53 protein-coding genes, 1 tRNA gene and 1 pseudogene (1 of these 55 running past the window's edge) are annotated in these 56,362 nt (G+C 70.6%); 36 read left to right on the top strand and 19 right to left on the bottom strand.

Features of this window, described 5'->3' with window-relative positions; translation table 11 throughout:
* The 9 genes from pflB to ACZ5PB_RS16855 form a co-directional block, all read left to right on the top strand.
* Positions 1-1,182 carry the 3' portion of a formate C-acetyltransferase gene (gene pflB / locus ACZ5PB_RS16895; RefSeq protein WP_468691815.1) on the top strand. 1,095 nt of this gene lie to the left of the window's left edge, so 1,182 of the gene's 2,277 nt are visible here — the last part of the coding sequence; its start codon lies beyond the left edge, outside the window; the stop codon is at positions 1,180-1,182.
* A gap of 133 nt (positions 1,183-1,315) precedes the next feature.
* Positions 1,316-2,143 (top strand): pyruvate formate-lyase-activating protein, encoded by an 828-nt coding sequence (gene pflA, locus ACZ5PB_RS16890; protein WP_468691813.1) that lies wholly within the window; start codon positions 1,316-1,318, stop codon positions 2,141-2,143.
* A 65-nt stretch (positions 2,144-2,208) separates the two neighbouring features.
* The gene (locus tag ACZ5PB_RS16885) at positions 2,209-3,360 is read left to right on the top strand and encodes an MFS transporter (protein ID WP_468691811.1); all 1,152 of its coding nucleotides are present in this window, start codon (positions 2,209-2,211) and stop codon (positions 3,358-3,360) included.
* Between the two features lie 110 nt (positions 3,361-3,470).
* The gene (locus ACZ5PB_RS16880) at positions 3,471-5,759 is read left to right on the top strand and encodes a molybdopterin oxidoreductase family protein (RefSeq protein WP_468692112.1); all 2,289 of its coding nucleotides are present in this window, start codon (positions 3,471-3,473) and stop codon (positions 5,757-5,759) included.
* A 6-nt stretch (positions 5,760-5,765) separates the two neighbouring features.
* Positions 5,766-6,365 carry a 4Fe-4S dicluster domain-containing protein gene (locus ACZ5PB_RS16875; protein WP_468691809.1) on the top strand — a complete coding sequence of 200 codons (600 nt, stop codon included), beginning with the start codon at positions 5,766-5,768 and terminating at the stop codon, positions 6,363-6,365.
* Positions 6,362-7,054: a Rieske (2Fe-2S) protein gene (locus ACZ5PB_RS16870; RefSeq protein ID WP_468691807.1), complete on the top strand. Its 693-nt coding sequence runs from the start codon at positions 6,362-6,364 to the stop codon at positions 7,052-7,054. The genes ACZ5PB_RS16875 and ACZ5PB_RS16870 overlap by 4 nt, the downstream gene beginning before the upstream one ends.
* A complete protein-coding gene (locus ACZ5PB_RS16865) occupies positions 7,051-7,497 on the top strand; it encodes a hypothetical protein (RefSeq protein ID WP_468691803.1) in 447 nt (148 codons plus the stop codon). Before ACZ5PB_RS16870 ends, ACZ5PB_RS16865 begins: the two co-directional genes overlap by 4 nt.
* Positions 7,498-7,502: 5 nt before the next feature.
* Positions 7,503-8,933 carry a NarK family nitrate/nitrite MFS transporter gene (locus ACZ5PB_RS16860; protein WP_468691802.1) on the top strand — a complete coding sequence of 477 codons (1,431 nt, stop codon included), beginning with the start codon at positions 7,503-7,505 and terminating at the stop codon, positions 8,931-8,933.
* Between the two features lie 52 nt (positions 8,934-8,985).
* Positions 8,986-9,189 carry a hypothetical protein gene (locus ACZ5PB_RS16855; protein WP_468691800.1) on the top strand — a complete coding sequence of 68 codons (204 nt, stop codon included), beginning with the start codon at positions 8,986-8,988 and terminating at the stop codon, positions 9,187-9,189.
* Positions 9,190-9,229: 40 nt separating this feature from the next.
* Here ACZ5PB_RS16855 and mscL read toward each other — a convergent pair whose 3' ends face one another.
* The 6 genes from mscL to ACZ5PB_RS16825 all read right to left on the bottom strand — a co-directional run bounded on the left by mscL (position 9,230) and on the right by ACZ5PB_RS16825 (position 15,091).
* Complete coding sequence (gene mscL / locus ACZ5PB_RS16850) at positions 9,230-9,700, bottom strand: large conductance mechanosensitive channel protein MscL (RefSeq protein ID WP_468691798.1); 471 nt, start codon at positions 9,698-9,700, stop codon at positions 9,230-9,232.
* A gap of 153 nt (positions 9,701-9,853) precedes the next feature.
* A complete protein-coding gene (locus ACZ5PB_RS16845; protein ID WP_468691797.1) occupies positions 9,854-10,444 on the bottom strand; it encodes an RcpC/CpaB family pilus assembly protein in 591 nt (196 codons plus the stop codon).
* A 182-nt stretch (positions 10,445-10,626) separates the two neighbouring features.
* Complete coding sequence (locus ACZ5PB_RS16840) at positions 10,627-11,460, bottom strand: S-methyl-5'-thioadenosine phosphorylase (RefSeq protein WP_468691795.1); 834 nt, start codon at positions 11,458-11,460, stop codon at positions 10,627-10,629.
* Between the two features lie 80 nt (positions 11,461-11,540).
* Positions 11,541-11,891, bottom strand: coding sequence for an FmdB family zinc ribbon protein (locus ACZ5PB_RS16835; RefSeq protein ID WP_468691794.1), 351 nt, complete (start codon positions 11,889-11,891; stop codon positions 11,541-11,543).
* 66 nt (positions 11,892-11,957) lie between these two features.
* Positions 11,958-13,184 (bottom strand): MFS transporter, encoded by a 1,227-nt coding sequence (locus ACZ5PB_RS16830; RefSeq protein ID WP_468692109.1) that lies wholly within the window; start codon positions 13,182-13,184, stop codon positions 11,958-11,960.
* Between the two features lie 347 nt (positions 13,185-13,531).
* The gene (locus ACZ5PB_RS16825) at positions 13,532-15,091 is read right to left on the bottom strand and encodes a potassium/proton antiporter (protein WP_468692107.1); all 1,560 of its coding nucleotides are present in this window, start codon (positions 15,089-15,091) and stop codon (positions 13,532-13,534) included.
* Between the two features lie 186 nt (positions 15,092-15,277).
* On the opposite strand from ACZ5PB_RS16825, the gene ACZ5PB_RS16820 reads away from it, so the two are divergent.
* Positions 15,278-18,148 carry a penicillin acylase family protein gene (locus ACZ5PB_RS16820; RefSeq protein WP_468691793.1) on the top strand — a complete coding sequence of 957 codons (2,871 nt, stop codon included), beginning with the start codon at positions 15,278-15,280 and terminating at the stop codon, positions 18,146-18,148.
* A 12-nt stretch (positions 18,149-18,160) separates the two neighbouring features.
* Here the strand turns inward: ACZ5PB_RS16820 and ACZ5PB_RS16815 are convergent, their stop codons facing one another.
* Positions 18,161-18,772, bottom strand: coding sequence for a 5-formyltetrahydrofolate cyclo-ligase (locus ACZ5PB_RS16815; protein WP_468692105.1), 612 nt, complete (start codon positions 18,770-18,772; stop codon positions 18,161-18,163).
* Between the two features lie 102 nt (positions 18,773-18,874).
* Between ACZ5PB_RS16815 and galU the strand changes: the two genes are divergently transcribed.
* From galU to ACZ5PB_RS16780, 7 genes are all read left to right on the top strand, one after another.
* A complete protein-coding gene (gene galU / locus ACZ5PB_RS16810; protein ID WP_468691791.1) occupies positions 18,875-19,777 on the top strand; it encodes a UTP--glucose-1-phosphate uridylyltransferase GalU in 903 nt (300 codons plus the stop codon).
* Between the two features lie 3 nt (positions 19,778-19,780).
* Positions 19,781-21,235, top strand: coding sequence for a molybdopterin molybdotransferase MoeA (locus ACZ5PB_RS16805; RefSeq protein WP_468691789.1), 1,455 nt, complete (start codon positions 19,781-19,783; stop codon positions 21,233-21,235).
* A gap of 87 nt (positions 21,236-21,322) precedes the next feature.
* Complete coding sequence (moaC, locus tag ACZ5PB_RS16800) at positions 21,323-21,802, top strand: cyclic pyranopterin monophosphate synthase MoaC (protein WP_468691787.1); 480 nt, start codon at positions 21,323-21,325, stop codon at positions 21,800-21,802.
* Positions 21,803-22,008: 206 nt separating this feature from the next.
* Positions 22,009-22,560: a MogA/MoaB family molybdenum cofactor biosynthesis protein gene (locus ACZ5PB_RS16795; RefSeq protein WP_468692103.1), complete on the top strand. Its 552-nt coding sequence runs from the start codon at positions 22,009-22,011 to the stop codon at positions 22,558-22,560.
* A gap of 26 nt (positions 22,561-22,586) precedes the next feature.
* Entirely contained in the window at positions 22,587-23,177 is a 591-nt protein-coding gene (locus ACZ5PB_RS16790; protein ID WP_468691786.1) for a GNAT family N-acetyltransferase, read from the top strand.
* Between the two features lie 130 nt (positions 23,178-23,307).
* A complete protein-coding gene (locus ACZ5PB_RS16785) occupies positions 23,308-24,636 on the top strand; it encodes a DNA polymerase III subunit gamma/tau domain-containing protein (protein WP_468691784.1) in 1,329 nt (442 codons plus the stop codon).
* A gap of 75 nt (positions 24,637-24,711) precedes the next feature.
* A tRNA-Ala gene (locus tag ACZ5PB_RS16780) sits at positions 24,712-24,785 on the top strand.
* A gap of 151 nt (positions 24,786-24,936) precedes the next feature.
* On the opposite strand, the gene ACZ5PB_RS16775 is transcribed toward ACZ5PB_RS16780, so the two are convergent.
* On the bottom strand, positions 24,937-25,422 hold the full coding sequence (locus ACZ5PB_RS16775) for a GNAT family N-acetyltransferase (RefSeq protein WP_468691783.1): 486 nt from the start codon (positions 25,420-25,422) through the stop codon (positions 24,937-24,939).
* A 50-nt stretch (positions 25,423-25,472) separates the two neighbouring features.
* Here ACZ5PB_RS16775 and ACZ5PB_RS16770 point away from each other — a divergent pair, with 50 nt between their 5' ends.
* The gene (locus ACZ5PB_RS16770) at positions 25,473-26,273 is read left to right on the top strand and encodes an exodeoxyribonuclease III (protein WP_468691781.1); all 801 of its coding nucleotides are present in this window, start codon (positions 25,473-25,475) and stop codon (positions 26,271-26,273) included.
* Positions 26,274-26,304: 31 nt separating this feature from the next.
* Here the strand turns inward: ACZ5PB_RS16770 and ACZ5PB_RS16765 are convergent, their stop codons facing one another.
* Entirely contained in the window at positions 26,305-26,916 is a 612-nt protein-coding gene (locus ACZ5PB_RS16765; RefSeq protein ID WP_468692101.1) for a MerR family transcriptional regulator, read from the bottom strand.
* Positions 26,917-27,289: 373 nt separating this feature from the next.
* On the opposite strand from ACZ5PB_RS16765, the gene ACZ5PB_RS16760 reads away from it, so the two are divergent.
* Genes ACZ5PB_RS16760 through ACZ5PB_RS16750 form a run of 3 tightly spaced genes read left to right on the top strand, consistent with a single transcriptional unit; the run spans position 27,290 to position 30,695 of the window.
* A complete protein-coding gene (locus ACZ5PB_RS16760) occupies positions 27,290-28,855 on the top strand; it encodes a flavin-containing monooxygenase (protein WP_468691778.1) in 1,566 nt (521 codons plus the stop codon).
* A gap of 14 nt (positions 28,856-28,869) precedes the next feature.
* On the top strand, positions 28,870-29,811 hold the full coding sequence (locus ACZ5PB_RS16755; RefSeq protein WP_468691776.1) for an alpha/beta fold hydrolase: 942 nt from the start codon (positions 28,870-28,872) through the stop codon (positions 29,809-29,811).
* A complete protein-coding gene (locus tag ACZ5PB_RS16750; protein ID WP_468691774.1) occupies positions 29,808-30,695 on the top strand; it encodes an SDR family oxidoreductase in 888 nt (295 codons plus the stop codon). The genes ACZ5PB_RS16755 and ACZ5PB_RS16750 overlap by 4 nt, the downstream gene beginning before the upstream one ends.
* A 77-nt stretch (positions 30,696-30,772) precedes the next feature.
* Here ACZ5PB_RS16750 and ACZ5PB_RS16745 read toward each other — a convergent pair whose 3' ends face one another.
* Positions 30,773-34,210, bottom strand: coding sequence for a S41 family peptidase (locus ACZ5PB_RS16745; RefSeq protein ID WP_468691772.1), 3,438 nt, complete (start codon positions 34,208-34,210; stop codon positions 30,773-30,775).
* 52 nt (positions 34,211-34,262) lie between these two features.
* Complete coding sequence (locus tag ACZ5PB_RS16740; protein ID WP_468691770.1) at positions 34,263-34,661, bottom strand: SsgA family sporulation/cell division regulator; 399 nt, start codon at positions 34,659-34,661, stop codon at positions 34,263-34,265.
* 218 nt (positions 34,662-34,879) lie between these two features.
* On the opposite strand from ACZ5PB_RS16740, the gene ACZ5PB_RS16735 reads away from it, so the two are divergent.
* The 4 genes from ACZ5PB_RS16735 to ACZ5PB_RS16720 all read left to right on the top strand — a co-directional run bounded on the left by ACZ5PB_RS16735 (position 34,880) and on the right by ACZ5PB_RS16720 (position 38,882).
* Positions 34,880-35,971, top strand: a complete 1,092-nt coding sequence (locus ACZ5PB_RS16735; protein WP_468691768.1) for an energy-coupling factor ABC transporter permease — start codon at positions 34,880-34,882, stop codon at positions 35,969-35,971.
* 1 nt (position 35,972) lies between these two features.
* Positions 35,973-36,734, top strand: coding sequence for a cobalt ECF transporter T component CbiQ (cbiQ, locus tag ACZ5PB_RS16730; protein WP_468691766.1), 762 nt, complete (start codon positions 35,973-35,975; stop codon positions 36,732-36,734).
* Entirely contained in the window at positions 36,735-37,553 is an 819-nt protein-coding gene (locus tag ACZ5PB_RS16725) for an energy-coupling factor ABC transporter ATP-binding protein (protein ID WP_468691764.1), read from the top strand. It begins immediately after the preceding gene.
* Between the two features lie 171 nt (positions 37,554-37,724).
* Positions 37,725-38,882 (top strand): serine hydrolase domain-containing protein, encoded by a 1,158-nt coding sequence (locus ACZ5PB_RS16720; RefSeq protein WP_468691762.1) that lies wholly within the window; start codon positions 37,725-37,727, stop codon positions 38,880-38,882.
* A 104-nt stretch (positions 38,883-38,986) separates the two neighbouring features.
* Here ACZ5PB_RS16720 and ACZ5PB_RS16715 read toward each other — a convergent pair whose 3' ends face one another.
* On the bottom strand, positions 38,987-39,880 hold the full coding sequence (locus ACZ5PB_RS16715; protein ID WP_468691761.1) for a D-alanyl-D-alanine carboxypeptidase family protein: 894 nt from the start codon (positions 39,878-39,880) through the stop codon (positions 38,987-38,989).
* Between the two features lie 183 nt (positions 39,881-40,063).
* On the bottom strand, positions 40,064-40,486 hold the full coding sequence (locus ACZ5PB_RS16710) for a hypothetical protein (protein ID WP_468691760.1): 423 nt from the start codon (positions 40,484-40,486) through the stop codon (positions 40,064-40,066).
* A 110-nt stretch (positions 40,487-40,596) separates the two neighbouring features.
* On the opposite strand from ACZ5PB_RS16710, the gene ACZ5PB_RS16705 reads away from it, so the two are divergent.
* Entirely contained in the window at positions 40,597-41,295 is a 699-nt protein-coding gene (locus ACZ5PB_RS16705; protein WP_468691758.1) for a VOC family protein, read from the top strand.
* Between the two features lie 83 nt (positions 41,296-41,378).
* Positions 41,379-41,792 carry a PPOX class F420-dependent oxidoreductase gene (locus ACZ5PB_RS16700; RefSeq protein ID WP_468691756.1) on the top strand — a complete coding sequence of 138 codons (414 nt, stop codon included), beginning with the start codon at positions 41,379-41,381 and terminating at the stop codon, positions 41,790-41,792.
* 54 nt (positions 41,793-41,846) lie between these two features.
* Here the strand turns inward: ACZ5PB_RS16700 and ACZ5PB_RS16695 are convergent.
* Positions 41,847-41,945 (bottom strand): annotated as a pseudogene (locus ACZ5PB_RS16695) (DUF397 domain-containing protein); the annotation flags it as partial.
* Positions 41,946-42,070: 125 nt separating this feature from the next.
* Between ACZ5PB_RS16695 and ACZ5PB_RS16690 the strand changes: the two are divergent.
* On the top strand, positions 42,071-42,742 hold the full coding sequence (locus tag ACZ5PB_RS16690) for a molybdopterin-dependent oxidoreductase (RefSeq protein ID WP_468691754.1): 672 nt from the start codon (positions 42,071-42,073) through the stop codon (positions 42,740-42,742).
* Positions 42,743-42,782: 40 nt separating this feature from the next.
* Here the strand turns inward: ACZ5PB_RS16690 and ACZ5PB_RS16685 are convergent, their stop codons facing one another.
* The 4 genes from ACZ5PB_RS16685 to ACZ5PB_RS16670 form a co-directional block, all read right to left on the bottom strand.
* Positions 42,783-43,634, bottom strand: coding sequence for an EamA family transporter (locus tag ACZ5PB_RS16685; RefSeq protein WP_468691752.1), 852 nt, complete (start codon positions 43,632-43,634; stop codon positions 42,783-42,785).
* Positions 43,631-44,071 carry a YbaK/EbsC family protein gene (locus tag ACZ5PB_RS16680; protein ID WP_468691750.1) on the bottom strand — a complete coding sequence of 147 codons (441 nt, stop codon included), beginning with the start codon at positions 44,069-44,071 and terminating at the stop codon, positions 43,631-43,633. The genes ACZ5PB_RS16685 and ACZ5PB_RS16680 overlap by 4 nt, the downstream gene beginning before the upstream one ends.
* Positions 44,072-44,171: 100 nt before the next feature.
* On the bottom strand, positions 44,172-45,815 hold the full coding sequence (locus ACZ5PB_RS16675; RefSeq protein ID WP_468691748.1) for a penicillin-binding transpeptidase domain-containing protein: 1,644 nt from the start codon (positions 45,813-45,815) through the stop codon (positions 44,172-44,174).
* Positions 45,816-46,013: 198 nt separating this feature from the next.
* The gene (locus ACZ5PB_RS16670) at positions 46,014-47,774 is read right to left on the bottom strand and encodes a dolichyl-phosphate-mannose--protein mannosyltransferase (protein WP_468691746.1); all 1,761 of its coding nucleotides are present in this window, start codon (positions 47,772-47,774) and stop codon (positions 46,014-46,016) included.
* A 232-nt stretch (positions 47,775-48,006) separates the two neighbouring features.
* Between ACZ5PB_RS16670 and rsmI the strand changes: the two genes are divergently transcribed.
* The 6 genes from rsmI (at position 48,007) to ACZ5PB_RS16640 (ending at position 53,981) form a co-directional block, all read left to right on the top strand.
* Positions 48,007-48,870 carry a 16S rRNA (cytidine(1402)-2'-O)-methyltransferase gene (gene rsmI / locus ACZ5PB_RS16665; protein WP_468692099.1) on the top strand — a complete coding sequence of 288 codons (864 nt, stop codon included), beginning with the start codon at positions 48,007-48,009 and terminating at the stop codon, positions 48,868-48,870.
* A gap of 129 nt (positions 48,871-48,999) precedes the next feature.
* Complete coding sequence (locus ACZ5PB_RS16660) at positions 49,000-49,404, top strand: hypothetical protein (RefSeq protein WP_468691745.1); 405 nt, start codon at positions 49,000-49,002, stop codon at positions 49,402-49,404.
* Positions 49,405-49,507: 103 nt separating this feature from the next.
* The gene (locus ACZ5PB_RS16655) at positions 49,508-50,389 is read left to right on the top strand and encodes a TatD family hydrolase (protein WP_468691743.1); all 882 of its coding nucleotides are present in this window, start codon (positions 49,508-49,510) and stop codon (positions 50,387-50,389) included.
* A 174-nt stretch (positions 50,390-50,563) separates the two neighbouring features.
* Positions 50,564-52,084 carry a ubiquitin-like domain-containing protein gene (locus ACZ5PB_RS16650; protein ID WP_468691741.1) on the top strand — a complete coding sequence of 507 codons (1,521 nt, stop codon included), beginning with the start codon at positions 50,564-50,566 and terminating at the stop codon, positions 52,082-52,084.
* 89 nt (positions 52,085-52,173) lie between these two features.
* On the top strand, positions 52,174-53,040 hold the full coding sequence (rsmA, locus tag ACZ5PB_RS16645; protein ID WP_468691740.1) for a 16S rRNA (adenine(1518)-N(6)/adenine(1519)-N(6))-dimethyltransferase RsmA: 867 nt from the start codon (positions 52,174-52,176) through the stop codon (positions 53,038-53,040).
* Complete coding sequence (locus ACZ5PB_RS16640) at positions 53,037-53,981, top strand: 4-(cytidine 5'-diphospho)-2-C-methyl-D-erythritol kinase (RefSeq protein ID WP_468691738.1); 945 nt, start codon at positions 53,037-53,039, stop codon at positions 53,979-53,981. Before rsmA ends, ACZ5PB_RS16640 begins: the two co-directional genes overlap by 4 nt.
* A 13-nt stretch (positions 53,982-53,994) precedes the next feature.
* Here ACZ5PB_RS16640 and ACZ5PB_RS16635 read toward each other — a convergent pair whose 3' ends face one another.
* Complete coding sequence (locus ACZ5PB_RS16635) at positions 53,995-54,495, bottom strand: FBP domain-containing protein (protein ID WP_468691737.1); 501 nt, start codon at positions 54,493-54,495, stop codon at positions 53,995-53,997.
* Positions 54,496-54,568: 73 nt separating this feature from the next.
* On the opposite strand from ACZ5PB_RS16635, the gene ACZ5PB_RS16630 reads away from it, so the two are divergent.
* Together ACZ5PB_RS16630 and ACZ5PB_RS16625 are read left to right on the top strand one after the other, a co-directional pair.
* Positions 54,569-55,150: a TetR/AcrR family transcriptional regulator gene (locus ACZ5PB_RS16630; RefSeq protein WP_468691735.1), complete on the top strand. Its 582-nt coding sequence runs from the start codon at positions 54,569-54,571 to the stop codon at positions 55,148-55,150.
* Between the two features lie 122 nt (positions 55,151-55,272).
* Positions 55,273-56,151: a COG4315 family predicted lipoprotein gene (locus tag ACZ5PB_RS16625; RefSeq protein ID WP_468691734.1), complete on the top strand. Its 879-nt coding sequence runs from the start codon at positions 55,273-55,275 to the stop codon at positions 56,149-56,151.
* Positions 56,152-56,362: the final 211 nt, after the last annotated feature.

Here is a 56,362-nt window from a genome sequence, read left to right as displayed (position 1 = left end):
TACAACCTCGGCCCCGCCCCCGAGCCGAACCTCACCGTCTTCTGGTCGCAGCAGCTGCCCAAGGGCTTCAAGTCGTACGCCTCGCAGGTCGCCATCGACACCTCCGCGATCCAGTTCGAGTCCGACGAACTGATGCGCCCCAAGTACGGCGACGACACCGCCATCGCCTGCTGCGTCTCCGCCATGGCGGTCGGCAAGCAGATGCAGTTCTTCGGCGCGCGCGTCAACGTCGCCAAGGCGCTGCTGTACGCGATCAACGGCGGCCGGGACGAGAAGTCCGGCAAGGTCGTCGTCAAGGGCTTCGAGCCGGTCGACGGCGAGTACCTCGACTACGAGGACATCGCCCCGCGCTACGACGCGATGCTCGACTGGCTGGCGAAGACGTACGTGCACGCCCTCAACGTCATCCACTACATGCACGACAAGTACGCCTACGAGCGCATCGAGATGGCCCTCCACGACCAGGAGATCCTGCGCACCATGGCCTGCGGCATCGCCGGCCTCTCGGTCGCGGCAGACTCCCTGTCCGCCATCAAGCACGCACGCGTGAAGGTGATCCGCGACGAGACCGGCCTCGCCGTCGACTACGAGATCGAGGGCGACTACCCGGCCTACGGCAACAACGACGACCGCGCGGACACCATCGCCCGCCGCATCGTCGAGGACTTCATGCAGAAGATCCGCAAGCACCCCACCTACCGCGGCGCCCTGCACACCCAGTCCGTGCTGACCATCACCTCGAACGTCGTCTACGGCAAGAAGACCGGCAACACCCCCGACGGCCGCCGCGCCGGCACCCCCTTCGCGCCCGGCGCCAACCCGATGAACGGCCGCGACGAGCACGGCTACATCGCCTCCGCGCTCTCGGTCGCCAAGCTGCCGTACGACGACGCAGAGGACGGCATCTCGCTGACCAACACCATCACCCCCGACGCACTGGGCCGCACCGCCCAGGAACGTGTCGACAATCTCGCGGGCGTCCTGGACGGCTTCATGGCCAGCAACGGCTTCCACATGAACGTCAACGTCCTCGACAAGAAGATGCTCGAAGATGCCATGGACCACCCCGAGAACTACCCGCAGCTCACCATCCGGGTCTCCGGCTACGCGGTGAACTTCGTACGGCTGACCCGCGAGCAGCAGCTCGACGTCATCAACCGCACCTTCCACGGCTCCCTCTAAGAGCCCTCCGATCTGTACGGCGCCGGGACCGATCCCCCTGACCACACCCGGTCCCGACGCCGTACAAAACCCTCTCCGCCCCCTTACTCATCCACTCCTCGCTTCTCCTCCACTCCTCCCAGGAGGCCCTGCCATGACCGCCGTACTTCTCGGAACCGACATTCCGGTACGGGCCACCGCCCCGGCCGTCTCCGACGGGGCCACCCCGGCAGGGGCCGCCACCCAGCGCCCGATCAGCGGCACCGTGCACTCCTGGGACCTGTCCACCGGGGTCGACGGCCCCGGCACCCGCTTCGTGACCTTCCTCTCCGGCTGCCCGCTCGCCTGCCTGTACTGCCACAACCCGGACACCATGCGGATGCGCAACGGCAAGCGGTACGCGGCGGACGACATCGTCGCGGAAGCCGCCAAGTACACGACGTTCATCCGGGCCTCCGGCGGCGGCGCCACCATCAGCGGCGGCGAACCCCTCCTGCAGCCGGTCTTCGCGGGCGAACTCTTCCACCGCTTCAAGCACGAACTCGGCCTGCACACCGCCCTCGACACCTCCGGCTTCCTCGGCGCCCGCGCCACCGACGCGCTGCTGCGTGACGTGGACCTGGTGCTCCTCGACATCAAGTCGTGGGACCCGGCGACGTACCAGAAGGTCACCACCCGCGAGCTCGCCCCCACCCTCGCCTTCGCCGAACGCCTGGCCCGCCTGGACAAGGAGGTGCACGTCCGCTTCGTACTCGTCCCGGGCCTGACCGACGACCCCGCGAACATCGAGGGCGTCGCCGCCTTCGCCGCCTCCCTCGGGGTGGTCTCGCGCGTGGACGTACTGCCCTTCCACAAGCTCGGCGAGGCGAAGTGGGAAGCGCTCGGCAAGAACTTCACCCTGCACGACACCCCGCCCCCCGGCCCGGAGCAGGTGGCTGCGGCCCGCGCGATCTTCGCCGCGCACGGCCTCTACGCCGTTTGAGTCATCCCTGCTCCACCCGGGCTCCACAACGGGTGAATAGCGACTAATCGCCATACTTTGACTGGGTGACCGAGCCCTCCCGAGCCCCCGAGACCGATCCGGCCCCGCCGCCCACCGGCCCGCTGCCCACGGACGGCCCGCTGCCCGCCGGGGGACCGCAGGCCGCAGACAGCCTGCCGGCCGCCCCGACACAGCGCGGGGTGACGCGGCGGGCGACGCTCGCCGGGGCCACCGTCTCCGTACTGCTCATCCTGGCGATCTACTTCGGCAGCAGGATGCTGCGGGACTTCGACTCGGCCCTGCTGCCGTACGCCGTCGCGACGGTCTTCCTCGCCTTCGGAGTGACGTACCGCTACACGGTCTGGGTGTCCGCGCCGGGTGCTCGCCGGCTGTTCCACCGGGGCTGGGGCAGCCTCTTCTCGGCCGAGAACTTCCGCAAGGCACCCACCGCCCTGCCGAAGATGATCGCCACCTACCTCGGCTTCCAGAAGTTCCTCGGCGCCCGCTCGCACGCCCGCTGGGCCGCCCACCAGCTCATCTTCTGGGGCTGCATCCTGGCCGCCGCGATCACCTTCCCCCTCACCTGGGGCTGGTTCACCTTCACCTCGGGATCCGGCTCGGGCCCCGGCTACGAGATGCGGATCTGGGGCATCAAGGTCCTCGGCTTCAACTCGGCGAACATCATCGGCTGGCTGATGTTCCACGGTCTCGACATCGCCGCCGTCCTGGTCATCCCCGGCGCCTCGTACTTCCTCTGGCGCCGGATGAAGGACCGGGGCGCGATGACCGGCCAGCGCTTCGCCTACGACCTGGTCCCGCTGATCGCACTGATCGTCATCTCGGTCACCGGACTGCTCCTCACCTTCTCGTCGATCTTCTTGCACGGCGGCGGCTACGAGTTCCTGGCGATCCTGCACATGGTGTCGGTGGTCTTCACCCTCATCTACATCCCGTTCGGGAAGTTCTTCCACATCGTGCAGCGGCCGGCCGCCGTCGGCATGCAGCTGTTCAAGTACACCGCCCGGCAGAAGGACGAGGTCTTCCACTGCCGCCGCTGCAACACCCCGATCGACACCGCGCCGTACGTCGAGAACCTCGAAGCCACCATGCGCGACCTGAAGCTCGACTTCGCCCAATGGGCCGAGTACTGCCCGCGCTGCAAGCGCGAACTGCGCGGCAGCGCCTACCTCTCGCACGTCAAGAAGGGCTTCAAGTGACGTCCCCGCAGGCTGCCCCGCAGCCCGAGCCCGCCCGACAGGCTGCCCCGCCGCAGGCTGCACCCCGGCCGGCCCCGCAGGCCGTCGCCGCCCCGCACAACCGGCCGCGCATCCCGCTCGACCCCTCCCTGGCACCGCCCGGCACCCGCGGCTTCCGCGACGCGGGCGGCATCCCCGCCGACCGCTGGCATGCCGACCAGAACGGCGAGACCCTCGTCCCCACCCACTGCTGCTTCTGCGGCGTGCAGTGCGGCATGTACCTGCGTGTCGACAAAGGCGGCAAGGTCTTCGGCGTCGAACCCCGCAACCACGACATCAACCGGATGCGGCTGTGCCCCAAGGGCATCAACGCCTACCAGCAGGTCAATCACCCCGACCGGCTGACCGCACCCCTGATGCGCCGCTCGCGCGACGAGGAGTTCCGCGAGGTCTCCTGGGAGGAGGCCCTCGACTTCACCGCCTCCGAGGTGCGACGCATCCAGCAGACGTACGGGAACGACGCCTTCGGCATGCTCGGCGGCGCGAGCCTCTTCTCCGAGAAGACGTACCTGGTCGGCAAGTTCGCCCGGGTCGCCCTCAAGACTCGACATGTCGACTACAACGGCCGCCTGTGCATGGTCTCGGCGGCCGGCGCCAACAAACTGGCCTTCGGCATCGACCGCGCGGGCAACCCCTTCTCCGACATCCTCCTCACCGACTGCCTGCTCATCGCCGGCTCGAACGTCGGTGAGTGCTTCCCGGTGATGACTCAGTACCTGTGGGGCGCACGCGACCGCGGGGCGACCCTCATCGTCGTCGACCCGCGCGAGACGGCCGTCGCACGCACCGCGGACATCCACGTCGCCCTCAAGCCCGGCACCGACTCGGCGTTCTTCAACGCGGTCCTGCACGTGGTCGTACGGGAGAACCTCGTCGACGAGGCGTACCTGGCGGCTGCCGCCACCGGCTGGGACGAGGTGAAGGCCAAGGTCGCCGAGTACCCGCCGGAGCGCGCCGCCGAGATCTGCGGCGTCCCGGCCGCCCAGATCGAGCAGGTCGCCCGCGCCTTCGCGACCGCGGGCAAGGCGATGGCCTGGCACGCCCGAGGCATCGAACACCACTCGCAGGGCGTCGAGAACTGCCTGTCCGTCATCAACCTGTGCGCCGCCACCGGCAACATCGGCAAGCCGGGCGCCGGTTACGGCACCATCACCGGCCAGGGCAACGGCCAGGGCGGCCGCGAACACGGCCAGAAGTCCGACATGCTGCCCGGCGGCCGCTCGATCATGAACGACGAGCACCGCCGCCAGATCTGCGAGATCTGGGGCATCGAGGAGTCCGAACTGCCGCCCGCCGGGACCTCGATGATGGAAATGGTCTGGCAGATGCAGCGCGGCGAGATCCGCGGCCTGATCGGCGTCTGCAATAACCCCTTCGTCTCCCTCCCCAACTACCGGGTGGTCAAGGAGGGCTACGACGCGACCGAGTTCCACGCACAGTTCGACTTCTTCCTCTCCGAGACCGCCGCCAACGCACACGTCGTCTTCCCCGTCACCACCTGGGCCGAGGACGAGGGCGTGATGGCCAACGCGGAGGCCCGCGTCGTCAAGCACAACAAGGCGCAGGAACCCCCGGCCGGGGTACGCACCGACACCTGGGTGATGTGCCAGCTCGCCCAGCGCCTGGGCGTAGGCGACAAGTTCGCCTACGCCGGCTCCCGCGAGGTCTTCGAAGAATTGCGCATCGCCTCCTCAGGCACCGTCAACGACTACTACGGCATCACCTACGAACGCCTGGAACAGACCGGCGGCATCGCCTGGCCCTGCCCGACCACCGAACACCCCGGCACCCCCCGCCTCTTCGAGGACGGCCGCACCTACCACCCGGACGGAAAGATCCACCTCCAGGTCGTGGAGTGGCACCAGCCGATGGACCCGTACGACGACGACTTCCCTATGTCACTCACCACCGGCCGCACCGTCGCCCACTTCCTCTCCGGCAACCAGACCCGCCGCCTGGGCGCACTCGTCGAGCAGACCCCCCGCCCATGGGTGGAGGTGCACCCCTCGCACGGCTTCAAGAACGGCGACCCGGTACGCGTCGTCACCCGCCGCGGCAGCTCCGTCTACCCGGCACTTGTCACGGAGGCGATCCGCCCCGACACCTTCTTCATCCCCTACCACTGGCCCTCACCGACGGCCGCCAACGTCCTCACCATCGACGCCCTGGACCCCCGCTCGAAGATCCCCGAGTACAAGGTCTGCGCCTGCCGCATCGAACGCGCCGAGCACATCGACGAGGTGCCCGCGCCCCCGGTCGCCCCCGGCCACCAGGCGTACCCCGAGACCCAGGTGTCCCGCACCGACCCCCTGCCGCCCACCGCCCCCCAGGGCAGGGCAACCGCAGAAGAGAGGCGCTGACCAGCCATGATGGGTAAAACGATCTTCATCGACCCGGGTCGCTGCATCGGCTGCCAGGCCTGCGTCTCCGCCTGCCGCGAATGCGACTCCCACCGCGGCAAGTCGATGATCCACCTCGACTACACCGACCCGGGCCAAACGGTCGCCTCCCTCCCCACCGTCTGCATGCACTGCGAGGACCCGGTCGCCCCGTGCGCCGAGGTCTGCCCCGCCGACGCGATCCTGGTGACCGCCGACGGAGTGGTGCAGCAGGCCGACACCACCCGCTGCATCGGCTGCGCCAACTGCGTCAACGCCTGCCCCTTCGGCGTCCCCAAGATCGACCTCGAAGCCAAGCTGCAGATGAAGTGCAACCTCTGCTACGACCGCACCGCCTACGGCCTCGCCCCGATGTGCGCCACGGTATGCCCCACCGGAGCCCTCTTCTACGGAACCCTCGAAGAGCTCCAGGCCGAGCGTCCGGGCGTCCAGGTCGTCGACTCCTTCGCCTTCGGCGACGTGATGGTCTCCACCGGGGTCGCGATGGTCGTCCCCGCCGACAAAGTCCAGTGGCCGGTCCCCGGCGGGCTCCCGATCGTCTCAGTGAACGGAGTCGACGTCCCATGAGTACCGTCCAGCCCCCATCGCCGGGCACCACCAAGACCGACGCCCCCGAGGACGCCGACGACGCCCGTTCCGCCCTTCACGACCGGATCAGCGCCGACTCCCTCACCACCCGCCGCGACTACCTCCGTATCGTCGCCACCGTCTCCGGCGGCCTCGCCGTGGGCGGCCTGGCGGTCGCCGGGGGAGTGCTGCACCGGCACGGCGAACCCGAGGGCGACGGCGTACCGAAGGCCAAGCGCATCGCCGACGGCCTGCCGCCCGGCGAGTCGATCGCCTTCCGGTACCCCGGCGACGAGGACCGCGCCGTCGCCGTCCGCCTGGAGGACGGTTCGCTCGTCGGCTATTCGGCCGTCTGTACCCACCTCGCCTGCGCAGTCCTGTGGCGCAAGGATCGCGGCACCGAGGGCGAGCTGTACTGCCCCTGCCACGAGGGCATCTTCGACGCCCGAACCGGCGAGGTCACCGCCGGCCCACCACCCCGGGGGCTCCCCAAGGTGGTGGTCATCGAGGAGATGGACGGCAGCATCTGGGCGATCGGCACCACCCGTTCCGGCGAGAGCGTCGAAGCGGGACTGTGCCGCCAGATCATCGACGAACGCCCCGACTTCGCCGCCCGCATCGGCTGCCCCGGAGCCGCCGCCCGGCCGAACATGCCCTCCGAGACCCACCGGCAGGGGAGACAGACATGAGTGCCCCGACCCCGCCCCCGAGCGCAGGCCCCGGCCCGCACCCCGCACCGGGCAATGACTCGGCGCCGGGCAAGGCCTCCCCGGCCGGCGCCCCGCCCCGCCCCGACTACCGTCCCGGCAGCGCCGATCCGCGGCTCAACCGCCCGGTCCACGAGCGTTACCCGCAGATCCGCCCCACCAGCGGATACGGAGACCCCCGGGTCCGTCACACCGGACCAGGGCCCGGCGCGGGAACCGAGCAGGAGCCGGAGCGCTCCGCCAAACTCACCGCCCGCCTGGTACTCGCCCTGTCCGTGGTCATCGGCCAGCTCTGGGCACTGACCATCACCGTCAACGAGTGGATGAAGGGCGACACCGGAACCGCCTGGTGGGGTGCCGGCTTCCTGTGCCTGTCCTTCCTGGCCGTCCTCCTCCTCTGGCTCCTCGACCCCAAGGACCGGTGACCCCCATGTCGACAGCAACTCCCGCAGAGCCCGGCAGCGGTTCCGGCACCGACACGTACAGACCCGGCACGACGATCAGCGACTGGCGCCCCGAGGACGAGTCCTTCTGGCGGACCACTGGTCAGAAGGTCGCCAAGCGCAACCTGTGGATCTCGGTCCCCGCGCTCATGCTCGGCTTCGTCGTCTGGCAGGTCTGGTCGGTCACCGTCGTCAAACTCGGCGACGTCGGCTTCGACTACTCCAAGTCGCAGCTCTTCTGGCTGACCGCCATCCCCGGCATCACCGGCGGCACCTTCCGGATCCTCTACACGTTCATCGGACCGATCTACGGAGAGCGGAAGTTCACCGCGTTCTCCACGATCATCCTGATCGCCCCGATGCTCTGGCTCGGCTTCGCACTCCAGGACACCAGCACCCCGTACTGGGAGATGTGCCTGATCGCCGCGGTCTGCGGCCTGGGCGGAGCCAACTTCGCCTCCTCGATGGCGAACATCGGCTTCTTCTTCCCCAAGCGGGAAAAGGGCAACGCCAACGGGATGAACGGCGGCCTCGGCAACCTCGGCGTCTCCGTCGTCCAGCTGGTCGCTCCGCTGGTCATCACCGCCGCGGTCCTGTTCGCCCCGGCCGGGGGCCCGCTGAAGAGCAAGAAGACCGGTGAGGACGTCTGGCTTCAGAACGGCGCCTTCCTCTGGGTGCCGCTGCTGATCATCATGGCGCTGCTCGCGTGGTTCCTGATGAACGACCTCAAGGTCGCCGCCGCCCCCTTCAGCCAGCAGAAGATCATCTTCAAGCGGAAGCACAACTGGCTGATGACCTGGCTGTACGTCGGGACCTTCGGCTCCTTCATCGGCTTCGCCGCGGCCCTGCCCAACCTGATCAACACCACCTTCACGCCCATCAACCCGGACTACTCGGCAACGACGTACGCCTGGATCGGCCCGTTCATCGGCGCGTTCGCCCGCTGGGGCGGCGGCTGGCTCTCCGACAAGATGGGCGGCGCCCGCGTCACCATGCTGTCCTTCGTCGGCATGGGGATCGCCCTGGTGGTTGTGATCAGCGCGCTCCCGCACGGCGGCGACAACGGCAACTTCTGGGTCTTCTACGCCGGCTTCCTGGTCGCGTTCCTCTTCTGCGGCCTCGGCAACGGCTCCACCTTCCGGCAGATCCCGGTGATCTTCCGCGACCAGCACCTCAAGGAAGCGGAGGGCAAGGGCGAGCAGGCCCGGGTAGCGGCTCTCAAGCAGTCCGAGATGGAAGCGGGCGCGGTCACCGGCTTCAGCTCCGCCATCGCCGCCTACGGCTTCTTCTTCATCCCCGCGATGTTCGCGAACTTCCCCGTGGTCAATTCCCTCTGGGTGTTCGTGGCGTTCTACGTCACGTGCCTGGCCGTCTGCTGGTGGTTCTACGCCCGCAAGGGCGCCGAGGCCCCCAGCTGACCGGGCCATCGGCTCCGCCGGGCCGGGTGCGTCACCGCCGTACCCTGGAGGAATGAACACCTCCGACCACGCCGCCCCCGGCCCGGCAACCCCCGAACCGGCCGTACGCCCCAAGCCCAAGCTCGTCTTCGACGACCCGCTGGACCAGCAGTCGTCGGACGACACGGACCGGGGCTGGGGGGACCGGCCCAGCACGAGCGGCGGCACGACGGACCTCGCCCGTTTCCTCGACGAGAAGCCGCCGCACCACATCTGATCCGGCCGGGGCGACCGGCTCGCGCGCAGCGAGCGCGACGTTACGGGTTGCTGTGCCCCGAGCCCCGCTGCGCGACCAGGGCGTCCCTGATCTCCTTCAGCAGCTCGACCTCGGTGGCCTCCATGACCTCCTGGGTCGCCTCCTGGACCTTCTCCTTCGCAGCCCGCTTCGCCAGATACTTCGCCATCGGCAGCACCATCAGGAAGTAGACGACGGCGGCGGTGATCAGGAAGCTCAACGCCGCGCTGAGCACCGTTCCCCACATGATCTGGATGCCGTCGATCGTGCCGTCCGGGCTCTTCGCGCAGGTCCCCTTCAGACAGGAGCTGTACCCCTCCAGGTCCTTCGTGCCGAACGCGCCGACGATCGGATTGATCACGCCCTTGACGATCGAGTTCACGATGTTGGTGAACGCGGCGCCGATGACGACGGCCACCGCGAGATCGATCACGTTGCCGCGCATCAGGAAGGCTTTGAAGCCCTCCAGCAGGCTGGTCTTCTCGTTGCTCACAGGTGAGCCTCTTTTCGCATGTGCAGGGGGCGGAGCAAATTCCCCCGAAACCTACGGCAGCAGAGGTCGGCGCTGTCCAATCCGTCAACTCGTATCGGTGACCCACCTGTTCGTCAGTGCAATTCGGAGCCCGGCCAACCACCACGCGAAACGTCAGCACAACGTCACCGCCAACCGTGACATCGCACTCGCACCCGCCAGTTCGGCGGCAGTGGCCCGAGGGACGGACAGCACCACCAGCGCTCCGTCGGCAGAAGAGGTCTCCCGCGCACTCGGCACCTCGGCCACCCGGACCCCGGCCGCCACCACCCGCCCCGCGGAACTCCTGCCTCCAGCAGTCGGGTTAGCAGCTGCGATGACATCGACACGGTCCCCGGGCTTCAACAGCCGTACGGTCGCCGCATCCGCGATCCGCACCGGTGCCGACACCACCTCGGCCTGCGGGGCCACTCGGTGACGGGCCCGCACCGGTACGTCGGCGGCCTCTGCGGCCTCCGCATGCGCACCCGCACGCTCCGGGGCGCGGGGAGCCGAAGCGGCCAGCGCGGCAGCGGTCACTGCAAGACCGGCAGCCATCGCGCGACGCCTGCGCCGTAGCGCCCGCCGCAGCCGGTGCCGGCCGCCACCGCCACGTACGCACAACGGCGCGAACTCCGGCACCCCGTACGGCTCGGGCGCGGGCAGCGCCTGCGGCAGAGGGGGCGGAGAGGGCAGGGGCGGAACGGAAGGGGGAGTCGGGGACACGGCGCATCACCACCAGATCGCAACGGGTGTTCGGTCTGAACACCCCTCACGATCCACACTCCGCGCAGATCCCGCTGAAGCCTGTGCACAGACCTCAGCCTGTGGACAACTCGCTCACTCCTGTGGGGGATTCACCGTGGAGTGCCGCCCCTGGCAGCGAGCACCACCAGGGGCAGCGATGCTCACGGCAGCGCGATCCCGGTCTCGATCCCGTCCAGCGCATGCGAGCACAGGCAGTCCCGCGACGCACTGGCCGGCAGCCCCGCCACCGCGTCGAACAGCACCGTGCGCAGCCGGTCCAGGTTGGCACCGAACACCTTCAGCACCTCCTCGTGCGAGACGCCCTCGCCCGTCTCCGCCCCCGCGTCCAGGTCGGTGACCAGCGTCATCGACGTGTAGCAGAGGCCCAGCTCACGGGCGAGCACTGCCTCCGGGTGCCCGGTCATACCGACCACCGACCAGCCCATCGACGCATGCCACACCGACTCCGCACGGGTCGAGAAGCGCGGCCCCTCGACGACCACCAGCGTCCCGCCGTCCACCGGCTCCCAGTCCCGCCCGCGCGCTGCGGCGAGCGCCACCTTGCGCCCCTCGGGGCAGTACGGGTCGGCGAAGGACATGTGCACGACCTCGGGCAGCGTGCCGTCGACCGGCGTCTCACCGTCGTAGTAGGACTGCGCCCTGGCTTTCGTACGGTCCACCAGCTGGTCGGGCACCAGCAGCGTGCCCGGCCCGTATTCCGCCCGCAGCCCGCCCACCGCACACGGCCCGAGCACCTGCCGCGCACCCACCGAGCGCAGCGCCCACAGGTTGGCCCGGTAGTTGATGCGGTGCGGCGGCAGGTGGTGGCCGCGTCCGTGCCGGGGGAGGAAGGCGACCTTCCGTCCCGCGATCTCGCCCAGGAACAGCGAGTCGCTGGGACTGCCGTAGGGGGTGTCCACCTGAACCTCGGTCACGTCCTCCAGGAAGGAGTAGAAGCCCGAGCCGCCAATCACGCCGATCTCTGCGTTCACCATGGCCGTCACCCTAGCCGCGCCCGCAAACGCCGCAGTCCCCGCCGTCGGTGACGGCGGGGACTGCGGGAAACTCAAGGCGCTCAGGCGGCCGAGGACGACCCCGAGGAGCTGCTGGACGAGCTCGACGACGACGATCCCGACGAAGACGCCGAGGACGACGACGAAGCCGCGGGCTTCGAGTCCGAGCTGCCCGACGCGGACGAAGCGCCCGACTTCGCGGACGAGGACGACGCCGGCGTGCTGCTCGACGAGGAGCCACGGCTGTCGTTCCGGTAGAAGCCGGAGCCCTTGAAGACGATGCCGACCGCAGAGAAGACCTTCTTCAGGCGTCCCTGGCAGTTCGGGCACTCGGTCAGTGCGTCATCGGTGAACTTCTGCACTGCCTCAAGGCCTTCGCCACATGCGGTGCACTGGTACTGGTAGGTCGGCACTTGATCCTCCTGGCACTCTCACTCGATGAGTGCTAACGACGGTCCATAGTGACGTATTCCGTGGAATCAGTCCACCGTGACCGGCACGCGGTGACCCACACCACGTGCCGCGACCCGCCCCGGCGACTTCGGCAGCAGGTGCGAGCGCAGCGTGACCAGCACGATCAGGGCCAGCGCCGTACCGCCCAGCGGAACCAGGAATCCGGCGGACGAACCGAAGGAGTCCGTCAGCCGCCCGGCCACCGTCACAGCCATGGCCTGCCCGAACGCGACCGCACCCGTCAGCCAGGTGAAGGCCTCGGTACGGGCGGTGGCCGGGACCAGCGTCTCGACCATCGTGTAGCCGGTGATCAGCGCGGGAGCGATGCAGAGCCCGACGAGCAGCCCGAGCCCGGCGAGCAGCGGCACGGAGTGCACCGCCCACAGGCCCGAGGCGAACAGCGTCAGACCGACGTACCCGGTCATCAGCCGGCGGCGCGGCCCGATCTTCCAGGCGATGGTGCCGCAGACGATGCCCGCCAGCATGTTGCCGCCCGCGAAGATTCCGTAGAGCAGCCCGTTCATGCCCGGGTTGCCGGCCTCCGAGGCGAAGGCGGTCAGCGACACCTGCATGCCGCCGAAGACGGCGCCGATGCCCAGGAACGCGACCGCCAGGACCCGTACACCCGGGATGGACAGTGCGGAGGCGTGCTTCACGCGCGTGCCGCCGACCGTACGGCTGGGGACCGGCTGGGTGCGCTTCTGCGCCGCGAAGAACAGGCCGCCGGCCAGGGTGAGCGTCGCCTCGGCGATCAGGCCCGCAGCCGGGTGCACACCCGTGCACAGGGCCGTGGCCAGCACAGGGCCGACCACGAAGGTGAACTCGTCCGTCACCGACTCGAAAGCGGCGGCCGTCGACATCAGCGGCGAACCGTCCAGCTTCGCCGCCCAGCGCGCCCGCACCATCGGGCCCACCTGCGGCACCGACGCACCGGCCGGGACGGCCGCCACGAACAGTGCCCACAGGGGCGCCCCGGCGAGTGCGAGCGCGGTGAGCGCGCCGACGGACGTCGCGTGCACCAGCACGCCCGGCAGCAGTACGGCCCGCTGGCCGAAGCGGTCGGCCAGCTTGCCGCTCTGCGGGGCGAACAGCGCCATGGAGACACCGGTGACAGCGGCGACGATGCCCGCGCTGCCGTACGAGCCGGTGGTGTGCTGCACCAGCAGCACGATGCCGATGGTCAGCATCGCGAACGGCTGCCTCGCCAGGAAGCCGGGGATCAGGAACGTCCAGACGCCGGGGGTACGCAGCAGCTGCCCGTATCCGGGGCGCTTGGCGGTGTCCGGGCCGGAGCCCGTCGGGCCGGAGCCTTCGGTGGCGTCGGTCGTGACCGTGTGCGTCACGGCCCTTGCCTTTCTGCCGCCTGGTAGCGCTTCCCTTGCACCTGCGTCGTGCGCCCTCCGTACTTTCGTACGTGGCCACGCGCGCGTGCGGGAGCTGCCGAGAGCTGTCCTCTTGCGCAGGACCGGCGGTAGATACCAGGCGTCCCCTCGGAGCAGGGAAACAGGCCGCCGTGCGGTCGCGCCAGCTCTGCGTCAGGCAGAGTTGGTCGATCAATTCACCTTCATGGTACAGGGAATCTTGTCCGCACGGCTTGTCTTCACAGGTTTTTGCGCCTCACGGGCCGTGGAACCGGATCTTCTCCCGCGCCCAGCCAGTCCGCCAGCTTGCCGCCCTGGCCGACCGCCCGCAGCCGCCGCTCGGCAGCGTCCCGTACCGGATCGGTCGCCACCACCAGCAACTCGTCGCCCCGTCGCAGCACCGTCGTCGGCATCGGTACGAAGCTGGTCCCGTCGCGGACCACCAGGGTGACCGCGGCGCCCGGCGGCAGCCGCAGCTCACCGACCTCCACACCGTGCATCCGGGACTTCTCCGGGATGGCGACCGACAGCAGGTGACCGCGCAGCCGCTCCAGCGGCGCCGATTCGATGCCCAGGTCGGCGGCGGCCTCCGGGGCCTCCTTGAGGCGCAGCCGGCGGGCCACCCACGGCAGGGTCGGCCCCTGCACCAGGGTGTAGACCACCACCAGCACGAAGACGATGTTGAAGATCTGGTCGCTTCCCTCGACGCCGCCCACCATCGGAATGGTGGCGAGCACGATGGGTACCGCCCCGCGCAGTCCGGCCCACGACAGCAGCACCTGTTCGCGCAGTGACGTACGGAAGGGCAGCAGGCTGATCAGCACCGATGCGGGGCGCGCCACCATCGTCAGCACCAGGCCGACGACGACCGCCGGCCAGATGTCGTCGAGCAGCTCGTGCGGGGTGACCAGCAGGCCCAGCAGTACGAACATGCCGATCTGCGCGATCCAGCCCAGCCCGTCAGCGAAGCCGCGGGTGGCCGGCCAGTGCGGCAGTTTGGAGTTGCCCATGATCATCGCGGCCAGGTAGACGGCGAGGAAGCCACTGCCGTGCGCCAGTGCGCCGGCCGCGTACGCCGTCACCGCGATGGCCATCACGGCGATCGGGTACAGACCGGACGCGGGCAGGGCCACGCTGCGCAGTCCGAGTGAGCCCAGCCATCCCACCGCGAGGCCTATGGCGGCACCGATCGCGAGTTCGAGAGCTATCTCACCGAGCAGTACGTACCAGGAATCGACTGGTCCGGTCGTGGAGAACGCGACGACCAGGATCACCACCGGGGCGTCGTTGAACCCGGACTCGGCCTCCAGTGCACCCGTCAGCCGCGACGGCAGCGGAACCTTCCGCAGCACGGAGAAGACCGCCGCGGCGTCCGTCGAGGACACCACCGCACCGATGATCAACGACTGCCGCCAGTCAAGACCCACCAGGTAGTGCGCACCGGCCGCGGTGATCCCCACGCTCACCGCGACACCGACTGTCGACATGACGACAGCCGACGGCAACGCCGGTTTGACCTCTTTCCACTTCGTACCCAGACCGCCCTCGGCCAGGATCACGACCAGTGCGGCATAGCCGATCACCTGGGTCAGCTCGGCGTTGTCGAACGCGACCTTGCCGATGCCGTCCTGGCCCAGCGCGATGCCGATCCCGAGGTAGATCAGCAGACTGGGGAGCCCACTGCGTGAGGACAGCCGGACGGCCGCCACCGCGACGAGCAGCACTACCGCGCAGATGAGCAGGAGTTCGTTGAGCTGGTGGACAGTCAGGGGCCGGTCCTTTCCTGGGGCCTGCCGGATCGTTCCTGCCGGCGGCGAGGTAGTTTCATTACCTTACCTAATCTTTGACGCTTCCTTAACGCCTTTCCTGTGCTGGGCCAGAACCGCTCCTCCGGGGGCTTCCGGAGACCGAGTCAGGAGCGGTACGGGCCTGCGCCTATGGTTGCTCCAGCACTCCAGGACCACCCTGCCCCTCGAAGGACAGCGATGCCCGCCACCACAACAGCCCCTTCCGGAGCCGCTTCCGGCGGCAAGAAGAAGAAGGGGCGTCGCGCCCGCCTGCTCGTGATCGTGCTGGTGCTGGCGATTGTCGCGGGCGTCGGTTACGGCACGTACTGGAGCGTCAGCACCGTGCGAGCCTCGTTCCCGCAGACCAGCGGCGAGCTCACGCTCGACGGCCTGACAGGACCGGTCGACGTCAAGCGCGACGCCAACGGAATCCCGCAGATCTACGCCTCCTCGGACTCCGACCTTTTCCGCGCCCAGGGCTTCGTCCAGGCCCAGGACCGCTTCTGGGAGATGGACGTCCGCCGCCACATGACGTCCGGCCGCCTCTCCGAGATGTTCGGCGAGGGCCAGGTCGAGACCGACGCCTTCCTCCGTACGCTCGGCTGGCGCCAGGTAGCCCAGCGGGAGTACGACACCAAGCTGACGCCGGAGACGAAGAAGTACCTCCAGGCGTACGCGGCAGGCGTCAACCAGTACCTCAAGGGGCGTGCCAACAAGGACATCTCCGTCGAGTACGCGGCCCTCGGCTTCACCAACGACTACACCCCCGAGGAATGGACCCCGGTCGACTCGGTGGCGTGGCTCAAGGCGATGGCCTGGGACCTGCGCGGCAACATGCAGGACGAGATCGACCGCTCGCTGATGACGAGCCGCCTCGACGCGAAGCAGATCAGCGACCTGTACCCGGCCTACCCCTTCGACCGGCACAAGCCGATCGTCGAGGAGAACAAGGCCAAGTCGGGAACCGGCAGCTCCGCTTCCGGAGCGAACACCGGCCCCGGTACGGGCACGAACTCCGGCACCGGCGCGAACACGGGCACCGGCAGCACCGGCCGCACCGGAACCGGCACCGGAACGGGCACAGGCACCGGAACCGGCACAGGGACCGGCTCCGGCACCGCGGCCGGCGCCACCCAGGGCGTCAACACCCAGCTCGCCCGCATCTCCGACGCCCTCGACAAGATTCCCGCCCTGCTCGGCCCCAACGGCAACGGCATCGGCTCCAACTCCTGGGTCGTCTCAGGATCCAAGACCACCACCGGCAAGCCGCTCCTCGCCAACGACCCGCACCTCGCCCCCCAGATGCCGTCCCTCTGGTACCAGATGGGCCTGCACTGCCGTGAGGTCTCGGCGCAGTGCCAGTACGACGTCGCGGGCTACACCTTCTCCGGCATGCCCGGCGTCGTCATCGGTCACAACCAGGACATCGCCTGGGGCATGACCAACCTCGGCGCCGACGTCACCGACCTCTACCTGGAGAAGGTCGGCGTCAACAACACGTACCTGTACGACGGCAAGGAGAAGCCGTTCCGGACCCGCGAGGAGACCATCAAGGTCGCCGGCGGTGAATCGAAGAAGATCACCGTCCGCTCCACCGAGAACGGCCCCCTGGTCTCCGACCGCAACAACGAGCTGGAGTCGGTCGGCCAGAAGGCCCCTGTCGACAATGCCGCCCCCGACCGCGGCAACGGCTACGCGGTCTCCCTCAAGTGGACCGCCCTGATGCCGGGCAAGTCCATGGACGCCGTCTTCGAGCTCAACAGGGCCAAGGACTTCAAGAGCTTCCAGGCCGCCGCCGCCCACTTCGAGGTGCCGTCGCAGAACCTCATCTACGCCGACACCGCGGGCCACATCGGTTACCAGGCCCCCGGCAGCATCCCGATCCGCAAGGGCAACAGGGACGGCCGGCTGCCCGCCGCCGGCTGGGAGTCCAAGAACGGCTGGAAGGGCTTCATCCCGCAGAACGAGCTGCCGTACGAGTACGACCCCAGTCGCGGCTACATCGTCACCGCCAACCAGGCCGTGATCGACAGCAAGAAGTACCCCCACCTGCTCACCGAGGACTGGGGCTACGGCGCCCGCAGCCAGCGCATCAACGACCTGATCGAGTCCAAGACCAAGGACGGCGGCAAGATCAGCTCGGACGACATGCGCACCATGCAGATGGACAACAGCAGCGAGATCGCCAAGCTGCTGACGCCCTACCTGCTGAAAATCGACATTTCCGACCCGTACATCCGCGAGGCGCAGAAGCTCCTGGAGGGCTGGGACTACACCCAGGAGTCCGACTCGGCCGCCGCCGCGTACTTCAACGGCGTCTGGCGCAACATCCTGCGCCTGGCCTTCGGCAACAAGATGCCGAAGGAACTGCGGGTCAAGGGCTCCTGCCTGTACGTGCGTGCGGCCGACGGCTCCGGCCCGGTCGACGACCTCGCCAAGCCCACGCGCGAGTGCGGCGAGCGGGACGGCGACTCCGCGCAGCCCGACGGCGGTGACCGCTGGTTCGAGGTCGTGCGCAAGCTGGTCAAGGACGAGAAGAACGAGTGGTGGTCCTCGCCCGCCTCCCGTACGGACAAGGCCACCACGACCCGCGACCAGCTGTTCGCCCGGGCGATGGAGGACGCCCGCTGGGAGCTGACCGCCAAGCTGGGCAAGAACATCAAGACGTGGAACTGGGGCCGCCTGCACCAGCTCACGCTGAAGAACCAGACCCTCGGCACCAAGGGCCCCGGCTTTGTTCAGCACCTGCTCAACCGTGGCCCGTGGAACCTCGGCGGCGGCGAGGCCGCGGTCAACGCCACCGGCTGGAACGCGGCCGGCGGCTACGAGGTCGTCTGGGTCCCGTCGATGCGCATGGTCGTCAACCTCGGTGCCCTCGACAAGTCGCGCTGGATCAACCTGACGGGCGCCTCCGGGCACGCGTACAGCTCGAACTACAGCGACCAGACGGACATGTGGGCCAAGGGCGACCTGCTCGACTGGTCGTTCAGCAAGCAGGCTGTCGACAAGAGCACCACCGAGACCCTGGTCCTCAAACCGAGCCAGGGCGGCGACCAGACCTCCCAGTAGGGGGCCGGGTACTCAGCCGAAACGGCGGACGCCGGACGGCGTCACCACCGCGTGCACGGGGTGGTCGTGGGGTTCCACCGGAACCTCCGCGACCACCTCGTCCGCGTACAGCAGCACCACCAGCCGGCCGGCCCCCACCAGCCCGGCGTCGTCCCCCCGTACGCGCTCCAGCCTCGCCAGCACCCGGTCGTAGGACCCGCCGCCGCGCCCCAGCCGCATTCCCCGTCCGTCCACCGCCAGGCCCGGCAGCAGCACCGTGTCCGCCTCCCGTACGGCGTCCACGCCCAGTCGGGGCCCGGTGGGCTCCAGCAGGCCGCGTCCGGCCGGTGCGAGCGCCCCGGGACCCTCGTACGCAGCCCAGTCCAGGTCGTTGTCGGCCAGCAGCACCGGCAGCAGCACTCGCACCCCGCGCGCGTGCAGCGAGTCGAGCAGCGCGCGCGTGCCGGGTTCGCGGCCGACCGAGACGTACGCGGCGACCGTGCCCGCGTCCGCCAGCTCGGGCAGCTCCAGTGCCCGACCGGCGAGAACCGCGGCCGCCTCCTGCGCGTCCTCAACGGTCAAGAGGCGCCTGCGGCCGAGGAGTTCCCGGCGCAGTGCCGCCTTTGCCGCCGGACCTGTTGCCATCTCCGCTTCACTCACGGTCACTTCACCTTCACATTTCGCTCGTACGGCAACAAAAGGCCGGAAGCCGACCTTCCGTGCGGAGCCAGCCGATATCGTTCCGTCATGACTCAGGCTCATCCCAGGATCACCAAGGCTGTCATCCCGGCGGCGGGGCTCGGCACCCGCTTCCTCCCGGCGACCAAAGCAACCCCCAAGGAGATGCTCCCGGTTGTCGACAAACCCGCCATCCAGTACGTGGTCGAGGAGGCGGCGGCAGCCGGCCTCTCCGACGTACTGATGGTCACCGGCCGCAACAAGCGCCCCCTTGAGGACCACTTCGACCGCAACTACGAGCTGGAGTCCGCCCTCACCAAGAAGGGCGACGCCGGCCGGCTGGCCAAGGTCCAGGAGTCCAGCGACCTCGCGACCATGCACTACGTCCGCCAGGGCGACCCCAGGGGCCTCGGTCACGCCGTCCTGTGCGCAGCCCCGCACGTCGGCGAGGAACCGTTCGCGGTGCTCCTCGGCGACGACCTCATCGACCCCCGCGACCCGCTGCTCGCCCGTATGGTCGAGATCCAGGAGCAGCACGGCGGCAGCGTGATCGCCCTCATGGAGGTGGACCCGGCGCAGATCCACCTGTACGGCTGCGCGGCCGTCGAGACGACCACGGACGGCGACGTCGTCAAGGTCACCGGACTCGTCGAGAAGCCCGAGCCCGCCGAGGCGCCCAGCAACCTGGCGATCATCGGCCGGTACGTCCTGGACCCCGCCGTCTTCGGGATACTGCGGGAGACCGAGCCGGGCCGCGGCGGCGAGATCCAGCTCACCGACGCCCTGCAGAAACTGGCGGCCGACGAGAAGGTCGGCGGGCCCGTCCACGGCGTGGTCTTCAAGGGCCGGCGCTATGACACCGGGGACCGCGGGGACTATCTTCGGGCGATTGTCAGACTTGCATGCGAACGTGATGACCTGGGCCCGGACTTCAAGGCCTGGCTGCGCAGTTACGTCACCGAGGAGATGTAGCAAGTGAGCACCACCGAAGCACCGCCCGCCGACGCCTGCGGCAACGACGGCGGCCCCGACCACGTCTGGTCGGTGGACGAGCACCTGGACGACGTCCTCGGCGCGATCCACCCCCTGGAGCCCATCGAGCTCCAACTTCCGGACGCGCAGGGCTGCGTACTCGTCGAGGACGTCATCGTCCCGCTCGCGCTGCCGCCCTTCGACAACAGCTCGATGGACGGGTACGCGGTCAGGGTGGCGGACGTCGCCGGCGCGAGTACGGAGTTTCCCGCCGTGCTCACCGTGATCGGCGACGTGGCGGCGGGCTCCGGTGGTGGTTCCGGCGGCACCGGATCCGGCATCGCCTCCGATTCCGACCGCGATTCCGATTCCGATTCTGCCGACGCCGGCGAAGACGGCGGGACCGGCGGCGCAGGACAGCTCACGGTCGGCCCCGGTGAAGCCGCCCGCATCATGACCGGCGCCCCGCTGCCCCCGGGCGCCGAGGCCGTCGTCCCCGTCGAGTGGACCGACGGCGGCAGCGGCGGCGGACCCGCCACTACCATGCGGGCCGCTGGCAGCAACCCCGGGGACTCCACCGGCGAGGTCCGTGTCCACCGCCCCGCCGAGGCCCGCGCGCACGTCCGCGCGGCAGGCAGCGACGTACAGGCCGGTGACACCGCCCTCGCAGCGGGTACGGTGCTCGGCCCGCCCCAGATCGGCCTGCTCGCCGCGATCGGCCGGGCCACCGTCCTGGTCCGCCCGCGCCCGCGCGTGGTCGTCATGTCGACCGGCTCCGAACTGATCCAGCCCGGCGAGAAGTTGGCCGCCGGCCAGATCTACGACTCCAACAGCTTCGCGCTCACCGCCGCCGCCCGCGCCGCCGGAGCCATCGCCTACCGCGTCGGCGCCGTCACCGACGACGCCGACGTCCTGCGCGCCACCATCGAGGACCAGCTGGTGCGCGCCGACCTCCTGGTCACCACCGGAGGCGTCAGCGTCGGCGCGTACGACGTCGTCAAGGAGGCGCTCTCCTCCGTCGGCGACGAGGACGAAGCGGGCAGCGGTATCGACTTCCGCAAGCTGGCCATGCAGCCCGGCAAGCCCCAGGGCTTCGGCTCGATCGGCCCCGACCACACCCCACTGCTGGCCCTGCCCGGCAACCCGGTCTCCTCGTACGTCTCCTTCGAGCTGTTCGTACGCCCGGTCATCCGCGCGCTGATGGGCCTGCCGGACGTCCACCGCCCGACCGTCCGCGCCACCCTCAAGACGGACAAGACGGTCAACTCGCCCGCCGGAAAACGTCAGTTCCTGCGCGGGGTGTACGACGCCACCGAGGGCACGGTCACCCCCGTGGGCGGCTCCGGCTCGCACCTGATCGCCGCCCTCGCCCACGCGGACTGCCTGCTCGTCGTCCCCGAGGACACCGACAGCGTCGAGACCGGCGCGGAAGTCGAGGTGGTCCTGCTCGCCCAGTGACCGCCCCGTGGCGGTACGGTGTCTGCCGCTGCGCCGTGGCAACGACTGCCCAGGCAACGACCGGCGCCGGAACGCGAGGCGGAGTTAATGAGTACGCACAGCAGGCTGACGCACATCGACGAGGCGGGCGCGGCCCGGATGGTCGACGTCTCCGAGAAGAACGTCACCACCCGCACGGCACGCGCGAGCGGACGTGTCCTCGTCGCCCCGCGCGTCATCGAACTGCTGCGGGGCGAGGGCGTGCCCAAGGGCGACGCCCTCGCCACCGCGCGCATCGCGGGCATCATGGGCGCCAAGCGCACCCCCGACCTGATCCCGCTCTGCCACCCGCTCGCGGTCTCCGGTGTCACGCTGGACCTGTCCGTCGCCGACGACGCGGTGGAGATCGTCGCGACCGTGAAGACCACGGACCGTACCGGCGTCGAGATGGAAGCGATGACCGCGGTGACGGTCGCCGCGCTCACCGTTGTCGACATGGTGAAGGCCGTCGACAAGGGCGCGGTCATCAGCGACGTACGCGTCGAGCAGAAGACCGGCGGCAAGTCCGGCGACTGGACGCGCTCATGACCTCCACGCACCCGGCCGCCGCCCACGCGGCCACCGTCCGACCGGCCACCGCGCTCGCCCCCGACGTGCCCGCCGACACCGTCATCCCCGGCTCCGAGGCGCACGCGCACCCCGACGTAGTACGCGGGCCGGTCTCCGAGCCCGTCTACCAGCCGCAGGTACCGGGATCGGCGCACGCGGGGCCCGGCACCCGCCCCTACCGGGCGCTGGTCGTCACCGCCTCCAACCGGGCCTCCGCCGGTGTCTACGCGGACAAGGGCGGCCCGCTCGTCGCCGAGGGCCTGACCCGGATGGGCTTCACCGTCGACGGCCCGCGCGTCGTGCCCGACGGCGCCCCCGTCGAAGCGGCCCTGCGGGACGGCATCGCGGCGGCGTACGACGCCATCGTCACCACCGGCGGCACCGGCATCTCGCCCACCGACCGCACCCCCGACGCCACCCGCAACGTCCTGGACCACGAGATCCCCGGCATCCCCGAGGCCATCCGCGCCGAGGGCCGCCCGCACGTGCCCACCGCGTCCCTCTCCCGGGGGCTGGCAGGTGTGGCGGGAGGTGGTACGACGCTGATCGTCAACCTCCCGGGTTCGACCGGCGGCGTTCGTGACGGGCTCGCCGTCCTGGACCGGATCCTGCTGCATGCCGTCGACCAGCTCCGCGGCGGCGACCACCCGCGGCCCACCGGCCCCACAGGCCCCGACGACCCGGCCGACCCCACGGGCCCCGACGGACCGGCCGGCCCCACCGGGAGCCTCAGCTGAACGGCTCCGCCTGGCCCGTAGAGCTGGTGGACGGCGACATCACCCTCCGCCCGATAAAGGTGCGCGACCAACGGGCCTGGCGCGAGGTCAACCGGCGCAACCGTGACTGGCTCCGCCCCTGGGAAGCGACCATTCCGCCGCCCGCCCCCCTCGGCCCCGTCGCGCACCGGCCGACGTACCGTCAAATGGTGCGTCACCTGCGGGCGGAGGCGAACGCGGGGCGCATGCTGCCGTTCGTCATCGAGTACCAAGGTCGACTTGTCGGCCAGCTGACCGTCGCCGGCATCACCTGGGGGTCGATGTGCTCCGGGCACGTCGGCTACTGGGTCGACCGGGACGTGGCAGGGCGCGGTGTGATGCCGACGGCCGTCGCCCTCGCCGTCGACCACTGTTTCCGCAACGTCGGGCTGCACCGCATAGAGGTGTGCATTCGCCCGGAGAACGGTCCCAGCCGCCGCGTCGTGGAAAAGCTCGGTTTCCGCGAGGAGGGCCTGCGTCCGCGCTATCTGCACATCGACGGCGCCTGGCGCGACCACCTGGTCTTCGCCCTGACCTCGGAAGAGGTTCCGGAGGGTGTGCTCAGTCGGTGGCGGCGACGTTCCACGTCTCAGAAATGAAGTAAATGTTCGAATTCGATCGTGACTGCAATGCCGGACGTCAAAAAAGTTCGGAATATCAGACAGATACGCCCGACACACCGGCCCAATTGGCGGATGGGTGCCTCCGGGCCCCTCTACGGTGTGGGGTGTGAGCAGCAGCGGCCTGATCTACGCAGTCATTGTCGGGGCCTGGGCCGCCTACTTGGTGCCGATGTGGCTCCGCAGGCAGGACGAACTCAACGAGGCCCGTCCGACGGAACGCTTCAGCACCGCCATCCGACTGCTGTCCGGACGGGCGGCCATGGAGCGCCGGTACGCCAAGGAGCTCCAGCAGCGCGATCCCGCGAGTGCGGACGGTACGGAGCCCAGCGACCCCGACGTCGCCAGCAGTGCGGACCCGCCGACCGATTCGGCCGACGTCCGTGCCTTCGCGGCACCCCGGTCCCGGGTCGAACGCCCGGCCGCCGCCAGGGAACAGCTGCGCGAGCAGGTCAAGGCCCAGGTCCGCGACCAGCAGGCACGCGAGCAGCGTGAACACCGCGTCCAGCGAGACCAACGAGACCCGCGAGACCAGCGCGAGCACCGTGAGCAGGCCGTACGGGAGCCGTCCCGCGAGCCCGTGCGTGAATCCGTACGCGAGCCCGTACGCGAGTCCGCGCGTGAACCCGTGGCCGACCAGCCCCGTCGCCCCCGGCAGGCCGCTCCCGCGCCGCCGTCCCAGGCGTCCGTCGAGCGGGCGCGCCGCACCAAGGTGCTCGCCCGCCGTCGCCGTACCACCGTGCTGCTCTTCGCCGCCTTCACGCTGGGCGCGATCGTCGCCGCCGTCGGCGGGCTCCGCTACCTGTGGGCGCCCGGCATCCCGGCCGTCCTGCTCAGTGCGTACATCGTGCATCTGCGCGGCCAGGAGAAGCGCCGGTTCGCCTTCACCATGGACCGCCGCCGTGCCGAACTCGCCGCCCAGCGGCTGCGTGAGCAGCGCACCCAGCACGTACGGCGCTCCGGTTCCGGTGCGCAGCAGCACTCGGCCTCCGCGGAGCAGCCGCACCACCGTGCCGAATCCGACGAGCGGCCCGAACCGGAGCCCGCGCCCGCGCTCTCCCCGCAGGAGGCCGGCCGCCGAGCCCTGGTCGAGCAGACCGACCACGCCGAATGGGTCGACCAGCAGCGCGAGCGCGAGCGCGGTGCCGCACGCGGGGAGAGCTGGGAGCCGGTCCCGGTCCCGTTGCCCACGTACGTCACCGCCCCGGTCGCCCCGCGTGCCAACGGTCCCCTGGACCTGGGGGCGCCCGGCACCTGGAGTTCCGCACGTTCCAGCACCGCCGACCCGGCGGCCCCGGCCGCAGCGGACTCCTCGGAGCCTTCGGCCTCGGCACCCCGGCAGCGTCCGCAGTCCGGCCGCCGCTCCCGCGACCGCGGCCGCACCCCGCTCTTCGACCAGTACGACGAGGGCGAACGGCCCCGAGCGGCCAACGAGTGAACCCACCGCAGGTGGGGGCCCCGGAACGGATTTCCAAGCACCCCCGATGAGGTGCTAGAGTTTCACTCGTTGCAAGGGCCTGTGGCGCAGTCTGGTAGCGCACCTCGTTCGCATCGAGGGGGTCTGGGGTTCAAATCCCCACAGGTCCACAACAACAAGAAAGATCCCGTCCGATCGAAAGATCGGGCGGGATCTTTCGTTTGTCCAGTGGCAGTTGAGAGGTGTGCGGAGACGTGTGAGGGGCCGACCGGGAGGTCGGCCCCTTTCTGTCGGCCCCTTTTCTGTTCTCTGTGAAGTGGGTTACGTGAGGGGCTTGGTGAAGCAGCGGCTTTCGTCGGTGTGGCGGTAGAGGCCGAAGCGTTCCTGCTGGGCGACCGGGGTGTAGCCCTCCGAGACGTACAGGGCGATGGCCTCGGGCTGTTCGGTGCCGGTCTCCAGGACCATGCGGGTGCGGCCCGCGGCGCGGGCGTCGGCTTCGAGGAGGCCGAGGAGGCGGCGGGCCAGGCCCAGGCCGCGGGCGCTGGGGGCCACGTACATCCGCTTGAGCTCGGCGTCGCCGTCGGCGTAGTTCTCCTCGCCCGCCCGCTGGGTGCGCCAGCCGCCGGTGGCGACGGGGTGGCCGTCGTCGTCGTACGCGATCAGGTAGAGGCCGAGCGGCGGGGCGAACATGGCCGGGTCGAGCGGGGTGAGGTCATGTTCGCCGTAGCGCTCGGTGTATTCGAGCTGGACCTGGTCGTTGAGCTTCACGGCGTCGGGGTGGTCGTAGGCGACGGAGCGGATTTCCATGCGATGAGCGTACGGACGGTGGAGCGTGCGCAGGTCGGTAGGGTTTTTGGATGCTGACTGTGACCACTGTGAATGTGAATGGACTGCGGGCCGCCGCCAAGAAGGGCTTCGTGCCGTGGCTGGCGGAGACCAAGGCGGACGTGGTGTGCCTGCAAGAGGTACGGGCGGAGGCCGAGCAGCTGACCGACGAGGTGAAGGCTCCCGAGGGCTGGCACGTGGTGCTGGCACCCGCGTCCGCGTCCGCCAAGGGGCGGGCCGGGGTGGCGGTGTACACGCGGGAGAAGCCGGAGCGGGTGCAGATCGGGTTCGGGAGTACGGAGTTCGATGCGAGCGGGCGCTATGTGGAAGTCGACCTGGAGGGCGTGACCGTCGCGAGCCTGTACCTGCCTTCGGGTGAGGTGGGCACCGAACGTCAGGACGAGAAGTACCGGTTCATGGACGAGTTCATGCTGTACCTGGTCGGGCTGAAGGCGCGGGCGGCGGAGGCTGGGCGCGAGGTGGTGGTGTGCGGGGACTGGAACATCGCGCACCAGGAAGCCGACCTGAAGAACTGGAAGGGGAACCGGAAGTCGTCCGGGTTCCTGCCGGAGGAGCGGGAGTGGCTGACCCGGGTCTTCGAGGAGGCGGGGTACGTGGACGTCGTACGCAAGCTGCATCCGGGTGTGGAGGGGCCGTACTCGTGGTGGTCGTACCGCGGGCGGGCCTTCGACAGCGACACCGGTTGGCGGATCGACTACCAGATCTCGACCGGCGGGCTGGCTGCGCGCGCGGTCGAGGGGCGCGTGGAGCGGGCGGCGAGCCATGGGGAGAGGTGGAGTGACCATGCGCCGGTGACGGTGGTCTACGGGTAGTGCGTGGGCGGTTCGGTTTGGTCCGGTCCTGTCAGGTCTTGCGCAGGTGGCGGTCCAGGGCCATGGAGAGTTCGGCCTCGACGACGCTCTTGGCGAAGGGGCGCAGGCGCTGGGGGTCGGCGTCGTGGGTGCTGACCAGGTCGATGAAGATCTGGGCGAGTACGTCGGCGTGCTCGCGGACGGCGAGGCCGGCGGCCATCACCTCCGCGAGGGGGATGCCCTCGCGGACCAGGGCCGCCGACACGTCGAGCAGGCGGCGGCTGATGTGGACGACCTCGTCGCCGTCGACGGCGAGGTAGCCGAGCGCCATGGCGGAGGCGAGGTTCTCGGGGGTGACCTCGCCCTCGAAGTAGTCGGCGAGCTGCTCGGGGGTGAGGCGGACCGGGGTCTCCTCGGTGACCTCGCCCAGGGTGAGGAGTTCGCCCACGTCACGGCCGCTGTCGAAGGTGGAGGCGAGGTCGGCGATGCCGGTGAGGGTGTGTCCGCGCTCCAGGAGGGCGGTGATGGTGCGCAGGCGGGCCAGGTGGTGGTCGTTGTACCAGGCGATGCGGCCTTCGCGTCGGGGCGGCGGGATCAGTTTGCGCTCGCGGTAGAAGCGCAGGGTGCGTACCGGGATGCCGGCCGCCTCGGCCAGTTCCTCCATGCGGTACTCGCGGAGCGCGGGGGACTCGGGCTTGGGGGGCTCGCGGTGCGTGCTGGTGGCCGCAGGCCGTCCGTCGTCGTCCGCGTGCGGTCCGCTGGGGGCGGCGTGCGGTTCGTCGTCGGCCGTGCGTCGTACGCCGTCGTCCGTACGCCGCTGGTCGTCTCCCGTATGCCGCCGGTCGTCGTCCGTGCGCTGTTCGCCCGGCTCCCCGGACCTCTCTGCCTCTGCCACGCCCGGAAGCCTATGTCGTACCACCGGTAACTTGTCGTGTCCTACCCCTACCGATCAGTACGCCACTGCCTTACGCTCCCAATCGTGCCAGTGATTGCTGGCAGGGTCGTGAGTGGGCAAGTGAGTGCGGGAGGCGTCGGGCATGGCCGAGTTCGAGCACGAGCATGTACGAGTGGCGGTGATCGGGTCCGGGTTCGGGGGCCTGGGGGCCGCGGTCCGGCTGCGCAGGGAAGGGATCACCGACTTCGTCGTGCTGGAGCGGGCCGATTCGGTCGGCGGGACCTGGCGCGACAACAGTTACCCGGGGTGCGCGTGTGACGTGCCGTCCCATCTGTATTCGTTCTCCTTCGCCCCCAATCCCGAGTGGCCGCGCACCTTTTCCGGCCAGGAGCACATCAGGGCGTATCTGGAACGGGTGACCGACACCTTCGGGCTGCGGCCGCACATCCGCCTCGGCCACGAGGTGACGATGATGACGTGGGACGCCGAGAAGCTGTGGTGGAAGGTCGAGACGGCGAACGGGAAGACGCTGGTCGCGGATGTCGTCGTGTCGGCGACCGGGCCGCTGTCCGATCCGAAGACGCCCGACATCCCGGGCCTCGACTCCTTCCCGGGCAAGGTCTTCCACTCGGCGCGCTGGGACCACGACTACGACCTCAGGGGCAAGCGGGTCGCGATGATCGGAACCGGTGCGTCCGCGATCCAGATCGTGCCGGCGGTCCAGCCCGAGGTGAGCGAGCTGACGCTGTTCCAGCGGACGCCGCCGTGGGTGATGCCGCGCATGGACCGCGAGATCAGCGGGGCCGAACGGTGGCTGCACCGCACGGTGCCGCTCACCGGCACCGCCAGGCGGCGGCTGCTGTGGGGCATCCGTGAGCTGCAGGTGTCGGCGTTCACCAAGCGGCCCGGCGAGCTCGGGTTCGTCGAGAACCTCGCCAAGGCGAACATGGCCAAGTCGATCAAGGACCCGGCCCTGCGGGCCAAGCTGACGCCCTCGTACCGCATCGGCTGCAAGCGCATCCTGCTGTCCAGTACGTACTACCCGGCGCTCGCCAAGGACAACGTGAACGTCGTCGCCTCCGGGCTGAGCGAGGTGCGCGGGTCGACGCTCGTCGCCTCCGACGGTACGGAGACGGAGGCCGACGCGATCATCTTCGGCACCGGTTTCCACGTCACCGACATGCCGATCGCCGACCGGGTGGTGGGCGCGGACGGGATCACCCTCGCCGAGACCTGGAAGGGCGGCATGGAGTCGCTGCGCGGTGCCAGCGCCGTCGGCTTCCCGAACTGGATGACGATCATCGGCCCGAACACCGGTCTCGGGAACTCGTCGATGATCCTGATGATCGAGGCGCAGCTCAACTACCTGGCCGACTACATGAGGCAGTTGAACGTGCTCGGCGGACGGGTCGCGCTGTCCGCGCGCTCGTCGGCGGTCGGCGCGTGGAACCGGCGGGTGCAGGAGCGCATGAAGCGCACCGTGTGGAACACCGGTGGCTGCGACAGCTGGTACCTGGACGCCAACGGGCGCAATACGACCGTGTGGCCGGGCACCACCTCCGAGTTCCGGCGGGCCACCCGGGAGGTCAACCTCGCGGAGTACGAGGTGGTGCGGGCGGCCGGAGCGACAGGGGCGACAGTGGCGACAGCGGTGGCCGCCGGGGCGGGTGGGGGCGAGAGTACCGAGGCCGAGGAGGCTGTCGCGTGAGGGGGGAGGCGACGATGGTCAGTGGTCCCGCGATCGACGGCAGGGAGCTGATCGTCACCTCCGCCGACGGGGCCCGGCTGCATGTCGAGGTGTACGGGGAGGAAGGTGCGCCGGCGGTGGTGCTGGCGCACGGGTGGACGTGTTCCATCCGCTTCTGGGACGCGCAGATCCGGGAGCTGGCGCGGGAGTTCCGGGTCATCGCGTACGACCAGCGTGGGCACGGGCGTACGCCGGCGTCGGACGCGTACTCGACCGAGGTGCTCGCCGACGACCTCGAAGCGGTGCTGGGGGCGACGCTCGCACCCGGTGAGAAGGCGGTGTTGGCCGGGCATTCCATGGGCGGCATGACGATCATGGCGGCAGCCGGGCGGCCGGGGGTGGTGGAGCATGCGGCGGCGGTGCTGCTGTGCAGTACCGGTGGGGCGCGGCTGGTCGGTGAGGCGCTGGTGCTGCCGTTGCCCGCAGGCTGGCTGCGGACGCGGCTGACGCGGGCGGTGCTCGGTGCGCGGGCGCCGCTCGGGCCGGTGACGCCCGTGTCCAAGGCCGTACTGAAGTACGCCACGATGGGGCGCGGTGCGGCGCCGGAGCGGGTCGCGCGGTGTGCGCGGATCGTGCATGGGTGTCCGCGCGGGGCGCGGGTGGCCTGGTCGCACGTGCTGGCGGAGCTCGAACTTTCGGCGGGGGTAGGTGAGTTGCGCATGCCCGTCGCTGTGGTGGCGGGTGCGGACGACCGGCTGACCCCGCCGTCGCACGCGCGGGAGATCGAGGCCGCGCTGCCGCAGTCGCTGGGGCTGACGGTGCTCACGGGTGTCGGTCACATGTCGCCGGTGGAGGCGCCGGAGGTGGTGACCGGGAGGATACGTGAGCTGTTGAGTCGATATGTCGTCAGTGGTGACGTCGTCGTCGGTGATGTGCAGGTGAGTGCCGGTCACGGTGTGGAAGGGGATGTCGCGTGAGTTACCGCCTTGAGGGTCAGGTCGCCGTCGTCACGGGGGCGGCGCGAGGTGTCGGTGAGCTGCTGGCGCGGAAGTTGTCCGCGCGGGGGGCGAACGTTGCACTCGTAGGACTGGAGCCCGAGCAGCTGAAGGACGTCGCCGGCCGGCTGCACACCGAGTGCGACTGGTGGTACGCGGACGTCACCGACCACGAGGCGATGGCTCGGGTCGCGGAGGAGGTGAAGGAGCGGTTCGGAAAGGTCGACATTGTGGTGGCCAACGCGGGTGTCGCGTCCGGCGGTCCCTTTGTCGACTCCGACCCGGAGGCCTGGCGGCGGGTCATTGAGGTCAACCTGGTGGGCGGTGCGGTGACCGCCCGCGCGTTCCTGCCCGTACTGATGGAGAGCCGCGGGTACTTCCTGCAGATCGCGTCGCTGGCGGCGATCACGCCGGCGCCGATGATGAGTGCGTACTGCGCGTCGAAGTCCGGGGTGGAGGCGTTCGCGCACTGCCTGCGGGCGGAGGTCGGTTACAAGGGGGTGCGGGTCGGTGTCGGTTACCTGTCGTGGACGGACACCGACATGGTGCGAGGTGCGGACCAGGACGAGGTGATGCGCGAACTGCGGCAGCGGCTGCCGTGGCCCGCCAACCGGACGTACCCGCTGGGCCCGGCCGTCGACCGGATCGTGGCGGGCATCGAACGGCGGTCCTCGCACGTGTACGCACAGTGGTGGCTGCGCGGGATGCAGTCCGTGCGCGGGTACCTGCCGGCGGTCATCGGGACGGTCGGGCAGCGCGAGATGAAGCGGTTCGAGCCCAGGCTGCGTGGCGTGAGCAAGGGGCTGGTGGGGGCCGGTGGCGCGGCGGACGAGTCCACCAGGCATCCGTCGGCGGACATGAACTGAGGTTCGGGGAGAGGTGGATGGGTGGGGGTCACCGCCAGGGGCGGTGGCCCCCACCCGTGTGAGGTGACGTGCCGTGGCTAGCGCGGGGGCAGGGGTGGGCGGCGTTTGTCCGGGACGGAGGAGTAGTCGGGTGGGGTGGCGGCCGGGGAGGCGGCGAGGAGGTCCAGGGCCACCTGGACGGCGTCGTCGAGTTGGGCGTAGCGGCCCTCGGCCCAGTCGAGCGGGGTGCGCAGGGCGGAGACGTCCGGGGTGACGCCGTGGTTCTCGACGGACCAGCCGTACTCGTCGAACCAGGCCGCGTTCATCGGCACGGTGATGACCGTGCCGTCGCCCAGCGGGTGGCGGCCGGTCATGCCGACGACGCCGCCCCAGGTGCGCTGGCCGACGACCGGGCCGAGCGCGAGCAGGCGGAAGGCGGCGGCGATCATGTCGCCGTCGGAGGAGGTGGCCTCGTCGGCGAGGGCGACCACCGGGCCGCGTGGGGCGTTCGAGGCGTACGAGACGGGCTGGGCGTTGCGGGTCAGGTCCCAGCCGAGGATGCGGCGGGTGAGCTTCTCGATGACGAGTTCGCTGATGTTGCCGCCGGCGTTTCCGCGTACGTCGACGATGAGGGCGGGGCGCGAGACCTCCAGGCGCAGGTCCCTGTTGAACTGGGCCCAGCCGGAGCCGCCCATGTCGGGGATGTGCAGGTAGCCGCACTTGCCGCCGCTCAGGTCGCGTACGACCGCGCGGCGTTTGGCCACCCAGTCCTGGTAGCGCAGGGGGCGTTCGTCGACGAGGGGGACGACGGCGACCCGCCGCGGGCGGGACTCGGTTCCTTCGGGGACCTCGGGGAGGAAGGTCAGTTCGACGGTCGTACCGCCTGCCGCGGCCAGCAGCGGGAAGGGACCGGCGACCGGGTCGACCGGGCGGCCGTCGACATGGGTGAGGACCGCGCCGACGCGGATGCCCGTACCGGCGAGCGGGGATCTCGCCTTGGAGTCCGAGGATTCGCCGGGGAGGATGCGGGAGAGCGTCCAGTTGCCGTCCTTCACGTAGAAGTTGGCGCCCAGCAGACCCATGGCGCGCTGGTAGTGCGGCGGGCCCTCGTTGCGGCGTGCGGCGGCCACGTACGCGTGCGACGTGCCGAGTTCGCCCAGGACTTCGCGCAGCAGGTCGGCGAACTCGTCGGGGGAGGCGACCCGTTCGACCAGCGGGCGGTACTGGTCGAGGACGGCGCCCCAGTCGATGCCGCCCATCCGGGGTTCCCAGAAGTAGGCCCTGATGATCCGGCCGGCCTCCTCGTACGCCTGGCGCCACTCGGCGCCCGGGTCCACGTCGTGCAGGATGCGGCGCAGGTCGAGGTGGACGGTGGAGTCGTTGTCGGCGCGTTCGGTGGCGGGGACGGCGCGCAGTTCACCGTCCTCGACGATCACCAGCCGCGTACCGTCGCCGCTGATCGCGAACCATTCGAGGTCGTCGGCCAGTTCGGTCCTGCGGGCCTTGGCGAGGTCGAAGTGTTCGAGGGTGGGGCGGCCGGAGGTGTCGGCCGGGTTGGCGAACGTCTCGCCGAGGGCGCCGGAGATCGGCCAGCGCAGCCAGACCAGGCCGCCGCTGCTGACGGCCGACAGGGAGGAGTACTTGGAGGCGGCGACCGGGAAGGGGGTCACCCGCGAGGGCAGGCCCTCGACCTCGACCGTCACCGTGCCGTCGCCCTCGGCGGCCTCGTCCGGGTCCAGGCCGCCGGCCGCGGGGCGTCCGTCGGGGGAGAGGGCGAAGGGAGAGGGGGTCGCGGAGGACAGCGGGACCAGGTAGGGGCGGCAGCCGAGAGGGAACGACAGGTCGCCGGTGTGCACGTCGTACACCGGGTCGAAGCCGCGCCAGGAGAGGAAGGCGAGATAGCGGCCGTCGCTCGTGAAGACCGGGTTCTCGTCCTCGAAGCGTCCGTTGGTGACGTCCACGATGAGGCTGGCGCCGGGGGTGGGGGGTGTGGCGCCGGGGGTGGGCTCGGGTGGGTTCTCGGGCGTGGGTTCGGTTTCGGTTTCGGTTTTGGGTTCGGGTTCGGGCTCGTTTCCGTTTTCGGGCAAGGGGGCTTCGTCAGGTGGCGTGCTTTTCGGGGTGTCGTTGATCCGCGCCATCTTGATCTGGCGCAGTGAGCGGCCGATGCCCGGGTGCGACCAGGTCAGCCATGCTCCGTCGGGGGAGAACGCGAGGTCGCGGACCGGGCCGTTGGCCGAGCGGATCAGCTCGGTCAGGGACTCCTCGCCCTCGGCCACCTTCAGGAGGAGCAGGCGGCCGTCGTGGGAGGCGATGGCGACCCGTTCGCCGTCCGGGTCGGCGATCATCTCGTGTACGCGGCCCAGCTGGCCGGACGCGAGTCGGCGCGGGGCGCGGCCGCCGGCCGCGCGCGGCAGGTAGGCGATCTCGACGGCGTCCTCGCCCTCGGTGTCGGTCACGAACGCGACCTGCCCGCTGGCCCCCAGCATCTCCGGCATCCGCACCCGTACCCCCGGGGTGTCGGCGATGGTGCGGGCGGGGCCGTCGCGGTGGGTCAGCCAGTAGAGGCTGCCGCGCACCGATACCGCGCTCGCCCGGCCGGTGGTGTCGACCGCGAGGCCGCCGACGTGTCCGGCGGCCGGGATCTGGTAGCCGCGCCGCCCGGTGCGCGGGCCGCCGAGGCGTACCTCCAGCTTGCGCGGGCGGGCGGTCGGCGACAGGTCGTCGACCAGCCACAGTTCACCCGCGCACTGGTAGACCACCCGCGAACCGTCCGAGGAGGCGTGCCGTGCGTAGAACGCGTCATGGTCGCTATGTCGACGTAGGTCACCGCCGTCGGTGCGGCAGGAGTAGAGGTTGCCGACACCCTCGTGATCGGAAAGGAACGCGATTCGGTCACCCACGAACATCGGGCAGTCCAGATGACCGTTCAGGTCGGGGAGCAGGCGGTCGCCGTGCAGCCACAGGCGGCCGGTCGCGCCGCCCCGGTAGCGCTTCCAGGCGGCCGGCTCGTGCGGCGGCTTTCCGGTGAGCAGGAGGGTGCGGCGTTCGCCGTCGCAGTCGGGCAGCGCGTCGGAGACCGCGATGTCGTGCACCGGCCCCCAGGGGAGCTTGCCGCCGGGGCTGCCGTCGGTGGGCAGCGAGTACGCCCACAGGAAGTACGAGAACGGCTGGTTGTGCGAGGAGACCGCAAGGACGTTCCCGTCCGGCGTCCAGCCGCAGACCCGGGCGTCGACCGACCCCCAGTACGTCAGCCGGCGCGAGGGTCCGCCCTCGACCGGAACGACGTGGATCTCCGGATCCAGGCTGCGCCAGGTCGTGTACGCGAGCTGACTGCCGTCCGGCGAGAAGCGCGGGTGACCGACGCGCGTGCGGTCGACGGTGAGCCGCCAGGCGCGGCCGGGCGTCTCACCGGCGGCGGCGAGGGGCGCCACCCACACGTCGTCCTCGGCGACGAAGGCGAGGGTGTCGCCGTGCAGGTGCGGGAAGCGGAGGTATCCGGGGGGCTGCTCGGCATCGTCGTTCGTGGGCACTCGCATGCCCCAATGCTTTCCGCGCACCATGGCCCCGGCAACTCGTACGGCCGGATCTTTATGAGTACGTACGCCGCAGGAAGCGGACCACCGGTGCGCTGTCGAGCTGTACGAGTGCCACGCCGCGCACCGCGTGCAGTTCCAGCACCGCCTGGACGCGGCCGCACGGCCAGATCCGTACGTCGCCCTCCTCGGCGGGGGTGCGCAGGCCCGCTTCGAGGAGGGCGCGCGGGAAGGTCCACACGGTGCGGTCCTGGCGGTGGGTGCGGTCGGGGCCCGGTTCGGCGGTCGGCAGTACGACGCTCACCGCGCGCGGGTCGTGCGCCGGGTCGTGACGCAGTGCGACCGGAATGCGCGGACTGGTGGCGGCGTCGGTGATCAGCCGGCCGCGCAGATGTACCTCGAAGGCGGGTTTCGCGGGCCCCGCCACGGCGGGTTCCTCGGCGGTGCGGGACATCTGCCCGCCTCCTTCACGTCGTCGTCCTGCGCGCTCTGCGTCGTCGTCCTACATACCCGAAGTCATCATTTGCCTTATTTGACATCCAATGTCCCATATTTTGCTCGGCGCCAAGAGTGGGTATTTGTTCCTCGGTGCCTTTTGCAACCGCTTTGCAATAAGTCCCTATCATCGAACGGTTGCCCGTTTCCGTGTGGGAAGACCCGGGAGTTCCGCTCATGCATGTACCCGACGGATTCATCGACGCCCCTGTTTCCGTGGCTGCCGGAGTGGTGGCCGTCGCCGCCGTCGGGGTGAGCCTGCGGGGAGCCCGGCGCGAACTGGCGGACGAGCGGGCGGTCCCGCTGGCCGGGCTGGTCGCCGCCTTCGTCTTCGCCGTGCAGATGCTCAACTTCCCGGTGGCGGCCGGCACCAGCGGACACCTCCTGGGTGGCGCGCTCGCCGCGATCCTGGTCGGCCCGTACACGGGTGTGCTCTGTATATCCGTCGTCCTGCTCATGCAGGGCGTGCTGTTCGCCGACGGCGGTCTGACCGCGCTCGGTGTGAACATCACGGTCATGGGCGTGATCACCGTCCTCGTCTCGTACGGCGTCTTCCGCGGGCTGCTGAAGGTGCTGCCGCGCGGCCGTCGACGGTCGGTGACGGTCTCCGCGTTCGTCGCCGCCCTCGTCTCGGTGCCGGCCGCCGCCGGGTTCTTCACCCTGATCTACGCGATCGGCGGGACGACCGACGTACCCGTCGGCAAGGTGCTGGCCGCGATGGTCGGCGTCCATGTGCTGATCGGCATCGGCGAGGCCGCGATCACCGCGCTCACCGTCAGCTCGGTGCTCGCCGTGCGACCTGATCTGGTGTACGGGGCGCGGGGGTTGACGGCGCCGCTGAAGCTGCGTGTCGGTGGCGAGCTGGTCGACGCACCGGCTGCCGAGCCGACCGCCGAGCCGGTCGCAGTACGTGGGCCGGTGGCTGCTCGTTCGGTGCGGAAGATCTGGGCGGCCGGTCTGGTGACCGCGCTCGTCCTGGCGGGTGTCGTTTCCTTCTACGCGTCCGCCAGTCCCGACGGGCTGGAGAAGGTTGCCGCCGACCAGGGCATCGACGCCCATGTCAGTGAGCACGAGCACGCCGCCGCCGGTTCGCCCCTGGCCGACTACGGCGTCAAGGATGTCGACAATCCCCGGCTGTCCGGCGGTCTCGCGGGTGTCATCGGCGTCGGGGTGACGGTCGTCGTCGGCAGCGGCGTCTTCTGGGTGGTACGCAGGCGACGTGCACCCGGGGCTGTCGAGAAGTCGACTTCCGGCCGGGTTTCCGCCTGACATGGGTGCAGGTCACGCGCACGCCCTCTACCGGCAGGGCCGCAGCCCCGTGCACGCGTTGCCGCCGCACTGCAAGCTGGCCGCCGTCTTCGCCTTCGTCGTGGTCGTCGTCTCGACGCCGCGCGAAGCGGTGTGGGCGTTCGCGCTGTACGCGGTGCTGCTCGCCGGGGTGGTGTGCGCGGCCCGCCTGCCGGCCCGGCACGTACTGACGCGGATGCTGGTCGAGGTGCCGTTCGTGGCCTTCGCGGTGCTGATGCCGTTCGTGGCGGAGGGGGAGCGGGTGGAGTTCGCCGGACTGTCGCTGAGCGTGTCCGGGCTGTGGGGCGCGTTCAACGTTCTCGCCAAGGGCACCCTCGGCGTCGCCGCCTCCGTGCTCCTCGCCTCCACCACCGACCTGCGGGAGCTGCTGCTGGGGCTCCAGCGGCTGAAGCTGCCGCCGCTGCTCGTGCAGATCGCGTCGTTCATGATCCGGTACGGCGAGGTGATCACGGGCGAGATGCGCAGGATGTCGATCGCGCGCAGGTCCCGGGGGTTCGAGGCCCGTGGCGTACGTCAGTGGGGAGTGCTCGCCAAATCGGCGGGAGCGCTGTTCATCCGGTCGTACGAGAGGGGAGAGCGTGTGCACCTGGCGATGATGAGCCGGGGGTACACCGGAGTGATGCCGGTGATCGACGAGGTCACCGCGACACGTGAACAGTGGTTGCGGGCGGCGGTGCTGCCGGGGGCGGCGCTGGTGGTGTGTGTGACGGGATGGGTGGTGTAGATGAGTGCACAGCAGCGGTCGTTGACGGGCGAGGAGCAGCGTTCGCCGCAGGTGCCGCAGGTGCCGCAGGAGTCGCAGGTGTCGTTGGCGGTGAGTGGGCTTGCCTACGCGTACCCCGACGGTCACCAGGCTTTGTTCGGCGTCGACTTGTCGATCCGCAAGGGGGAGCGGGTCGCGCTCCTCGGCCCCAATGGTGCCGGCAAGACCACCCTCGTCCTACACCTCAACGGCATCCTCACCGCAGGCGCGGGCACCGTCGAGGTGGCCGGTCTCCCCGTCGCCAAGCGGAACCTCGCCGAGATCCGCCGTCAGGTCGGCATCGTCTTCCAGGACCCCGACGACCAGCTGTTCATGCCCACCGTCCGCGAGGACGTGGCCTTCGGGCCGGCCGCGAGCGGAATGCGGGGCGCGGAGCTGGAGGCCTGTGTGCGCGAGGCGTTGGAGCGGGTCGGGATGGCGGAGTTTGCCGACCGGGCGCCGCACCACCTCTCCTTCGGGCAGCGCCGCCGGGTGGCGGTGGCGACCGTTCTCGCGATGCACCCCGAGATCCTCGTACTGGACGAACCGTCGTCCAACCTCGATCCCGCGTCACGCCGCGAACTGGCCGACATTCTGCGCGAATTGGATGTCACCGTCCTGATGGTCACCCACGACCTCCCCTACGCGCTGGAGCTCTGTCCGCGCGCGATCGTCATGAGTGAGGGCGTCGTCGCCGCGGACGGCCGCACCCAGGACCTGCTGCTCGACGACGAACTGATGCGCACCCACCGCCTGGAGCTCCCGTTCGGCTTCGACCCGGGCTCGGTACGGGTGGGCTAGCCGTCGGCAGAACGGTGGTCCCGGTTGGGAGGGGGCGGGACAGCACCCCAGGTCGAAGCGTTGCACCATGGGGGCGGACAGGTCGGTGCCAGTTGCCAGGTGCGAGCATGCGGGCGCACGACTGCGTGTGAGTGCGTTGAGTGCTTGAGAGCGTGAGTGGGAGTGGTGTGCGTGGACGTCCAGGGCACGGTGGCGGACGGTTTCGAGCCGGTCAGGGACGCCTTCGTACGAAACTTCCGACAGCGCGGTGAACGCGGCGCGGCCGTCGCCGTCTACCGCCACGGACACAAGGTCGCCGACCTGTGGGGCGGCACCCGCGACGCCGACGGCGGCGACCCGTGGGCGCTCGACACCGCCCAGGTGGTCCGCTCGGCCGGCAAGGGCATAGCCGCCGCCGTCCCGCTCCTCCTCCACCAGCGCGGCCAGATCGACCTCGACGCACCCGTCGGCACCTACTGGCCGGAGTTCAAGGCGGCGGGCAAGGAACGCGTCCTCGTCCGCCACCTCCTCTCCCACCGGGCCGGACTGGCCGCCCTGGACCGCCCGTTGACACCCGCCGAGGCCTGCGACGGCGAGTCGGGCGCACGCGCGGTCGCCGCCCAGGCCCCGGAGTGGGAGCCCGGCACCGACCACGGCTACCACGCCCAGACGTACAGCTTCCTGGTCGCCGAACTCGTCCGCCGCGTCACCGGCCGCACCATCGGCCGCTGGGTCGCCGAGGAGATCGCCCGCCCGCTCGGCCTGGACTTCTGGATCGGGCTGCCGCAGGAGGAGTCCCACCGGGTGGGCCGCATCGACCGGATCGCGGAGCCCGAGACGCCCGGCGGCCTCAAGATCCGCCCCAAGCGCGCGGTCAGCGACGCGTACGCCGACCCCACTTCCCTCACCAGCCGCGCCTTCGCCGCCATCGACCCGCTCCCCGACGAGAACGATCCCGTCTACCGGGCCGCCGAGCTCCCCGCCTCCGGCGCCATCTCCACCGCCCGCGCGCTGGCCCGCTGTTACGCCGCGATGATCGGCCCCGTGGACGACGGCCCGCGCCTCTTCGCCCCCGCGACCCTCACCCTCGCCCGTACCGAGGAATCCTCGGGCCCCGACCGCGTGCTGGTCGTCAACACCCGCTTCGGCCTCGGCTTCATGCTGCACGGTTCGGCCTCCCCGCTGCTGGGTCCCGCCTCCTTCGGCCACCCCGGCCGGGGCGGCTCCCTCGGCTTCGCCGACCCGGAGGCGGGAATCGCGCTGGGTTACGTGACCAACGGCCTGCGCAAGGGGGTTACGGCGGACCCGAGGGCGTCGGCGCTGATCGCGGCGGTACGGGAGTCCCTGTAGGGCAGCCACTGCCCAAGCACTGCGGACCGGTACCGGTTCCAGTACCGGTCCGCAGCAGCAAGTGCCGGCCGCAGTGCAAGTACCACTACCGGCCGCAGCACCCGTCAGAGCCGGAAGCCGTAATCCATGATCTTCTTCGCGTCCGCGGTCCGGTTGACCTCGTTGGACGAGGCGAGGACCGCGCCGACCACCGTGCGCTTGCCCCGGGTGGCGGCGAACACCAGGCAGTACTTGGCCTGCTTGCCGGAGCCGGTCTTCACGCCGATCGCACCGTTGTAGCTGCCGAGCAGCTTGTTGGTGTTGGTCCAGGACATGTTGCGGTAGCCACCCTTCTTGGTGGTCACCCGCTGGGTCGTGGACCGCGTTTTCACGATCGCGCGGAAGTGGTTGTTCTTGAGCGTGTTGACGGCCAGCTTCGAAAGGTCGCGTGGCGTCGAGTAGTTGGCGCCGTTGCTGATGCCGTCGAACGAGTCGAAGCGGGTGTTCTTCATGCCCAGGCTGCTCGCGGTGGCGTTCATCTTCCCGATGAACGACTTCACGCGCGCCGCCCGCGTCTTGCCCGTACCGAACTTGTCCGCCAGCGCGTACGCCGCGTCGCAGCCGGACGGCAGCATCAGCCCGTAAAGCAGCTGTCGCACGCTGACCTTGTCGCCGACGATCAGGCGGGCCGACGAGGCGCCCCGGCTGACGATGTAGTCGCTGTACGCCTTGTCGATCGTGACCTTGGTGTCCAGGTTGAGGCCCTTGACGCCGAGCACGACCCGAGCGGTCATGATCTTGGTCGTGGAACCCGTGGACAGCCGGGTGTCGGCGTATTTGCCGAAGTACGTACGCCCCGAAGCGGCGTCCATCAGGAATCCGCCCTTGGCGACGATCGACGGCGCCTTGGGCGCGGCGGCCTGCGCGGCCGGGGCGACGAACGCCCCGGCGGCCAAGACCGACCCGGCGGTGACGAGAGTCGCCGATATGCGACTGATCGTCTTGATGCCAGTGTTCAAGGTAAATGCTCCATATGCCCTGAAGTGACGGCCATATGAGGAGGCCGCCTGCGTGTGTGACGCATGTGAAGGACAGATGGATGTGCGGAAACCGCAGTCTTTACCTTTCCTATACCGGCTGTGGTCCGTGCGGCCCCAGCGGCGGTCTCGGCGGCGGTCTCGGCGGCTGTCTCAGTGGCGGCCTCAGCGCGTGTCGAAACGGTGGAGCAGCTTGCCGTCGCCGCCGTACATGTCGATGAAGTACCCCTTGGGCGCCTTGAAGTTCTCCTTCTCCTTCAAGTACGTCTCCAACGCCGGCTGCAGCTTGTCGAAGTGCGCGCCGTCGCTCTTCCTGTCGCTCGACCAGACGACCACGCGCGGCACCCCTTCCTCCTTCGCACTCGCGTCGATCCCCTGAATCGCCTTCTCGCCCCCGCCCTTGCGGTACCGCTCGGCCGTCTGGGCCGCCGGGAGGGGGATCGGCCCGGCGACGAGACTGTTCTTGTCCGAGTAGTACGTGGGCTGCTCGGGGGTGGCGGGGGTGCTGCAGCCGGTCAGCAGCAGGGCCGCCGCAGCGGCCAGAGCAAGGGCCGGACCGAGGGCTCGACCACGCGTGGTGAGTGTCATGTGGCTCAGCGTATGAGGTGTTGGTGCACGGGCGAAGGGCCTTGCACAGAAGGCCTGTTGCGGGTGGGGCGGCGGTCCGGGGGCTGCACGGGGGCTGCGAGGATGCCGATATGGCAGAAGAGGCGGTACTGGGCAGGCAGGAAGCATCCGATGCGGTCGGTGACCTGGGATGGCGCTTCCTGCTGGGTACGTTGCGGACGTCGGTCCCCGTCGGGTCGCTGGCCCGGGCCGCCGAGGTGGCGGCGTGCGCGGCCGAGGCGTGCGGAAGCGGTGCGGACCGGCACCTGCACGCGGACCTGCGGCCCCGGCAGGTCGTGCTCACCCTCCAGTCGGCGGAGCAGGCGGCGGTGACCAGTGCGGACGTCGCTCACGCGCGTCACATCTCGGCCGCTGTACGGGGGATGGGCCTCCGGACGGAGCCCGGGGGCGGGGCGTCGGAGCCGCGTTCGGTCCAGCTCGTGGAGATCGCGGTGGACGCCCTCGACATTGCCGCGATCCGGCCGTTCTGGCGGGCCGTCCTGGGCTACGTCCCCGAGGGGGGAGCCGACGGCCCCCGGGACCCGCTCGTCGACCCGCTCCGGCAGGGCCCGGCCGTCTGGTTCCAGCAGATGGACCTCGCACGCCCGCAGCGCAACCGCATCCACCTCGACGTCTGCGTGCCGCACGACGAGGCGTCCCGGCGGATCGGGGCCGCGCTCGCGGCCGGGGGCCGGCTCGTGTCAGGGGCGGCTGCTCCGGCCTTCTGGGTGCTGGCCGACGCCGAGGGGAACGAGGTGTGCGTGACCACCTGGCAGGGCAGGGGCGACTGAGTGCCCGCCGGAGTGCAGGAGTGCGGGATTCCCACCCGGTGAGCTCTTCTGCCGGGGCCGGGACCGGACCTAAGCTCGCGATCATGCCCATCACTTCGCTCAGCGCGACCGCCCGCAAGCTCCTCGACAGCCGCAATTGTGCCGTTCTCGCCACTCTCAACCCCGACGGCAGCCCGCAGACCTCCGTGGTCTGGGTGGGGCTGGACGGCGACGACCTGATCATTTCCACGCAGGCCGGTCGTCGCAAGGAGAAGAACATGCGCCGCGACCCCCGGGTCAGCCTGACCATGTACGACGCGGCGGACTCCAACAGCTACATCGAGATACGGGGCCTGGCCACGGTCACCGAGGACGAGGGCCGCAAGGTCGCCGTCGCCCTGGCCGAGAAGTACGAGGGGCCGGGCGGCGGGGAGGAGTACCTGCAACTGCCGGTGGAGGACGTCCGTTTGACCGTACGGATCACACCGGAGCGGGCGCTGGGCAGCGCGGCCAAGTAGGGGTGTGGGCGGGCCGGCGGCTCGGGATGTCCCCGAACCGCCGCCCGCGCCCGGTTACTTGAGCGAGTCGACGAAGGCGCCCCACGCGGCGGCCGGGAAGAGGATGGCCGGGCCGGTGGGGTTCTTGCTGTCGCGTACGGGGACGTGAGCGACGGGGGCGGCGGGGTGAAGTAGCCCTAGGTGGCCGGGAGGTGGAGGCCGTGGCCGGCGTGGGTGGTGCGGCCTACGATGGCGGTTCAGGGCTCGGGGCCGGACCTACGTCAAACCGGAGGACCGCCATGACGCTTCCCCCAGGACAGCGTGCCGTCGACGGATTCCCGCGCTTCGGCACCCATCTCCACCACCCGCCGCCGCCCGTCCCCGCCGACCCCGTGATCGAGATGGGCGGAGCACTGACCGAGACGGTCACCTTGCCGGTGGCGGACCTCGCGAAATTGCCGCGCCGTGAGGTGCGGGCCGACTTCCACTGTGTTGCCGGGTGGTCGGCGACCGGGCTGCTGTGGGAAGGGGTCGGTTTCGAGAGCCTCTACCGTGCGCGGGTCGAGCCGCTGCTGACGCAGGGAGCGGTGGTCAGCCATCTGTCGTTCGTAGGGCTCGACGGCTACCGGTCGATCGTGGTGTTCGAGGACGCGCTGGCCGAGGACGTGCTCGTCGCCGACCGGCTCAACGGGCTGCCGCTCGACGGTGACCACGGTGCTCCGGTGCGGCTGGTCAGTCCAGGTCAGTACGGGTTCATCAATACGAAGCACCTCTGCCGCATCGAGTTCCACACCTCCGCGCCCCCGGACCCCGACCGGTGGTCGCCCATCGCGGCACACCACAGGGCGCGGGTCTGGCAGGAGGAGCGGCACCGCCGCGTTTCCGGCCGTGTGGTGCGGCCGTTCTACCGGGCGCTGATCGGGCCCATCCGCGCACTGAGCGCCCGGGGCGGCCGCGCGCGGCGGCGGTGATACCGCCCGGAGAGGGCGAAGGCCGAGGGGTCCGGTTCGGTCAGCTCGCGTGCAGCATCAGGCCGATGCCCACCACCATCAGGCCCGCCGCCGCGATCCTCGGGCCGCCGAAGCGTTCCTTGAGGAAGAGCGAGCCGATCGCCGCGCCCACGATGATGCTCGACTCGCGCAGTGCCGCGATCGGGGCCAGCGGCGCCCGGGTCTGGGCCCACAGGACCAGGCCGTACGCGACCACCGACAGTGCCGCCCCGCAGAAGCCGCGCACCGCGTACGGGCGGAGCTGTGCGGCGAGTTGGGTGCGGCGTTTGTAGAGGGCGTACGCCGGGATGGAGATTCCTTCGAGGATCATCAGCCAGGCGATGTAGCCGAGCGGGGTGCCCGACGCGCGGACGCCCAGGCCGTCGACCGTCGTGTACAGGGCGATGGCGAGGCCGGTGGCGAGTGCCGCGCCGATGGCCGCCCACTGGGGCTTCTTGCCGGAACCCCGGATTCCCCACAGGGCGACGCCGACCAGGCCGGTGCAGGCGACCGCGACGCCCGCCAACTGCCACCCGCCGGGCGTCTCGTTCGCGAATATCGCCGCCAGCACCGTCACCGCGAGCGGCGCGCTGCCCCGGGCGATCGGGTACATCTGTCCGAAGTCGCCGAGCGTGAACGACCGCATGAGCAGCAGCATGTACGCGACGTGCAGGGCGGCCGAGAGGACCAGGTAGGGCCAGGCCTCGGCCGCCGGGAGCGGGACGAATACCGCAGCCACCGCGCCGATCAGCAGGCCGCCGCCCGAGATGAGGGTGAAGGAGACGAGCTGGTCCTTGATCTGGTGCGCTATCGCGTTCCAGCTGGCGTGCGTGACGGCGGCTATGAGGACCGCCGCGCAGACGAGAGGGGTCACTTGGCGGCCCCGGAGGGTTCGCCGGCCGCCGGGGAGTGGTTCTCGCGTACGTCGGTGACCGTCGCGCCCGCGTGGGCGATGAGTGCCTGCGGTTCCATCGGGAAGACGGTGTGCGGGTCGCCGGCCGCCGCCCACACCTCCGGGTGCGCGAGCAGACCCCGGTCGGCCAGTACGCGCGTCCTGGTGGCGTGGCCGAACGGGGGCACGCCGCCGATCGCGTAGCCGGTGGTCTCCCGTACCAGTGCGGCGTCGGCCCGTTTCACCTCCGCCGCGCCCAGTTCCACCCGTACCCGCTCCATGTCGACACGTGACGAGCCGTCCATCAGCACCAGGACCGGCACCCCGTCCGGGAAGCGGCGGGTTTCGACGGTGAGGCCGGCTTCGCGGAGGGCCGCCGTGAACAGGGGGTGGACGGGCGCGGGCTCGGAAGTGCTCATGGCCCGCACGCTACTGCGGGGCGTGCGGGCCGGGCGAGCGGGTTCCGAGGGGTGGGTGAGTCGGTGACCCGACGGTGATCGGTCAGTAACTGTCGATAAATCAACGTGCGTTGAGCACCCTGGCGACGATCGGGCCCGCCGCGTCGCCGCCGTGGCCGCCGGCCGGGACGGTTGCCGCTGCCACCAGGTCGTCGGCGTAGCCGGTGAACCAGCTGTCGGACTTCTTCTGGCCGTCGAGTTCGGCGGAGCCGGTCTTCGCGCCCTTGTTGCCGCCGACCGAGGCCATCGCGCCCGCGCCCGTACCGCTGGTGGCGGTGAGGTTCATCATCGAGCGGATGCCGGAGACGGTGGACGGGGAGAGCGAGGCGGACGCCTTCGCGAACTCGCGGTCGTCGAGGTCCTGGGCGACCAGGTGCGGCTGGCGGAACGTGCCGGTGGTGGCGGTCGCGGTGATGGAGGCGATGTTGAGGGGGTTGAACTGGGTCTGGCCCTGGCCGATGTACTGCGCCGCGGCCTCGCCCTTCTCGCCCACCGGGATCTTGCCGTCGAAGCTGAGGACGCCGGTCTGCCAGTTCGCGCCGACGGCGAAGTGGGACGCGGCGAAGGCGGGGAGCGCGCCGTCGTCGTCGACCGGGACGATCTGCTTGATGAAGGCGCTGTTGCAGGAGCGGGCGAAGGCCTCGGAGAAGGGGATCTTGCCGTAGCCCTTGTGGTTGAGGTTGTTGATCGTGCGGCCGTAGTACGTGACGTCCGGCGGGCACTCGACGATCTTGGCGGGTGTGACGATGCCCTTCTCCAGGAGCATCGCCGCCGTGAGGATCTTGAGGGTGGAACCGGGCGGGGCGGTTCCGCTGACCGAGGAGGGGAATCCCGACGGGGTGTTGTCGGCGATCGCGCGGATCTCCCCGGTGCTGCGCTTCAGTGCGACGACCGAGCCGCCCGGGTACTGCTTGACCGCCTTCTCCGCCGCGGCCTGGACGCCCGCGTCGATGGTGGTCTGGAGCTTGCCGGGTTCGCCCTTGGAGAGGGTGAGGAGCGTGCGGGCGGCGGTTTTCGAGTCCTCGGACTCGATGTAGAGCTCGACGCCGGGCTTGCCGTGGGACTGCTCGCCGTACTTCTTGCGCAGCTGGTCCAGGAACGGTCCGAGGGAGGGGTACTTCTCCTTCGTCAGCTCGGTGCCGTTGCGGTCGACGGCCTTGATGGGCGGGGCGGTCGCCGTGCCCGTCTTGAGCGTCTCGCCCTGCTTCAGGTCCGGGTGGACGACGGCGGGCTGCCAGTCGACGAGGGCGCGGCCGGTCGTCTTTCCGCGTACGACGGTCAGCGACGAGGTGTACGTGAGGGGCTTCTGCTGCCCGTCGGCCGCGACCTTGCCGGTGACGGTGAAGGGCACCTTGGCACCGGTGGGGGTGCCGGGGATGATCTTCAGGTCCGAGATGTGGGCTTCCTCGGAGTACGCGGCGAGGACCGTACCCGCGGTGGCGGCGTTGTTGGTGAGCTGCGCGGCGGTGGCGGAGTCGGCCTTGGACCAGGCGGTGAGGAAGTCGTTCGAGGTGGTGGTGATTTCCTCGGCGGTCGGTGGACCGGTGGGGGCCGGGACGGCGCCCGCGCCCGCCCCGGTGCTGTTGTTCTTGGCGCCGCCGCTGCCCGCGTCGGAGGCCAGGAGCTGGTAGCCCCCGTAGCCCACACCGCCGGCGAACAGGACGAACGCGCCGCCTATGGCGGCGAACTTGGCTCCACTGCGCATGGCCGCAGTCCCCTCCCCAGGAGTTCCCCGGCTGTGAAGGTGCCGGGGAGTTATCGGGGAGTGACTCTACGGGGTGGCGGGTGACAGGAGTGCCGGGTGTTATGCGACTGGTACTTGGGGGCGGGGCGGCGGAGGCGCATGTGGTGTGCGGGCCGGTGTGTGGTTGCCCGTGCGGTTTCCCCGCGCCCCGGCTCCCGCCTAGACCCACGTATCGAGCCACATCCGGTGCTGCCACTCGTCGATCGGGATCGCCGTGCCCGTGTAGATCGGCCAGAAGTAGATGAAGTTCCAGATGATCAGGAGGACCAGTACGCCGGAGCCGATCGCGCCGATCGCCCGGCGGCGTTCGTCCGAGCCCGGTGGGCCGAGCATCGCGCCGATCATCATGGCGACCGCCAGGCAGAGGAACGGGACGAACACCACCGCGTAGAAGTAGAAGATCGTGCGTTCCTGGTAGAGGAACCAGGGGAACCAGCCCGCCGCCACCCCCGCCAGGATCGCCCCGGCGCGCCAGTCGCGGCGGAAGAACCAGCGCCAGACGACGTAGAGCAGCGCGAAGGCAGCCGCCCACCACAGCATCGGGGTGCCCAGGGCCAGCACCTCGCTGGCGCACTTCTGCGTCTCCGTGACCGGGCAGCCGTCCGTGCCGGGCTTCGGGGACTCGTAGAGGTACGAGACCGGGCGGCCGACGACGATCCACGACCAGGGGTTCGACTCGTACGTGTGGCCCGAGGTCAGCTGGATGTGGAACGAGTAGACCTCGCTCTCGTAGTGCCACAGGCTGCGCAGCCACTCCGGCACCCACGTCATGTCGAACTGGGGGAGGGAGATGGGGCCGATGTGGTCCGGGGAGAGGCCCGCCCGGCCCTTCGCCCAGTCGCGGAAGTAGCCCTTGTCGGTGACCAGCCAGCCCGTCCAGGAGGCGAGGTAGGTGAGCAGCGCCACCGGGACCGTGGAGACGAAGGCCGGGAGCACGTCGCGTGTGAGGACCGCCTTGTACGGGCGCTTCGCGCCTGCCGTGCGGCGGGCGGACACGTCCCAGACGACGGTCAGGAGGCAGAACACGACCAGGGTGTAGAGGCCGCTCCACTTCGTGGCGAAGGCCAGACCGAGGCAGAGGCCCGCCGCCAGGCGCCAGGGGCGCCAGCCCAGGCGGAGGGTTTCCGCGATGCCCGCGTCCGGGCGCAGTACGCCGTCCTCGTCGACCGGCAGCGCCCGGGCCAGCTTGCGGCGGGACCAGTCGCGGTCCGCCAGCAGACAGCCGAAGGCGGCCAGTACGAAGAACATCAGGACCTGGTCGAGCAACGCCGTGCGGCTCATCACGAAGTGCAGGCCGTCGACCGCGAGCAGCAGGCCCGCCAGACAGCCCAGGAACGTCGAGCGGAACAGACGGCGGCCGATGCGGCAGAGCAGGAACACCGAGAGGACGCCGAGCAGCGCCACGGCGAACCGCCAGCCGAACGGCGTGAAGCCGAAGAGCTGCTCCCCCCAGCCGATCAGCCACTTCCCGACCGGCGGGTGGACCACGTAGCCGGGGTCCGCCGGGATCGGGACCGCGTCCGGGTTGGCGAGTACCGATTTGTCGACGTCCTTGGGCCAACTGCCCTCGTAGCCCTGGTTGACCAGCGCCCACGCGTCCTTCGCGTAGTACGTCTCGTCGAATATCACCGCCTTCGGACTGCCCAGGTTCCAGAAGCGGAGGAGGCCGGCGACGAGGGTGACGAGGAGGGGGCCACCCCAGGGGGAGAGCCGGATCAGCCGGTCGGCGACGGCCGGGGGGATGCGGAGCAGAGCCCACGACTGCGGGCCGGGCGGCGCTGCGTACGGCGGTACGAGGCGGTCCCTCAGGCCGGTCTGACGGCGCGGCGCATAGCCGAATCGGCGCAGCCGTCGCTGCCAGGTGGGCGGGTCCTCATGGGGGGCCCGCCCGTGCTGGGTCTGGGGCGCGGTACTCGTCACCGGGTCATGGTAGGTAACGCTGCTGTGCGCGTCGCCCGTCCACCCTGGGAGGATGGGTGTTGTGACTGGATCGACTGCACCCGCGCCCACTCCCGATTCCGACCCCGGGACCGCTGCCGTGTCCGAGCCCGGGACCGATGCCGCGTCCGAGCCCGGGACCGATGCCGCGTTCGAGCGCGAGACCGCCGCAGCGTCCGTCCCCGCCTCCGGGTCCGACGGGCGGGGGGTCCTCGTGCTCGCCGGAACCCCCATCGGCGACGTGGCCGACGCGCCGCCGAGGCTGGCGAAGGAGCTGGAGCGGGCCGACGTCATCGCGGCCGAGGACACCCGGCGGCTGCGGCGGCTCACCCAGGCGATCGGTGTGTACACGACGGGGCGTGTCGTGTCGTACTTCGAGGGCAACGAGTCGGCCCGTACCCCCGAGCTGGTGGAGGCGCTGGAGGGCGGCGCCCGGGTGCTGCTCGTGACGGACGCCGGGATGCCGTCCGTGTCCGACCCCGGGTACCGGCTCGTCGCGGCGGCCGTGGAGAAGGAGATCAAGGTCACGGCCGTGCCGGGGCCCTCCGCCGTCCTCACGGCGCTCGCGCTGTCCGGGCTGCCGGTCGACCGGTTCTGCTTCGAGGGGTTCCTGCCCCGCAAGGCCGGGGAGCGGCTCGGGAAGCTGCGCGAAGTGGCCGGTGAGCGGCGCACGTTGGTGTACTTCGAGGCGCCGCACCGGCTCGACGACACCCTCGCCGCGATGGCCGAGGTGTTCGGCGACGAGCGGCGGGCGGCCGTCTGCCGCGAGCTGACCAAGACGTACGAGGAAGTGAAGCGCGGTCCGCTCAAGGCGCTCGCCGAGTGGGCGGCCGACGGCGTACGGGGCGAGATCACCGTGGTGGTGGAGGGGGCGCCCGAGGCCGGGCCCGCCGAACTGGACGGTGAGGAGCTGGTGCGCAGGGTGCAGGTGCGCGAGGAGGCGGGCGAGCGCCGCAAGGAGGCCATCGCCGCCGTCGCCGCCGAGGCGGGGCTTCCCAAGCGCGAGGTGTTCGATGCCGTCGTCGCGGCAAAGAACGCGGCTCGGGCAGGGGCTGGTGAGAGTAAAGGAGTGTCTTGAAAAGCAAAGTAAATGCCTGGTGACGGCCTGATTTCTCAGGTCGTCGTCAAATGCTCCTTACGTTTTGACAGGTCTGTCGCGCTCCGGCCCGAAAAGGCGTCCACTGGAGGTGAGTGGAAAGGAGCTGGCATGAGCGAGATCGCCGAAAGCGCAGCCGGCAGCATCACCGGGACCGTTCAGGAGGCGTACGCCTTCGCCTGTATGAAGTGCGGCCACGGCTGGGAGCAGGCGTACGCGATAGAGCACCACACCGACGGCTTCGGCCACCCCTTCGTCGTGTACCGGGCGAACGGGGAACGTGTTCCGTCGCCGCTGTCCCGGCCCTCCTGCCTGAACTGCGGCGGCACTGTCGTACGGATCATGCGCTCCGGCCAGGTGTCGACCATCCAGGAACTCCAGCGCAGGAACGCGGAGTCGGCCCCGGAGGCGGTCGCCGCCGAGGCCGGTCTTCCCCAGCAGCCCCCACGGGGCGAGCCCCATCACTGGCACCTTTCCGATCTGCTGCACCCCTTCCACCGGGGCGGCCGCAAGTAGGCCCACCGCGGCTGGGGCAGCTGGGGCGGCCGGGGCAGCGGACAACGGCAGGCAGCAGCGGGCAGTAGCAGGCGGCGGGTGCGGTTTTCGTAGGATCGACCGCATGAGTGACCGCACCCGTGACAAAGAGACCGCACCGCCGCCGCCCCCGCCGTTGCGCGTCGAGGTCGCGGACTCGCACACCCACCTGGACATGCAGGGCACCACCGTCGAAGAGGCGCTCGCCACGGCCGCCTCGGTCGGCGTGACCACCCTGGTCCAGGTGGGCTGCGACGTGAAGGGCTCCCGGTGGGCGGCCGAGACGGCGGCTTCGTACGAGAACATCCACGCGGCCGTCGCCCTGCACCCCAACGAGGCCCCCCGCATCGTCCTCGGCGACCCCGACGGCTGGTCGCGGCAGGGTGCGCGCCCCGGCGGCGGGGATGCCGCACTCGACGACGCGCTCGCCGAGATCGACCGGCTCGCGGGCCTCGATCACGTACGCGGCGTGGGCGAGACCGGGCTCGATTACTTCCGTACGGGGCCGGACGGCATGGCCGCCCAGGAGCGCTCCTTCCGCGCCCACATCGAGATCGCCAAGCGGCACGGCAAGGCCCTGGTGATCCACGACCGCGACGCGCACGCCGACGTACTGCGCGTACTCGCGGAGGAGGGCGCGCCCGAGCGGACCGTCTTCCACTGCTACTCCGGTGACGCCGAAATGGCACAGGTGTGCGCCGCCAACGGGTACTTCATGTCCTTCGCCGGCACCGTCACCTTCAAGAACGCGCAGCCGCTGCGCGACGCCCTCGCGGTCGCCCCGCTGGAACTGGTGCTGGTCGAGACGGACGCCCCGTTCCTGACTCCGGCCCCGTACCGGGGACGGCCCAACGCCCCGTACCTCATCCCCCTCACGGTGCGGGCGATGGCCGAGGTGAAGGGCATCGACGAGGACGCCATGGCGACCGCCATCTCGGCGAACACGGCGCGCGCGTTCGCCTACTGATTCCGCCCCGTTGATTCGCCGTTGATTCGCCCGTCGATTTCGCACGGAGGTTCGTCGGGCAACCCTGCGTAGTTGCGCCGCTTTGGAGAGTGACGATCGCTCCGCTAGTCTCCCGGCCCGCAGCAAGGTGGCCCGGACCCCTCCGGGCCGCCGGTCGGGCGGACCGGGAGCGACGTGAGCAATACGCAGAGTGGTGCGCTGTCCTACGGGGAGCCGTACGCGGAGCCGTCGTACGGGGAGGCGCCTTACGAGGAGCCTTCTCCGTACGGATACGACGGTGGTTACGCGGCTCCGGCGACGGGCTACGACGCGTACCAGCCGTCCTACGGGACCTACGGGACGTACGGGACGTACGAGCAGAACGGGACGCATGCTCCTTACGCTGCGTCGTACGAGGTGCGGGAGAGCCACCATCCGGGTGGGATTCCGGGGCCGGCCACCGAGCCGGACCTCTCCGCGCCGGAGCCGGGACCGGAGCCCGTGCCGGAGCCCGTCACCGCCGGTGCCCCGGGGAGCCCCGGCGGGCGGACCGGCGGGCGGACCGACGGGCGGGCCGCGCGGCGCCGCAAGGGAGGCCCGGCGGGGCCCGCCGGCGGCGGGGGCGAGAAGCCGGACACGCTGCGCAAGCTGGTGCCGCAGGCCCTGGTGGTGGCGTTCCTCGCGGGCGGCACGTCGGCGTTCGTCGCCAACGACAAGTCCATCGAGCTGAGCGTCGACGGCGCGCCCCGCATGCTGCACACCTTCGCCGACGACGTCACCGAACTCCTGGAGAAGGAGGGGGTGTCCGTCGGCGAGCACGACCTGGTGGCCCCCGGCCCGGGGCAGACCCTCGCCAGCGGTGACGAGGTCGTGGTCCGCTACGGCCGGCCCGTCACCCTCAACCTCGACGGCGAACGCCGCCAGGTGTGGACCACCGCGCAGACCGTCGACGGCGCGCTGCGCCAGCTCGGGGTGCGGGCGGAGGGCGCGTACCTCTCCGCCTCCCGGTCCTCGCCGATCTCCCGCAAGGGGCTCGCGCTCGACGTGCGTACGGAGCGCACCCTGACGGTGATGGCCGACGGCCGCGAGCGGACGATCCGTACCAACGCGGCGACCATCGAGGAAGCCGTCGAGGAGGCCGGGATCTCCCTCGCCAACCAGGACACCACCTCCGTACCGCTGGACAGCTTCCCGCGCGACGGGCAGACGGTGACCGTCATGCGGATCACCGGGTCCAGGGAGGTCAGGGAGGAGCCGATCGACTTCCGGGTGATCAGGAGGGACGACCCGTCGGTCTTCAAGGGGACGGAGGAGGTCGTACGTCCCGGAGTGAAGGGCGCCCGCCGGGTCACGTACGTGCTGCGCACCGTCAACGGGGTGAAGCAGAAGCCGAAGAAGCTCTCGGAGGAGATCGCGCGAGAGCCGGTCGACCAGGTGATCAGGGTCGGTACGAAGCCGATGCCGACCGCGGTGGCGGGCGCGGACGGGCTGAACTGGGAGGGCCTCGCGCAGTGCGAGTCGGGCGGCCGGCCAGGGGCGACGGACCCGACGGGGACCTACGGCGGGCTCTACCAGTTCGACCGGCAGACGTGGCAGTCGCTCGGCGGTTCGGGGTCGGCGCACGAGGCGCCGGCGTCCGAGCAGACCTTCCGGGCGAAGAAGCTGTACGTACAGCGGGGAGCCAGCCCCTGGCCCCACTGCGGCCGCAAGCTGTAGGCAGGTGACAGGAGGGGGAGGCGGCAGGGGGGAGGCCGCGGGAGGCGCCGCCGGGCGGTGGTGCGGTGCCGGACGCTTACGCTTGGGCGGTGAGCACATCTGAGCCTTCTGCGACCGACTCCCTCCTTGGGCCCGCCGACATCCGCGAGCTGGCCGCCGCCCTGGGCGTACGCCCGACCAAGCAGCGCGGCCAGAACTTCGTCATCGACGCCAACACCGTGCGCCGCATCGTGCGCACGGCCGGGGTGCGCGAGGACGACGTCGTCGTGGAGGTCGGCCCCGGGCTCGGGTCGCTGACGCTGGCGCTGCTCGACACGGCGGACCGGCTCGTCGCCGTCGAGATCGACGACGTGCTCGCCGCCGCGCTGCCCGCCACCATCCAGGCGCGGATGCCCGCCAAGGCGGACCGGTTCTCGCTCGTCCACTCCGACGCGATGCTGGTCAAGGAGCTCCCGGCGGAGCCGACCGCGCTGGTCGCCAACCTGCCGTACAACGTCGCCGTCCCCGTACTCCTGCACATGCTGGAGCACTTCCCGACCATCGAGCGCACCCTCGTCATGGTCCAGGCGGAGGTCGCCGACCGGCTCGCGGCGAAGCCCGGCAACAAGGTGTACGGAGTGCCCTCGGTCAAGGCCAACTGGTACGCGGAGGTCAAGCGCGCCGGGTCCATCGGCCGCAACGTCTTCTGGCCCGCACCGAATGTCGACTCGGGGCTCGTGTCGTTGGTGCGGCGCACCGAGCCGGTGAAGACGACCGCCACCCGGCTGGAGGTCTTCGCCGTCGTCGACGCGGCCTTCGCGCAGCGGCGCAAGACCCTGCGCGCGGCCCTCGCGGGCTGGGCGGGTTCGGCCCCGGCGGCCGAGGCGGCCCTCGTCGCGGCGGGGATCTCGCCGCAGGCGCGCGGCGAGGCGCTGACGGTGGAGGAGTTCGCACGGATCGCGGAGGCCAAGGCATGAGCGGTCACGTGCGTACGCCGGTCACCTCAGGCAGGCCGGTCACGCCGGTCACCGTCCGGGTGCCCGCGAAGGTCAATGTGCAGCTGGCCGTCGGGGCGCCGCGCCCCGACGGGTTCCACCCGCTGGCCAACGTCTTCCTCGCCGTCGGCCTGTACGACGAGGTGACCGCCACCCCCGCCGACGAGCTCCGCATCACCTGCACGGGCCCGGGGGCGGACCAGGTCCCCCTCGACGTCACCAACCTGGCGGCGAAGGCTGCCATCGCCCTCGCCGCACTCCACGGCCGTACGCCCGACGTGCACCTCCACATCGCCAAGGACATCCCCGTCGCGGGCGGCATGGCGGGCGGCAGCGCGGACGCCGCCGGCGCGCTGCTCGCCTGCGACGCGCTGTGGGGGACGAACACCCCGCAGGGTCGATTGATCGACATCTGCGCGGAGCTGGGCAGCGACGTCCCCTTCAGCCTGGTCGGCGGGGCGGCGCTCGGGGTCGGGCGGGGCGAGCAGCTGACGCCGCTGGAGGTCGGCGGCGACTTCCACTGGGTGTTCGCGGTCGCGGACGGCGGGCTGTCGACGCCCGCCGTGTACGGGGAGTTCGACCGGCTGACGGCGGGGACGGACGTCCCGGAGCCGGCCGCCTCGGACGCGCTGCTGGCAGCACTCCGTACCGGAGACGCCACCGCACTGGCCGCCGCCCTGACCAACGACCTCCAGCCCGCCGCGCTCTCCCTGCGCCCCACCCTGGCCGCCACGCTCGCGGCGGGCACGGAGGCGGGCGCACTGGCGGCGCTGGTCTCCGGGTCGGGGCCGACGACGGCGTTCCTGGTCAAGGACGCGGACGCGGCGCGACGGGTGGCCGACGTGCTGCTCGCGTCGGGGACGTGCGTGGCGGCACGGCCGGCGGTGGCTCCGGCGCGGGGCGCCACGGTGGTGTCGTCCTAGCGGGAGCGGCGGCTCAGTCGGTCAGCTTCGCCAGGAACGCGAAGAGGTTGGTGCGGGTCCGGTCGATCTGCTGCTCCAGGGTGAGCGACTCCTCGAACCGGCCGCCCGGCTCCGGCGTCTTCTTGCCCCGTACGTAGAGGGAGCAGGCCATGTCGGTGCACATGTAGATCCCGACGGAGTTCCCCTGGCGGCCCGCCAGGCCCGCCTTGGGGGCGGTCATCAGGGACACGCCGTTGCCGGGGTGCGTGGTCAGGCAGACCGCGCACATGCTGCGGTGCAGAAACCCGCGCTGCCGCGACGGGAACCGGAACGTCACGCCGAACAGCTTCCCGTCGGCCGGGTCCTCGGTCACCAGATAGCTGCGGTCGGGCGCAGACAGGTCGCGCCACCCCATGAAGTCCAGGTCGCCCCACGGGCGCTCCGCCAGGTCGCGGGGCATGGGAAGGCGCTTGGCCTCGCCCTTGGAACAGTTGATGAACGACGACCTGATGTCGTTTTCGGTGGCTTCCTTCATGAGTGCGACCGTACGGCTGCCTAGGTAGCCTAGGCAAACGATTAATGGGCCTAGGGAAAGGTGGTGGTGGGGCGTGGCGGCAAGGATTGGGCTGACCGCTGAGCGAGTGGTGAGGGCGGCGGCGGACCTCGCGGACGAGGTGGGGTTCGAGCGGCTGACGGTGTCGGGGGTGGCACGCGGCTTCGGGGTGAAGGACGCGAGCCTCTATTCGCACGTACGGGGCCTGGAGGATCTGCGGACCAGGGTCGCGCTGCTGGCGGCCGCCGAGTTCGCGGACCGGGTCGGGGCGGCGGTCGAGGGCCGGGCGGGCCGGGACGCGCTGCTCGCCTACGCGGGCGCGTACCGCGACTTCGCACGCGAACGGCCGGGCCGGTACGCGGCCACCCAGCTGCGGGTGGACCCGGCGGCGGTCGAGGCGGCGGGGGCGACGGGGCCGGGGCGGTGCGCGGAGACGACGTACGCGGTGCTGCGGGGCTACGGGCTGACGGAACCGGCGGCGACGGACGCGGTACGGCTGCTGCGGGCCACCTTCCACGGCTTCGCGCAGCTGGAGGCGGGGGGCGGGTTCGCGGCGGAGCGGAGCCTGGAGGTGTCGTGGGGGCGGATCGTGGAGGCGCTGCACGTGGCGCTGGAGGGGTGGCCGGGAGGGGAGTGAGGCGGCCCCCTCTCGTGACCTGCCCGTCCCTCGGATGGCGGCATCCGGCAAGCCGGGGGGCCGACATCGCGCTCTGCTGGATTGCGTACCAGCGGTACCGGACCAGAGGCAGGACGACTCCCATGCACCACGCATCCCATGTGTCCCACGTTTCCCACGTCTCCCGTCACGTTTCCCGTCACGTTTCCCGGATATCGGCCGCGGCGGCGGCGACAACACTGCTGCTCGCCCTGGGCGGGGGTGCCGCGGCGGCCCTCGACACCCCGACGGACCCCGGCGAACTGACGGTCATCGACACGTCCGAGGGCAAGGCGCTGGCCGACAAGGACGGCAACGCGCTGTACGTCTGGGCGGGCGACACGAAGGACAAGTCCAACTGCGCCGGTGACTGTGCCAAGGCGTGGCCCGCGGCGACGGGGTACCCGACGAAGTCGGCCGACGTCACGGGCGAGACCAACCAGATCGACCTGGCGGGCAGCGACGGCAAGAAGCAGGTCGTACTGAACGAGAAGCCGCTCTACTACTTCAAGGACGACGCGAAGCCGGGGGACACCAAGGGGAATGGTGTGAAGGGGGCGGACGGGAAGGTGTGGAGTCTGGTGGGGCCGGGTGGGGAGGCTTTGGGGGTGGGGGCGGTGGTGCCGGAGGTGAGTGAGTCGGCGAGTGCGTCGGCGTCTGCGTCGGCGAGTGCGTCGGCGTCGGCGTCGGCGTCCGCGTCCGCGTCCGCGTCTGAGTCGGCATCGGCGTCTGCCTCGGCCTCTGCGTCCGACGTGCCTTCGGCGTCTGCGAGTACGAGTGCGGGTGCGGGTACCGCCAAGCCCACGGGGCCGGGGCAGGGGATGACGTCGACGCCGTCGGGTGCGGTGAAGGCGGGGGCCGAGACGGGTGACGAGGGTGGTGCGAGCGGGATCGTGCTCGCCGTGGGCGGGGTGGCGGTTCTGGCGGCGGCGGGGACGGCGTTCGCGGTACGCCGCCGGCACACGACCGGCCACCACTCGTAGCTGCCGCTGCGCGGGCCTTTCCCCTCCCCGCCCCTTCCCGAAACTGGGGCGCTGCCCCAGACCCCGGCCCGTACGGCCCGGGCGGGGGTGGGTGGGCTGCCGGCCCCCGGGGTTGGGCAGGTGGCGGGCCCGGCCACGGCCGGTGGTCATGTGCGGGTGTGTTCGTGGCTGGCCGCGGGGGTCCCCCCGCCCCCCGCGACCCCCAAAGGGG

The sequence above is a fragment of the Streptomyces sp. NPDC032721 genome (genome assembly GCF_055579625.1).
Note: the sequence above shows the minus strand (reverse complement) of the source record. Positions and strands in the feature narration are given on the sequence as shown.

Excerpts from the sequence above, each read along its gene's own strand:
- pflA (WP_468691813.1), top strand. The coding sequence starts at position 1,316 with ATGACCGCCGTACTTCTCGGAACCGACATTCCGGTACGGGCCACCGCC.
- ACZ5PB_RS16875 (WP_468691809.1), top strand. The coding sequence starts at position 5,766 with ATGATGGGTAAAACGATCTTCATCGACCCGGGTCGCTGCATCGGCTGC.
- ACZ5PB_RS16870 (WP_468691807.1), top strand. The coding sequence starts at position 6,362 with ATGAGTACCGTCCAGCCCCCATCGCCGGGCACCACCAAGACCGACGCC.
- ACZ5PB_RS16865 (WP_468691803.1), top strand. The coding sequence starts at position 7,051 with ATGAGTGCCCCGACCCCGCCCCCGAGCGCAGGCCCCGGCCCGCACCCC.
- ACZ5PB_RS16860 (WP_468691802.1), top strand. The coding sequence starts at position 7,503 with ATGTCGACAGCAACTCCCGCAGAGCCCGGCAGCGGTTCCGGCACCGAC.
- ACZ5PB_RS16855 (WP_468691800.1), top strand. The coding sequence starts at position 8,986 with ATGAACACCTCCGACCACGCCGCCCCCGGCCCGGCAACCCCCGAACCG.
- ACZ5PB_RS16840 (WP_468691795.1), bottom strand. The coding sequence starts at position 11,460 with ATGGTGAACGCAGAGATCGGCGTGATTGGCGGCTCGGGCTTCTACTCC.
- ACZ5PB_RS16820 (WP_468691793.1), top strand. The coding sequence starts at position 15,278 with ATGCCCGCCACCACAACAGCCCCTTCCGGAGCCGCTTCCGGCGGCAAG.
- ACZ5PB_RS16815 (WP_468692105.1), bottom strand. The coding sequence starts at position 18,772 with ATGGCAACAGGTCCGGCGGCAAAGGCGGCACTGCGCCGGGAACTCCTC.
- galU (WP_468691791.1), top strand. The coding sequence starts at position 18,875 with ATGACTCAGGCTCATCCCAGGATCACCAAGGCTGTCATCCCGGCGGCG.
- moaC (WP_468691787.1), top strand. The coding sequence starts at position 21,323 with ATGAGTACGCACAGCAGGCTGACGCACATCGACGAGGCGGGCGCGGCC.
- ACZ5PB_RS16775 (WP_468691783.1), bottom strand. The coding sequence starts at position 25,422 with ATGGAAATCCGCTCCGTCGCCTACGACCACCCCGACGCCGTGAAGCTC.
- ACZ5PB_RS16770 (WP_468691781.1), top strand. The coding sequence starts at position 25,473 with ATGCTGACTGTGACCACTGTGAATGTGAATGGACTGCGGGCCGCCGCC.
- ACZ5PB_RS16765 (WP_468692101.1), bottom strand. The coding sequence starts at position 26,916 with ATGGAGGAACTGGCCGAGGCGGCCGGCATCCCGGTACGCACCCTGCGC.
- ACZ5PB_RS16760 (WP_468691778.1), top strand. The coding sequence starts at position 27,290 with ATGGCCGAGTTCGAGCACGAGCATGTACGAGTGGCGGTGATCGGGTCC.
- ACZ5PB_RS16755 (WP_468691776.1), top strand. The coding sequence starts at position 28,870 with ATGGTCAGTGGTCCCGCGATCGACGGCAGGGAGCTGATCGTCACCTCC.
- ACZ5PB_RS16745 (WP_468691772.1), bottom strand. The coding sequence starts at position 34,210 with ATGCGAGTGCCCACGAACGACGATGCCGAGCAGCCCCCCGGATACCTC.
- ACZ5PB_RS16740 (WP_468691770.1), bottom strand. The coding sequence starts at position 34,661 with ATGTCCCGCACCGCCGAGGAACCCGCCGTGGCGGGGCCCGCGAAACCC.
- ACZ5PB_RS16735 (WP_468691768.1), top strand. The coding sequence starts at position 34,880 with ATGCATGTACCCGACGGATTCATCGACGCCCCTGTTTCCGTGGCTGCC.
- cbiQ (WP_468691766.1), top strand. The coding sequence starts at position 35,973 with ATGGGTGCAGGTCACGCGCACGCCCTCTACCGGCAGGGCCGCAGCCCC.
- ACZ5PB_RS16725 (WP_468691764.1), top strand. The coding sequence starts at position 36,735 with ATGAGTGCACAGCAGCGGTCGTTGACGGGCGAGGAGCAGCGTTCGCCG.
- ACZ5PB_RS16710 (WP_468691760.1), bottom strand. The coding sequence starts at position 40,486 with ATGACACTCACCACGCGTGGTCGAGCCCTCGGTCCGGCCCTTGCTCTG.
- ACZ5PB_RS16705 (WP_468691758.1), top strand. The coding sequence starts at position 40,597 with ATGGCAGAAGAGGCGGTACTGGGCAGGCAGGAAGCATCCGATGCGGTC.
- ACZ5PB_RS16700 (WP_468691756.1), top strand. The coding sequence starts at position 41,379 with ATGCCCATCACTTCGCTCAGCGCGACCGCCCGCAAGCTCCTCGACAGC.
- ACZ5PB_RS16690 (WP_468691754.1), top strand. The coding sequence starts at position 42,071 with ATGACGCTTCCCCCAGGACAGCGTGCCGTCGACGGATTCCCGCGCTTC.
- ACZ5PB_RS16680 (WP_468691750.1), bottom strand. The coding sequence starts at position 44,071 with ATGAGCACTTCCGAGCCCGCGCCCGTCCACCCCCTGTTCACGGCGGCC.
- ACZ5PB_RS16675 (WP_468691748.1), bottom strand. The coding sequence starts at position 45,815 with ATGCGCAGTGGAGCCAAGTTCGCCGCCATAGGCGGCGCGTTCGTCCTG.
- ACZ5PB_RS16660 (WP_468691745.1), top strand. The coding sequence starts at position 49,000 with ATGAGCGAGATCGCCGAAAGCGCAGCCGGCAGCATCACCGGGACCGTT.
- ACZ5PB_RS16655 (WP_468691743.1), top strand. The coding sequence starts at position 49,508 with ATGAGTGACCGCACCCGTGACAAAGAGACCGCACCGCCGCCGCCCCCG.
- ACZ5PB_RS16640 (WP_468691738.1), top strand. The coding sequence starts at position 53,037 with ATGAGCGGTCACGTGCGTACGCCGGTCACCTCAGGCAGGCCGGTCACG.
- ACZ5PB_RS16635 (WP_468691737.1), bottom strand. The coding sequence starts at position 54,495 with ATGAAGGAAGCCACCGAAAACGACATCAGGTCGTCGTTCATCAACTGT.
- ACZ5PB_RS16625 (WP_468691734.1), top strand. The coding sequence starts at position 55,273 with ATGCACCACGCATCCCATGTGTCCCACGTTTCCCACGTCTCCCGTCAC.